This is a genomic window from Brevundimonas sp. (genome assembly GCF_041648115.1).
In the GTDB taxonomy this organism is placed as follows: Bacteria; Pseudomonadota; Alphaproteobacteria; order Caulobacterales; family Caulobacteraceae; genus Brevundimonas.
This window is the reverse complement of the sequence record NZ_JBAZPR010000018.1, coordinates 1-56506: the sequence shown is the minus strand read 5'-3', so window position 1 is coordinate 56506 and position 56506 is coordinate 1. Positions and strand designations below refer to the sequence as shown.

Below are 56506 nucleotides of genomic sequence, written 5' to 3'. Positions count from 1 at the left end.
GATGGGCACGTCGTTGGGCAATCCGCTGGTGCTGGCGTTCGGCGGCCTGCTGGCGGTGGTGATCGGCATATCCCTGATGATCGCGCGTCGCACGGCCTCGGTCGTGATCCGTAAGCCCAGCTTCTGGCTGCTGGGCCTGGGCGCGGCCTCGTCGTCGGTGTGCGGCTACGGCGTCGCCGGCTGGTTGCCCCTGTTCTTCATGCGCAGCTTCGACCTGACCCTGAAACAGACCAGCATCTACTATTCCGGCATCGCCCTGATCGGCGGCATCCTGGGCATCTGGCTGGGCGGCATGATCGCCGACAAACTGTCGAAGAAGGGCAAGGGCGCCTATCCGCTGACGCCCGCCATCGCCTTCCTGATCTCGGCGCCGTGCTTCATCCTGGCGATGAACTCGCCGTGGCTGATCGGCCTGGTCCTGCCCGGCGGCGGCAGCCATGCGCAGCAGCTAACCCTGGCCTTCCTGATCTTCTTGTTGCCTACGGGTCTGAACCTCGCCTGGCTGGGTCCGATCACGGCGGCGGTCCAGCATCTGGTGCCGGCGGCCATGCGTTCGACCGCCTCGGCCCTGTTCCTGTTGCTGAACAATCTGCTCGGGATCGCGGTCGGCTTCTACTACTTCGGCTGGATGAGCGACCTGCTGGCGCCGCGCTTCGGCGACGAGAGCCTGCGGTGGGCCATCTATACCGGCATGGGCTTCTATGTGCTGGCGGCGATCCTGCTGATCGGCGCGTCGCGCACCCTCAAGAAGGACTGGGTCGACTAAAGGGGGCCTGTGGACGCTCGCACCTGCGAAGGGCTGCGCTAAAGTAGGCCGAAGGTCGGTAGCGCAATGCAAAAGAGAGTCCTATAAGCCCCGCAACTCTCCCAGCAGCGGTTGCGACGGTCCCTCATGAACATCCACGAATATCAGGCCAAGCAGGTCCTCAAAGGCTTCGGCGCCCCCGTCGCCGAAGGCGTCGCAGTGACGTCGGTCGATCAGGTCGAGGCGGCCGCCAAGTCGCTACCCGGTCCGCTCTATGTCGTGAAGTCGCAAATCCACGCCGGCGGCCGCGGCAAGGGCAAGTTCAAGGAACTGCCGGCCGACGCCAAGGGCGGCGTGCGTCTGGCCTTCTCGGTCGAGGAAGCCGTCGCCCACGCCAGGGAAATGCTGGGCAACACCCTGGTCACCGCCCAGACCGGCGACGCCGGCAAGCAGGTCAACCGCCTCTATATCGAGGACGGCGCCGACATCGATCGTGAACTGTACCTGTCGCTGCTGGTCGACCGCGCCTATGGCCGCATCGCCTTCGTCGTCTCGACCGAAGGCGGCATGGACATCGAAACCGTCGCCCACGACACGCCCGAGAAGATCCAGAACATCGTCATCGACCCGAACGCGGGCGTGACCGAAGCCGACGTCGCCGCCATCAGCGCCGCCTACGGCCTGACGGGCGACGCGGCCGAAGACGGCAAGTCGCTGTTCCCCGCGCTGTACAAGGCCTTCGTCGAGAAGGACATGGACATGCTGGAGGTGAACCCCCTGATCGTCATGAAGGACGGCCATCTGCGCGTCCTGGACGCCAAGGTCAGCTTCGACGGCAACGCCCTGTTCCGCCACGACGACATCAAGGCCCTGCGCGACGAGACCGAGGAAGACGCCAAGGAGATCGAGGCCTCCAAGTGGGATCTGGCCTACGTCTCGCTGGACGGCAACATCGGCTGCATGGTGAACGGCGCGGGCCTGGCCATGGCGACGATGGACATCATCAAACTGTACGGCAAGGAGCCGGCCAACTTCTGCGACGTCGGCGGCGGCGCCGGCAAGGAGAAGGTGGCTGCGGCCTTCAAGATCATCACCGCCGACCCGAACGTCCAGGGCATCCTGGTCAACATCTTCGGCGGCATCATGAAGTGCGACGTCATCGCCGAAGGCGTCGTCGCGGCCGTCAAGGAAGTGGGCCTGAAGGTGCCGCTGGTCGTGCGTCTGGAAGGCACCAACGCGGAACTGGGCAAGAAAATCCTGAACGAGTCGGGCCTGACCATCCAGGCCGCCGACGACCTGGACGACGCCGCCCAGAAGATTGTGGCCGCCGTCGGCTGATCCCGAACGCCGTCGGCGCCAGTGGAGCAAGCGATGACACGGTTCGAGGTCGTCGCCATGGCCCTGGCGCCGGATCGGCACATCGCCGTCTTCGTCGATCACTATCGACGAAAAGGCGCCGCGCGGGTTCGCGTCTATTTCGACGGAGCCGCCGAGGCCGCGCCCCGGCCTGCGGACGTCGGACTGGGCGATGAGGCGTTGATCGTCTGCGACGATGCCTTCTGGGCGCGTCGCGGCGGTCGCCCGACTTCCGTCGAAGCGCGACAACGACGGGTCTACAAGGATGCTTACGACAAGATTGTCGCGGACTGGCTGGTGGTCGTCGATATCGATGAACTGATCCATTGCGACGCGAGCCTTGACGCCGTGCTGAGTGCGGCGCCCGCGTCTCGGGATCTGGTGATTTTTCCAACCGTTGAGGCGGTCTGGCGCGTCGGAGACGATCTTGACCGCGAGTATGGAGCCCGTTTTGCCCGCAAGGCTTACAGCGGCCTGTTCTGGTCCGAGCTCAGCTACTGCCTCTATCCGGGCGCAGGCGCGTTTTTCGTTCGTGGGCTGCTGGGCCACCACATGGGCAAATACGCCGTGAGGCGCGGCAAGGTCGGCGTCACGGCCTGCATCCATGAAGCCAAACAGGACGGTGCGCCGCTGAAGGCCGTAAGCGCTCGCGATCCTCTAAACGGCCGGCCGGTTTGGCTGCTCCACTATGACGCCATCTCACTGGACGCCTGGCGCGCCAAGTGGGACAGACGTCTGGAGACAGGCGACACGATCGAGATCGGTCGCCGGCGTCGTCGTCAGCAAATGGTGTACGCCAAGGCTCGTGAAACGGGTCACGAGCGCGCCCTGTTCGCCCGCCTCTACAGTCTGACGAACCTCCAAATCTGGGTGTTGAGGCGGCTGGGTCTGTTGCTCGACATCAAGGTTGGCGACCGAGCGACCCGGAACTGACTTGTCCGGCCGATCCGCACGGCCTATGTGTTCCACATAACCCGTGTAGATTCATGACCCGTAACCTGACCCTCGCCATCGACGACGCCCTGCTCGACAAGGTGCGGGTGCTGGCCGCCATGAAGCGGACCAGCGTCAACGAGATGGTGCGCGGCTTCCTGACAAGCATGGTGCAGCAGGAAGCCTCCAAGGACGAGGCGCGCGAGGCGCTGCTGAAGCTGATCGACGAATCCAAGGGTCGCATGGGCGACTGGCGACCCGGCAAACGAGACGAGATCTACAGCGGAGATCGTCGGTTTGATCGCTAACTCAGAGGTCTTCCTCGACACCAATATTCTGCTTTACGCCGCACTGGGACAGGAACACGCAGGCTATCGCTGGGAACGGGCGCGAGAGATCGCCTTGACCCAGGATTATTGCACCTCAGGCCAGGTGCTGGCCGAGTTCTACAATGTCTCTACCCGCAAAGGCGCGCCGCCGCTGACATCAGATGAGGCCAGAGAATGGATTCGTGTGATCGCCATGAAGCCCTGCCAGCCGGTGACGCCTGGGGTGGTGCTGGCCGGCATCGACCACGCCCGCCGCTACCAGCTGTCCTATTGGGATGGCGCCATCATCGCCGCCGCCGAAAAGATCGGCGCCAAGGTCCTCTATTCCGAGGATCTCAATCACGGTCAGACCTACGGGTCGGTCCAAGTCGAAAACCCCTTCCTGAACCTCTGACGTCCCCAAGAACGGAATCCCCATGTCCATCCTCGTCAACAAAGACACCAAGATCATCGTCCAAGGCCTGACCGGCAAGACCGGCGGCTTCCACACCGAGCAGGCCCTTGCCTATCACGGCACCCAGATGGTCGCCGGCGTTCACCCGACCAAGGGCGGCGCCAGCTGGACGGGTTCGCACGGAGAAACCCTGCCGATCTACGCCTCGGTCGCCGAAGCCCGCGACGCCACGGGCGCCGACGCCTCGGTGATCTACGTCCCGCCGTCGGGCGCGGCCGCCGCCATCATCGAAGCCATCGACGCCGAGATCCCCTTCATCACCTGCATCACCGAAGGCATCCCGGTGCTGGATATGGTCAACGTCAAGCGCCGCCTGGAAGGCTCCAAGTCGCGCCTGCTGGGTCCGAACTGCCCCGGCATCCTGACGCCGGACGAGTGCAAGATCGGCATCATGCCGGGCAACATCTTCAAGAAGGGCTCGGTCGGCATCGTGTCGCGTTCGGGCACCCTGACCTATGAAGCCGTGTTCCAGACCACCAACGAAGGCCTGGGCCAGACCACGGCCGTCGGCATCGGCGGCGATCCGGTCAAGGGCGCCGAGTTCATCGACGTGCTGGAGCTGTTCCTGGCCGATGAGGAAACAACCTCGATCATCATGATCGGCGAAATCGGCGGCGGCGCGGAAGAAGACGCCGCCCAGTTCCTGATCGACGAAGCCAAGAAGGGCCGCAAGAAGCCGATGGCCGGCTTCATCGCCGGACGCACCGCGCCCAAGGGCCGCACCATGGGCCATGCCGGCGCCGTCGTCTCGGGCGGCAAGGGCGATGCGGAATCCAAGATCGCCGCCATGGAAGCCGCCGGCATCCGCATGTCGGAATCGCCGGCTCGCCTGGGCAAGACCCTGGTCGAAGTCCTGAAGGGCTGATCCTTCGCGCTGCGCGCGGGCGCTATGCTCGCCGCGCCCCCCGGCCTGATCTTCGATCAGCCGGAGGACAGGCTCTGGCTCGCGACTTGAGCGCTTTCGGCATCAAAAATGCCGTGTGACGCATCGATGGACGCCCTCGGCTTCGGTCGGGGGCGTTTTTTCTTGGGCCTGCGACCAATTTCTCACCCAAATGCCCCGTTTCGGTCATGACCCATAAGGAAACGACGCCTATATGACGGGCGCGCCCCTCACGGAGATGTGTCCGTCGGGGCCCAGGGATTGCGAAACGATGGCGGACGATGCCGGTCGGCTGAACCAGGTCTTTGCCGAGACCTCATTCCTCTACGGGTCCAATGCGGCCTATGTGGAGGAGCTGCAGGAGAAGTGGGCCAAGGACCCCGGCTCCGTCTCGGCGGAATGGAAAGCCTTCTTCGACCAGCTGCGCGACAACGCCGCGCTGGTGACCGCTTCGGCCGAGGCCGGCGGCTGGGGTCGTGGCGTGGCGACCGAACCCACCGAGGAAACCGGCGTCTTCGACGGCCGTTGGCCGGCGCCCAAGCCTGATCCCAAGAAGCCCGGCGCTGCGCCTGCCGCTCCCGCCGCCAAGGCTGCGCCCGCCGATGTCTCGGCTGACGTGATCCGCGCCGCCGCCCATGATTCCATCCGCGCCCTGATGCTGATCCGCAGCTATCGCGTGCGTGGACACCTGCAAGCCAAGCTGGACCCGCTGGGCATCGAACAGCCGGTGGAGAACCCCGAGCTGACGCCGGAATTCTATGGCTTCACCGGCGCCGATCTGGACCGCCCGATCTTCCTGGACGGCGTCCTGGGCCTTCAGACCGGCACGATCCGCGAAGTGCTGGACATCCTCAAGCGCACCTACTGCGGTACGGTCGGCATCCAGTTCATGCACATCGCCGAGCCGGAAGAGAAATCCTGGCTGCAACAGCGGTTCGAGGGCGCCGACAAGTTCGAGCAGAACGCCTTCTCCAAGGAAGGCAAGCTGGCCATCCTGTCCAAGCTGGTCGAGGCCGAAGGGTTCGAACGCTTCCTGCACAAGCGCTTCCCCGGCACCAAGCGGTTCGGCCTGGACGGCGGCGAGGCCATGGTCCCGGCGCTGGAGCAGGTCATCAAGCGCGGCGGATCGCTGGGCGTCGACGAAGTCGTGCTGGGCATGGCCCACCGCGGCCGCCTGAACGTGCTCGCCGCCGTGATGGGCAAGCCTTACAAGGTCATCTTCCACGAGTTCCAGGGCGGTTCGGCCGTGCCGAGCGATATCGAGGGCTCGGGCGACGTCAAATATCACATGGGCGCCTCGTCGAACCGCGAGTTCGACGGCAACCACGTCCACCTGTCGCTGACCGCCAACCCGTCGCACCTTGAAATCGTCAACCCGGTCGTGCTCGGCAAGGCGCGCGCCAAACAGGCGTTCGACATCCGCGAGGCCAACGAGGGCGTGCCCGAGGGTCAGTGGGCGCTGGACCGCTCCAAGGTCGTGCCGCTGCTGATCCACGGCGACGCCGCCTTCGCCGGCCAGGGCGTGGTCGCCGAATGTTTCGCCCTGATGGGGCTGAAGGGTTACCGCACCGGCGGCACGCTTCACTTCGTCATCAACAACCAGATCGGCTTCACCACCAGCCCGCGCAACTCGCGCAGCTCGCCCTATCCGTCGGACGTGGCCCTGATGGTCCAGGCGCCGATCTTCCACGTCAACGGCGACGACCCCGAAGCGGTCGTCTTCGCCTCCAAGGTGGCCACCGAATACCGCCAGAAGTTCCACAAGGACGTGGTGGTGGACATGTTCTGCTACCGCCGCTTTGGCCACAACGAAGGCGACGATCCCACCTTCACCCAGCCGCTGATGTATTCGAAGATCCGCGCCCAGCCCTCGACCCGCGAACTGTATTCGCAGCGCCTAGTGGGCGAAGGCGTGATCACCCAGGAACAGGTGGACGCCGAGGTCGAGCGGTTCGAGAAGTTCCTCGACGAGCAGTTCGAGGCCGGCAAGACCTGGTCCGCCGAGAAGGCCGACTGGCTGGACGGACAATGGCAGGGCTTTGCGGCGCCCAAGGACGAGCTGCGCGGCGACACCGCCGTGCCGCTGGCCAAGCTGACCGACCTGGGTCACCGCCTGACCACCATTCCCAACAGCGTCGACATGCACAAGACGCTGAAGCGCGTCATCGACGGTCGCCGCGAAGCCATCACTTCGGGCCAGGGTCTGGATTGGGCCACCGCCGAGAGCCTGGCCTTCGCCACCCTGGTCGACGAAGGCTTCCCGATCCGTCTGTCGGGTCAGGATTCGGTGCGCGGCACCTTCTCGCAGCGTCACTCGGGCATCATCGATCAGACGACCGAAGAGCGCTACATCCCGCTGAACAACCTGCGCGAAGGCCAGGCCAATTTCGAGGTCATCGACTCGGCCCTGTCGGAAGAGGCGGTGCTGGGCTTCGAGTACGGCTATTCGCTGGCCGACCCCAATACGCTGGTGATGTGGGAAGCCCAGTTCGGCGACTTCGTGAACGGCGCCCAGGTGGTGATCGACCAGTTCATCTCTTCGGGCGAACGCAAGTGGCTGCGCATGAGCGGCCTGACCATGCTGCTGCCCCACGGCTATGAAGGCCAGGGACCGGAACACTCCTCGGCCCGCCTGGAGCGCTTCCTGCAACAGTGCGCCGAAGACAATATGCAGGTCGCCAACTGCACGACCCCGGCCAACTACTACCATATCCTGCGTCGCCAGATGCACCGGCCGTTCCGCAAGCCGCTGATCCTGATGACGCCCAAGTCCCTGCTGCGACACAAGAAGGCGGTTTCGTCCATGGCGGACCTGGCGGAGGGTTCGGCCTTCCACCGCCTGCTACACGACGACGCCCAGACGCGTCCCGAGATCGCCGGGATCACGATCAAGGCGGACAAGGACATCCGCCGGGTCATCCTGTGCTCGGGCAAGGTCTATTACGACCTGCTGGACGCCCGCGAGAAGAAGGCCAAGGACGGCCAGGCCGTGGACGACGTCTACATCCTGCGTCTGGAACAGTTCTATCCGTGGCCGATCCAGTCCCTGCGCAAGGAACTGGCCCGCTTCCCCAAGGCGGAAGTGGTCTGGTGCCAGGAAGAGCCCAAGAACATGGGCGGCTGGACCTTCGTCGATCCGTGGCTGGAGCTGACGCTCGACAAGCTGGACGTCGCCTCCAAGCGCGCCCGCTACGTCGGACGGCCGGGCTCCGCCTCCACGGCCGCCGGCCTGATGAGCCGGCACCTGAAGGAACTCGACACCTTCACGACCGAAGCCTTCGCCTGATACACGTATAAAAGACCGACCTAGAGACGAGCTGGACCTGACATGGCCGACATCCTGACCCCCGCCCTCGGTGAATCCGTCACCGAAGCCACCATCGCGAAGTGGACCAAGAAGGTCGGCGATCCGGTCAAGAAGGACGAACTGCTGGTCGAGCTGGAGACCGACAAGGTCTCGCTGGAAGTCGTCTCGCCCGCCGACGGCGTGCTGGGCGACATAAAGGCGGCCGAGGGCGACAACGTCGTTCCCGGCACGATCCTGGGGTCGGTGACCGAGGGTGCGTCCGCCGCCGCTCCTGCCCCCGCTCAGGCTGCCAAGGCCGCACCGGCCGCCAAGGCCGAGACCAAATCGGCCCCCGCTGCTGCGGCTCCGGCCGCCGCCCCTGCCGCCGCCGCCATCGACATCATGGTGCCGGTCATGGGCGAGAGCGTCGCCGAAGGCTCGGTCGGCAAGTGGCTCAAGAAGAACGGCGATGCGGTCAAGAAGGACGAACTGCTGGTCGAGATCGAGACCGACAAGGTCGCAGTCGAGGTTTCGGCCCCGGCTGACGGCGTCCTGACCATCGCCGCCGACGAAGGCGCGACCGTCACCCCGAACCAGAAGATCGGCTCGATCTCGGGTTCCGGCTCGGCCGCCGCCGCACCGGCTGCTGCGCCGGCCCCCGCCGCCGCTGCTCCGGCCAACACCGGCTCGGCCCAGGTTTCGGGTTCCAAGAACGAAACCCTGTCGCCCGCCGTCCAGCGCGTCGTCGGCGAGAACAATCTGGATCCCAAGGCCATCGCCGCCACGGGCCCCAAAGGCAACATCACCAAGGCCGACGCCATCGCCGCCATCGGCCAGGCCGCTGTCTCGGCTCCTGCCGCCGCAGCCGCCCCTGCCGCCCCGCGCGCCGATCAGCCGCGCGAAGAGCGGGTGAAGATGACGCGCCTGCGTCAGACCATCGCCCGTCGCTTGAAGGAATCGCAGAACACGGCCGCCCAGCTGACCACCTTCAACGAGGTGGACATGACCAACGTCATGGCCCTGCGCGCCCAGTACAAGGATGTGTTCGAGAAGCGTCACGGCGTGAAGCTGGGCTTCATGTCCTTCTTCACCAAGGCCGTCGTCGCGGCCCTGCACGAGATCCCGGCCGTCAACGCCGAGATCGACGGCACGGACATCATCTACAAGAACCACTACGACATCGGCGTCGCTGTCGGCACCGACAAGGGTCTGGTGGTTCCGGTCCTGCGTGACGCCGACACCCTCAGCCTCGCCGGCATTGAAAAGGGCATCGGCGCCCTGGGCAAGGCCGCCCGTGACGGCGCCCTGACCATGGATCAGATGCAGGGCGGCACCTTCACCATCACCAACGGCGGCACCTATGGCTCGCTGATGTCCACACCGATCCTGAATGCGCCGCAGTCGGGCATTCTGGGCATGCACAACATCGTCCAGCGCCCGATGGCCATCAACGGCGAGGTCAAGATCCGCCCGATGATGTATCTGGCCCTCAGCTACGATCACCGGATCGTGGACGGCAAGGAAGCCGTGACCTTCCTGGTCCGGGTCAAGGAACTGCTGGAAGATCCGGCGCGGGCCTTGCTGGACCTGTAAAGACCCTGAAAGGCGGCGACGATCTCGCCGCCTTTTTCTTTGACCCGAGGTTCGACCATGCTGACCCTCTATACCGCTCCCGGCTCGTGCAGCCGCGCAAGCCATATCGCGCTGGAGGAGTCCGGCCTGGACTTCGAGGTCCGGCTGCTCGACTTCTCGAAGTCCGAACAACGCCAGCCGACTTATCTGGCGATCAATCCCAAGGGGCGGGTGCCCGCCCTGGCGACGGATCAGGGCGTGTTGACCGAAAGTCCGGCGATCCTGGCCTATATCGCCGCGCTCGCGCCTGCGGGCGCTTTGGCGCCGACCGACCCGTTCGCCTTTGCGCGGATGCAGGCCTTCAACCTCTATCTGGCCACCACCGTCCATGTGGCCCACGCCCACGGCCGCCGCGCCGCGCGCTGGAGCGATGATGCCGCCGCCCAGGCGTCGATGGCGGCCAAGGTGACGCAGAACATGCGCGATGGCTTCGCCCTGATCGAGGCGGGCCTGACCGGGGAATGGGCCATGGGCGACGCCTATACGGTCGCGGACCCCTATCTGTTCACCTTCACGGCCTGGCTGGACAGCGACGGCGTCGACATCGCCGACTTCCCCAAGGTCCAGGCCCATTTCGAGCGGATGCAGGCCCGACCCGCCGTCATCCGGGCGCTGACCGCCGGGGGATAGCGGGCGCGGTGGGATACCATCGGTTGTGTCTCTTTTGCGCCGGTCGTTAAGGTTTCGAATCGCCCTGCATTTTCAGCGATTACAACGGCCGAAAATGGTGCCTTATTCCTGCCATGGAGTGGGCTGTACGCGCGATCGGGGTGTTCTACGTCTTGGGCGGACTGATGCTTATGTATCAGGCCTGGCTCAACTGGCGTCTGCAACGGGCGTTGTCGGGCCTGATCTCCGTTCCGACCAGCGATCAGCTTGCTGACGGGGTGATCGCCCTGGGCGGTGTGCTGGTCCTGGCGTCCGGCGCGGCGCTGGCGGCGCTCAGCGCCTGGGCGGTCGTCGCCTTCCTGGCGGGATGGGGCATCCAGGCGGCCTATCTTTTGTGGGCCAATCGTTCCGACCTGAACGATCCCGCCGCCGCCGGCCGTCGTCGCTCGGTCCACGCCTTCCTGGGCTATACCGCCGTCACCGGCCTGGTGCTGTGGCTGCCGGTCGCCGGCGTGCTGGGCTGATCAGCCGAACTCGGCTTCCAGATCGGCCAGACGCGCGGCCTGATCTTCGGCGATCAGGGCGTTCAGCAGCGGATCGATGTCGCCTTCCATGATCTGGGGCAGGCTGTGCAGGGTCAGGTTGATCCGGTGATCGCTGACCCGGCCCTGCGGATAGTTGTAGGTGCGAATCCGTTCCGACCGGTCGCCTGATCCGACCTGGGACTTGCGCGTATCGGAGCGGGCCAGGTCCTTGGCCTGGCGCTGCATGTCGTACAGGCGGACGCGCAGGTTCTTCATCGCCTTGTCGCGGTTGACGTGCTGGGACTTCTCCGACGACGTCACCATGATGCCGGTGGGCAGGTGGGTGATGCGCACGGCGGAATCGGTCGTGTTGACGTGCTGACCGCCCGAGCCGGAGGCGCGGAAGGTGTCGATGCGGATGTCCTTGTCGTGGATTTCGATCTCGACGTCCTCGACCTCGGGCAGGACCGCGACCGTCGCCGCCGAGGTGTGGATGCGCCCCTGCGACTCGGTCGTCGGCACGCGCTGCACCCGGTGGACGCCGCTCTCGAACTTCAGCCGGCCGAACACGCCGTCGCCGGTGACGGTGGCGATGATTTCCTTATAGCCCCCGGCGTCACCCTCGGTCGCCGAATCCAGCTCGATCCGCCAGCCGCGCGTGGAGGCGTAGCGCGAATACATGCGAAACAGGTCGCCGGCGAACAGGGCCGCCTCGTCCCCGCCGGTGCCTGCGCGCACTTCCAGCACGGCCGAGGCGTTCTCGTCGGCGTCGCGCGGGGCCAGCAGCAGGGCCACCTCGCGTTCCAGGCCCGGCAGGGTGTCGTTCAGAATCTGAAGCTCGTCCTGCGCCATCGCCGCCATTTCGGGATCGGCCGTCATGGCTTCCAGGTCCGCCATCTCGGCGCGGGCGCGGGCCAGACCCTGAACCGCGTCGGCGACGGGCTTCAGCTCGGCATGTTCCTTGGACAGGCGCACGATCTCGGCGCCGTCGGTGACCGCGCCCATGCGCGCCTCCACCTCGTGGAAGCGGTCGAGCACCTGATCGAGACGGGCCTGGGGCAGTCGCAAGACGGAAATATCCTGAGGAAACGCAAGGGGCCGTCCTTACCCGCCGGGGGCGGTCGTGTCGATTGCAAGCCGTCTCACACGCCGGGCGCCGCGCTTGTGATCGGCGATAACGCCACGGTCACGATGGCGTCAGGCGCGGTTACGAAACCGGCTTCAACCGTTTAGCTGGCGCCCACAATCCTGAATAGGCAACCATGAGGAGGACGCATGTTCGACCGCCCGCCCCCATCTGGACTCCATAGGGCTCAAACCGAAACCGACCCTGTCCCCGACAGCGTCGAACGTCTTTGCCGCCTGTACGACACCCGCTTGGTCGAGACCGGCGGAGACCTCTCACCTGAAGACGCCCGGGAGCTGAACGCCATGGCCGCCATCTATGATCTGGACACCGACCGCCCCTCGACCGAGGTCTGGCGCGACCTGCGCGCCGTCGTCACGCGCCAGACGCCCCTCGACGCCGTCCCGCCGTCGGGTGTCGAGGCCCTGACCCTGCTGGTGGTCGAGGACGATCCGGACGCCGCCGCCTCCCTGACCGAACTGCTGACCGAGGCGGGCCACAGCGTTGTCGGCCCCTTCCACAGCGCGGCGGCGGCCGAGGCTGCGGCGGCCCTTCACAGCATCGACGCAGCCCTGCTGGACATCAACCTGTCGGGCGAGATGACCGGGGTCGAACTGGCCCAGGTCCTGACCGGGCGTTGGGACGTGCGGGTGATCTTCATCTCCGGCGATGTCGCCGCCGCCGCCCGAAACGCCGACATGGCCGAGGCCCTGGTGCTGAAACCCTACAACGGCGCGCAGATCCTTGATGCGGTGGCCCGGCTGGGTCGCACGGCCTGAGATCGTCCGCACCGGCGAACGGCGTCTTGCGTCCAGGCTCCGGGCGGGCGATCACGGACCATGCTGTCGAACCGGTCCCGCTACGCCTTGCGCGCCATGGTCCATCTGGCCGGTCTTCCGGGCGGAGGGCCAGCCACCATCGCCGAGATCGCGGATGCGGCGGCGGCCCCGCGCAAGTTTCTGGAGGCCATCCTGCTTGACCTGCGACGCCAGCATCTGCTGACATCGAAGCGGGGCAGGGCGGGAGGCTATGCCTTGGCCGCGCCCGCCGACGCCATCAGCTTCGCCGATGTGATCCGGGCGCTGGAAGGCCCGCTGGCCCTGGCGCCCTGCGCCTCGCGCACCGCCTATGGGCCGTGCGAGACCTGCCCCGATGTCGAGACCTGTCCGCTTCAACCCGTGCTGCAAGATGGGCGCGACGCCATCGCGGCGGTGTTCGAGGGACGAACCCTTCTGCAAGCCGCCGCCAATTCTTCTCCTATTGACCGACTAGGGAAATAAACCGCACCGTTCGTCCGCGTTTCAGGGGCCGCCAATGCAAGACTTCCTTTTGTTCCTCCTCGTCGGTTTCCTGGCCCAGATCGTGGATGGGGCGCTGGGCATGGCCTATGGCGTCATCTCCTCCACCGTCCTGCTGTCGTTCGGCGTGCCGCCCGCGACGGCGTCGGCCAGCGTCCACGCGGCCGAGGTCTTCACCACGGCGGCCTCGGCGGGGTCGCACACGGTCAACAAGAACGTGAACTGGAAGCTGTTCGTGCCCCTGGCCCTTGGCGGGGTCGTGGGCGGCAGCATCGGGGCCTTCGTCCTGACCAGTATCGACGGCGACGTGATCCGGCCGTTCATCACCGCCTATCTGGCCGTCATGGGGCTGGTGATCATCTGGCGCGCCACCCGCCAGACGCGCGAGCGGGTCTTCCCGCGCAAGTTCGCCGGGCCTCTGGGCCTTGTCGGCGGCTTCTTCGACGCCATCGGCGGCGGCGGCTGGGGGCCTACGGTCACCACCACCCTGGTCGGCACCGGTCAGGACCCGCGCGCCTCGATCGGCACCACCAATACGGCGGAGTTCTTCGTCACCTCGGCCATTTCCGCGACCTTCCTCGTCGCCCTGCTGACCGGCCACTGGCAGGAGGCGGAAGGCTTCTCCACCCACGCCATGGCCGTGCTGGGTCTGATCATCGGCGGACTGATCGCCGCGCCCTTCGCCGGCATCATCGCCCGCATCGCCCCGCGTCGGGTGCTGACCTACGGCGTCGGCGCCGTGGTCCTTCTGTCCGCCGGCTATCAGGCCCTGCGGTTGTTCAAGGTGATCTGAAACGGAAAGCGGCGGCGGGTTCACACCCGCCGCCGCTTCTTTGTCATGAGCCGATTTCGGCCTACTGGTCGCCGGCGGCCGTCGTCGGGGCGGGCGTGCGAGCCGCAGCGGCCTCTTCGGCCGGCGTGCGCAGGGTCACGACCAAGGGGTTGGGCTTGAGGTCGTTCATGGCGCCGGAGGTGGCGTCGATCGCCCCGCCGATGATCCCGCCGATCAGGAGGTTGCCCGCCATGGCCGTGCCGCCCGCGCCAGAGACGCTGCTGGTCACTTCGTGGGTCTGGGCGACATAGCCTTCCTTGGCCACGGTGATACGGAAGGCGTCCTTGCGCGGCATGCGGAAGGTGCAGGGCGTCGCCTGGCATTCGAAGCCGTTCGACGTGCTGACCTGGGCGCCCGGCGGCGTGCTTTCGACCGTGAACTGCTGGCTGGAGCCACGCGTCACGGTGGCGCACGCAGGCAGGGACAACGCCACGCCGACAAGCGCGAGCATACGCACGCAAAGGCGTGCAGAAGTTTTGGAAATCATAGGCCCCTCAGTGGATTATGGGCCGGCCCCCCGGCCGAACCTTGCGCAGAGGTCGCACGACGAGCGAACGCCGTCAATCACGGGTTTGTGAAATGCGTCAGATTTGCACAACCCGCGAATGTCGGCCTATTCCGCCGCTTCAAGTTCCGCCGCCCGCGCGGCGTCCAGTTCGGCGGCCTTCTTTTCAACCAGGTCGACGATGTGGTCGATCATGCCGTCGTTGGCCTGTTTGTGGGCGATCTTGCCGTTCAGATAGATCATGCCCGCGCCCTTGCCGCCGCCGGTGAAACCGACGTCGGTATAGAGGGCCTCGCCCGGCCCGTTCACGACGCAGCCGATCACCGACAGGCTCATCGGCGTCGAAATATGGGCCAGTTTTTCTTCCAGCACCGCCACCGTCTCGATGACGTTGAACCCCTGACGGGCGCAGGACGGGCAGGCGATGATGTTCACGCCCCGGTGGCGCAGGCCCAGCGATTTCAGAATGTCGAACCCGACCTTGATCTCCTCGACCGGATCGGCGGCCAGCGACACGCGAATGGTGTCGCCGATCCCGGCCCACAGCATATTGCCCATGCCGATGGCCGATTTGATCGTGCCGGTGCGGAGCGGCCCGGCCTCGGTGACGCCCAGGTGCAGGGGGCAGTCGATGGCCTCGGCCAGTTGCTGATAGGCGGCGACGGTCAGGAAGGGGTCGGACGCCTTGACCGAGATCTTGAACTCGTGGAAGTCGTGGTCCTGCAGGATGCGGGCATGGTTCAGGGCTGACTCGACCATGGCGTCGGGGCAGGGCTCGCCGTATTTCTCCAGCAATTCCTTTTCGAGGCTGCCGGCGTTGACGCCGATCCGCATCGAACAGCCGTTGTCCTTGGCGGCCTGGATCACGTCGCGGACGCGGTCGGCGGAGCCGATATTGCCCGGATTGATGCGCAGGCAGGCCGCGCCGGCCTCGGCCGCCTCGATGCCGCGCTTGTAGTGGAAATGGATGTCGGCGACCAAGGGAATCTTGGCCTCGCGGGCGATGGTCTTGAAGGCCGCCGTCGATTCAACGTCGGGGCAGGAGACGCGCACGATATCGGCCCCGGCCTCTTCCAGTTGACGGATCTGGTCGATGGTCGCCGCCGCGTCGGTTGTCGGCGTATTGGTCATCGACTGGACGCTGATCGGGGCGTCGCCGCCCACCAGGACGGAGCCGACGCGGATCTGGCGGCTCTTGCGGCGCTCGATATGGCGCCAGGGTCGGATGTGAGAGTGATCGCTCATGGAAGGATCATATAGGCCGATGATGACGGCGGGACCACGGCCGACGATCAGTTCGGCGTCGTGGGCGTCGGAGATGAGGCGGCGGGAGTCGCGGAAGGCTGCGTCTGGGTCTGGGCCTGGGTTCGGGCCTGAGCCGCCTGGGCCTCGACCTGGGCGCGGGCCTGGGTCGCCGCCAGCTGTTTGGCGGCCTGATCCGCGCGGCTGTTCAACTGGGCCAGGGGCGTCAGCACCCCGGCCAGCGGCCCGCCGTATTCCCCGTTCAAATAGAGGTCGAAGGCGGCCGGGTCGGATACGTCCACCGTGGCGGACACGCCGATCGGCGCGCGCCAGGCCTCGCCCGGCGCCATCTGGCGCGCGAACAGGGCCTGACCGTCGCCCAGCCGCACGACCAGGGCGCCGGCCGTCTTGGCCTGGATCACCACCATGGAGGCGTTGGCCGGGGCGCCATAGACGGCGCCGCGCGGGTTGAAGGCCTTCTGCACCGGCTCGGGATTGGCGGCGGCGGCGATCACGGCGGGATCGGTCGGGTCGACCCCGGTCAGTTCGGCCTCCAGCCCGCGCGTGATGTAGAGCTGCGGCGTCGTCTGGTCGGGCGGCGCCGCCATCGGCGCGCTGAGAGCCACCTGCGGGTCGGGATCGTCGCCCTTCGCCCAGGTCTTGGGGACGGCGGCGATGTCGGAGGGGTGGGCGACCTGATGCAGGCTGGCGCGCTGGAACACGTTCCAGCCGATCACCGCCACCACCGCGGCGACGACGCCGGCGACGATGCGCGGCGAATGGCGTTTGACGTCCTCGAAGGCGATGCCGATGGGCGCCTTCAGCGGCACCGAGGTGTCGGGGCTTTCGCGTTTGAACCGCTCGACCGCCAGTTGCTCGTCAAGGAACAGGGCCGAGGCATAGGCGCGCACATAGCCCAGGGCGAAGACGCGCGAGGGCAGGGACGACCAGTCGCCCTGTTCCAGGGCGGTCAGGAAGCGGCGATGCACCTTGGTCTCTGCGGCCAGCTCGGCCAGGGACTTGCCCGACCGCTCGCGCGCATGACGCAGGCCCTCGCCCAGGGTCGCGGCGTCGACGAAGGCGGCCGTCGGATCCTGTCCGTCAGAAATCGCCTTGATCGCGTCGGGTGCGACCCCCGCATTCAGCGCCATTACGCCTGACCCCATGTTCGGGAGAATACTGCGCCCGAGCGCCGTCTATGTCGCCGCAGATAGACGATTGCGGCCCTGCCAGCAACGCCGCGCATGGGGGTCAGACGGCGACGTTCAGCTTGCGCGCCAGGGATTCGATCTCGTTGCGCACAGAGCCGGTGGACAGGTTCAGCAGGTTGGCCATGCCGCGCCGCGCCGCCGTCAGGTCCGCCGACAGGATCATCCGCTTGACCGGCCCGACCCCGCCCGCCGGCGCCGACAGGCGCGTGAAGCCCAGGGTGATCAGGGCGAAGGCCTCCAGCGGTCGTCCCGCCAGCTCGCCGCAGATCGACACCGGCGTGCCGGTGTCGGCGCAGGCCTTCTGAATGGTCTGGAGCGCGCGCAGGGTCGGCGGCGACAGGGGGTCGTAGCGATCCGAGACCAGCGGATTGGTCCGGTCGGCGGCGTACATATATTGGAACAGATCGTTGGTGCCGATCGAGACGAAGTCCGTCAGCGGCAACAGGGCGTCCAGATGCCACAGCAGGGACGGGCATTCGACCATGGCCCCGACCCGCAGCAGGGCCGGCAGGGCGCGCCCGCGACGCTTGGCCCAGGCGCATTCGATGTCGACCAGTTCGCGCGCGGCCCGGAACTCGTCCACCGTGGCGATCATCGGGAACATGACCCGCAGCTCGCGCCCCGCCCCCGCCGCCAGCAGCGCACGAAGCTGCATCCGCAACAGCGACGGCCGGTCCAGACCCAGGCGGATGGCGCGACGGCCCAGGGCGGGGTTCTCCTCCCGCTCGGCCTCCAGATAGGGCAGCACCTTGTCGCCGCCGATGTCCAGGGTGCGGAAGGTGACGGGTTTGTCGCCGGCCGCGTCAAGCACCAGTTTGTACAGCGCCGTCTGGGCGTTCAACCGGGGCAGTTCGTCCGAGACCATGAACTGGAACTCGGTGCGGAACAGGCCGATGCCCTCGGCGCCCGTCTCGACCATATTCTCCAGATCGACGGCGAGACCCGCATTGGTCAGGACCGTGATCCTCTGGCCGTCCCGAGTGACGGCCGGCACGTCGCGCAGCTGGGCGAACTCGGCCTGGCGCTGTTCGCGCACGGCCATGCGCGATTGCACCGCCTCCAGCATGTCGGGGCGGGGGCGCAGATAGGTCTCGCCGGTCTCGCCGTCGGCGATGACCATGTCGCCTTCCGACAGCCGGTCGCGCAGGCCCATCAGACGGCCGACGCAGGGAATCTGCAGCGCGCGGGCGACGATGGCGGCGTGACTGGCGGCCGAGCCTTCTTCCAGCAACAGGCCTTTCAGCTTGTCGCGCGGATATTCCAGCAGGTCGGCGGGGCCCAGGTTCCGCGCCACCAGAATGGCGTCGTCGGGCAGTTCGCGCTCGCCCGGCTTGTCGCCCGCCAGCACCCGCAGCAGCCGGTTGGCCAGGTCCTCGAAGTCGTGCAGCCGTTCGCGGATATAGGGGTCGCGCGCCTGAGCGAAGCGGGCGCGGTGTTCGTTGCGCACCCGGTCCACCGCAGCCTCGGCCGTAAGGCCGTTCCTTACCGCCTCTTCCAGCGACCTGTTCCAGCCCCGGTCGTCGGCGAACATGCGATAGGTTTCCAGCACCTCGAACGAGGGACCGGCCAGGCCCTGGCCCTTGTCCAGCATGACGTCCAGCCCGGTCTTCAGCGTAGCCAACGCCAGCTTCAGCCGCGCCTCCTCCATCGCCGGGTCTTCGGACAGCAGCTTTTCGGGCGCCAGCGGCGCCTCGTGCAGGACGACGCGGCCGAAGGCCAGACCGTCCGAGAACTTCTGTCCCTTCAGCCGCTCTGGCCGGTGGGGCGCCAGTTCGACGTCGCGCAGCTCGTCCAGGGCCAGCAGTTCGCCGGACGAGACCGTCTCGGACAGGACCATGGCGATGGTCTGGATGTCCTCGACCTCCTCCTCGTCATAGCGCCGCTCGGTGCGGTTCTGGACGACCAGGACGCCGATGGCCCGGCCGCCGCGCAGCAGGGGCGCGCCCAGGAAGGCGTGATAGGGATCTTCGCCCGTTTCCGGCCGATAGGAGAAGGACGGATGCGACGGCGCGTCCGACAGGCTGATCGGCTGGCCCAGGCGCGCCACCTCGCCGACCAGGCCCTCGCCGGGCCGCAGGCGGGTGTTGTGGACGGCGTCGGGGTTCAGACCCTCGGTGGCGAACAGCTCAAGCTCGCCCGAGGCGCGACGCAGATAGATGGAGCAGACTTCGGCGACCATCGACCGGGCGATGATCCTGACGACCATGTTCAGACGATCCTGCGCCGGCGTCGCACCGGCGCCGGCCCCGCCCAGAGCCTCGCGGATCTGGCGCAGGAGGATCCGAGGTCCTCTGGTCATCGCGCCGCCTGCCGGCATCATGTCTCCCGCGCCCTTTTCGTGGATATAGGCGCCCTGTTCAGATCACCTATACCGCGTCCAGCCCATAGGCTGCGTGCAACGCCCGCACCGCCAGCTCGGCGTATGCGGCGTCGATCAGGACGCTGATCTTGATTTCCGAGGTCGAGATGGCCTGGAACTTGACCCCCTTGTCGGCCAGGGCCCGGAACATCAGCTGGGCGACGCCCGCATGGCTGCGCATGCCGACGCCGACGACCGAGACCTTGGCCACGTCCTCGTCGATGCGGATTTCCTCGAAGCCGAGTTGCGCCTGACCGGCCGTCATCAGCTCGGCGGCGCGCACGGCGTCGCGACGGCCGGTGGTGAAGGTCAGGTTGACCGCGCCGGCCGTGCGCGACTGGCTCTGCACGATCATGTCGACATTGACGTTGGCCTCGGCCAGACGCGTGAAGACATCGGCGGGGGCGTCCACGCGGTCGGACAGACCCAGCAGGGTGATGCGGGCCTCGTCACGGCTCATGGTCACACCGGACACGATACGTTTTTCCACGATCTCCTCCTCGTCGCAGATCAGGGTTCCACCCTTGTCGGGCATGACGCCATTCGCGTCGGGTTCGATAAAGCTAGACAGCACGCGCACCGGCACCTGTTTGGCCATGGCCAGCTCGACCGAGCGGGTCTGCAGCACCTTGGCGCCCAGGGACGCCATTTCCAGCATCTCCTCGTAGGACACCTTGGCCAGGCGGCGGGCGCGGCTCTCGATGCGCGGGTCGGTCGTATAGACGCCGTCCACGTCGGTATAGATGTCGCAAGGCGCGCCCAGGGCCGCCGCCACGGCGACCGCCGAGGTGTCGGACCCGCCGCGGCCCAGGGTGGTGATCTTGCCGTCCGTCGTCACGCCCTGGAAGCCGGGGACGATGGCGATCTCGCCCGAATCGACGGCGGCGCCCAGCTTCTCGCCGGGGATGTCGATGATGCGGGCGCGGGCGTGGGCGTCGTCGGTGACGATCGGCACCTGCCAGCCCATCCACGAGCGGGCGTTGAAGCCCATGTTGCGCAGGGTCGCGGCCAGCAGGCCCGAGGTCACCTGCTCGCCCGAGGCGACCACCACGTCATATTCGTCGTCCGACAGGGGCAGGCCGGCGCCGGCCGGACCTGCGCCGTCGGTCCAGGCGACCAGTTCGTTGGTCTTGCCCGCCATGGCGGAGACGACGACGGCGACCTTCTTGCCCGCAGACACCTCTGCCGCGACGATGCGCGCCGCACGGCGGATGCGTTCGAGGTCGCCCATCGAGGTGCCGCCGAACTTCATCACCAGTCGTGTCGTGTCGGATCGTGAAGAATCAGGCCGCGTCATCGTGGCGTTCCGCCCCCTGCTTGCGTGAAAGGGCGCGAAGGTTCATCCCTCGCGTCATGACCGCTTCTAGCGACGCCGCACCGTCTCGCCTACCCCGCGAAGGGCATGGTTTTTCGCAAAATTCGTCGCAAGGCGCGTTCGGCGCATCGATCGACCCCGCCGACGTGGCCCGCTTCTCGGCCCAGGCGGCCGAATGGTGGGACGCGAAGGGGCCGTTCGCGCCCCTGCACCGGTTCAATCCGGCGCGGCTGGCCCTGATCCGCGACCAGCTTTGCACGCGCCTGGGCCGTGACCCCAGGGCGCGTGCGCCCTTCGAGGGCCTGACCCTGCTGGATGTCGGTTGCGGCGGCGGCCTGATCGCCGAACCGATGCGGCGGATGGGCTTCGAGGTTTCGGCCATCGACGCCTCGTCCGAGAATATCGGCACGGCGCGGGCGCACGCCGACATGGTCGGGCTGGACATCGCCTATCGCGCCGCCACGGTCGAACAGATCGAGGCCGAGGGCGCGGGGCCGTTCGACGTGGTCCTGACGATGGAGGTGATCGAGCACGTCGCCGATCCGGAAGCCTTCGTGCGCGCCTGTTCGCGTCTGGTTCGGCCGGGCGGGGTGATGATGGTCGCCACCCTGAACCGCACGTTGAAGTCCCTAGCCTTGGGCAAAGTGGCGGCGGAATATATCCTGCGCTGGGTTCCCGCCGGGACGCACGACTGGCGCCAGTTCCTGAAGCCCGACGAGATCCGCGCGATGCTGGCGGCCGAACCCGTGACGGTCGAAGGCCCCTACGGCCTGAACTACGACCCGCTTCACGACCGCTGGAGCCAGACCGACGACGCGGGCATCAATTATATGATGGTGGCCACGCGGGCGGCTTAGCAGTTCTCCCTCCCCCTGCGGGGGAGGGGCGTCGCGCAGCGACGGGGTGGGGGCGGCCAGGCCCGGGCGCACCGATCTGAACCAGGTCAGGGCTGCGATGCGTCGCCTTGACCTTCCCACCCGGCTTCGCCTTCGGCTCAGCCACCCTCCCCCGCAGGGGGAGGGAGAGACGTCATCCGACGTCAGACATTCTCGGCCCGTTTGCGCGTCCAGCTGTAGAGGCCGAACACTGCCGCCGCGAAGACGACGATGCCGGCCAGCATGGCGGGCCAGGCCGAGCCTTCTGGGATCATGGCGAAGGGGGCGTCGCTGTTCGTGCCGACGATGACGCTGGCGTAGAAGACGCCGAACAGGCTCTCGCCGACGATCAGGCCCGACGCCAGCAGCACGCCCATGCGGCGCGCCACATCGGCGAACCGGGTCGTCTTGATTGCCTTGTCATAGAACCAGCCGACGACGGCGCCGATGACCAGCATCGTCGTCACCGCCGCCGGCAGATAGAAGCCGATGCCCACGGCCAGCGGCGGCAGCTTGATCTTGCCGTTCGTGGACCTGGACACGACCGCGTCCAGCACGATTATCACGACGCCGATTACCGCGCCCAGACCGATCAGGTCCCAGCGCAGATCGCCGCCGATGACGCCGCGCGCCAGGGCCGAGATCAGGGTTGCCTGGGGCGCCGCCAGCGGCTCGTTGGCGATGCCGGGAGGGCCGCCCTCGAACCCGAAGGCGCCGTTCAGCTTGTTCAGGATGAAGGGGATGACCAGGGCGCCGGCGATGACGCCGACGATCAGGGCGACCTGCTGGCGCCAGGGCGTGGCGTCGACCAGCTGGCCGGTCTTCAGGTCCTGAAGATTGTCGTTGGCGATGACGGCGACGGCGAAGACGACCGCTGTCACGATCAGGGCGAAGGCGATGATCGACCCGTCGGCGGGCACGCCCGCGATCTTCATCACGCCCAGCATCAACAGCGAGGCGACGATGATGGCCAGGATGCCGACGCCGGACACCGGGCTGTTCGACGAGCCGATAAGCCCGGCCATATATCCGCAGATGGCGGCGACGGCGAAGCCGATCAGCACCACATAAACCAGGCCGCCGATGACCAGCAGGGGCGCGGACGCCGCCAGCGTCGGCGAGGCCAGGGCGATCCAGGTCAACAGGCCGGCGATGGCGATCAGGGCCGCCACCGACACGGCGCCGACGATCTTGATCGGAATATCCTGTTCGGCGCGTTCCAGCACCTCGCCGTGCGAGCGTTTCGACTGGGCCGCCAGGGCCGAGGTCAGGCCGCCGATCAGCGGACCCGCCAGCTTGATCAGGGTCCAGATGGCCGCCACGCCGATGACGCCGGCGCCCATGAATCGCACTTCACGGCTCCAGACCGTCATGGCCAGTTCCTCAGCAGGCGTCCCCGCCGGCAGGGTCGCGGCGATGGACGGCAGGCCGTGCGAGGTCAGCCAGGCGATGGTGTCGGGGCTGGTCAGGATCGGCACGGCGATGACCCAGGCCAGGATCAAACCGAACAACTGGGCCAGGCCCACCGTCAGACCGATCAGGTGCCCGGCGCCCAGAAGCGCGAACTGCATGCCGAAGCCGACGCCCGTCGCGCCTCCGCCCAGGGCGGCCGGCAGTTTGAAGAACTTGGCCGTCTCGCCCGCAAAGACGCGGCCGGCGACCAGCAGGGCGTAGCCGGCCGAGACGACGGCGCCGGCGACCACGACCCACAGGCCCGACTTGTTCTCGCGCACGGCGCTTTCGGTCTGTTCGGCGCCGCGTGATCCGACCTTCAGCACCTCTGCGGCGGCGACGCCTTCGGGGTAGGGCAGGCCGCCGTTGGTCACCAGGGCGCGTCGCAGCGGGATCGAGAAGGTCACCCCCAGAATGCCGCCGAAGATGCAGATCAGCGTCGATTCCCAGAACGGAAACTCCAGCCACCAGCCGATCATCACCAGGCCGGGCAGGACGAAGATGATCGAACTCATGGCGCCGCCGACCGAGGCGACGGTCTGGACCGTCATGTTCTCCCAGATGGTCGAGGTGCGGAAACCGCGCAGGATGGCCATCGAAATGACCGCCGCCGGAATGGCCGAGGCGAAAGTCAGACCCACCTTCAGGCCCAGATAGGTGTTGGCGGCGGTGAAGACCACCGCCAGCAGCACCCCCAGCACGATGGCGCGAAGGGTGAGTTCAAGCCGGCCCTTTGGGGCGGCGGCGGCGTCTGTCATCGGCGAATTCCCACGTTCGCGGCGGACGTAAGCGCATTATGTCGCAGGCGGCAACGGGTCTCAGGCGGTTGCGATGCTCAGGACACGGAGCTTGCGCCGGCGAATGGCCGCCGATGCGACCGTCAGGCCGCGATAAAGCAGGGCCAGCACCAGGGCCGTAACCGCCCATGACAGCAGAACGTCCGACAGGAAATGGCCGCCGAAGACGATGCGGTTGGCCGACAGGCTGACGGCGTAGGCCAGGGCCAGTCCGCCCGCGACGGGTCGCCAGCGCCGCGGCGCCAACACCAGAGCCGCCGCCACCATCCAGGCTGCGCCAGCGCCCTCGCCAGAGATGAAGGAGCAGTTGGACTGGCACGCCGTGCTGGGCAGCCAGGCGGCGGTGAAGGCCTCGTCGCCGCCGAACATCCGCACGTCGATCGGCCGCGCCCGACCCCAGACTTCCTTGAACAGGCCGTTGACCACCAGTCCCGGCCCCAGGGCCAGGCCCGCGATCACGAACAAGGCCCGTCGCCCGGCCAGATCGGCTTTCTGCCGCCGCAGGACCCGCCAGATCCACCGCCCGACCGCCGCCAGCAGCATCAGCGACATCACCAGGGTCGAGCTCTTGCGCAAGGCGCGCAGCATCGGATCGTCGGCCAGATAGAAGCCGTCCCGGGTCCGGTGGAACAGGCCACTGACCGCCAGGTCCATGCCGGGGAACACCAGAAAGGCGGCGCTCAATCCCACGATGGCGGCTGCGGCGAGGATGGCCGTCTCCTCGCTGGACAGGCGCATCCGCCATCGAAAGGCGACAGGCTTTCGCAAGGTCTGTGGGACGGTGTCTGCGGTGAAGTCCGTCATGATCGTCCCCCCCGGATGGACGCCCGCCCCTTATGCCCACGGGGCGTGTCGATCCTGCGACGACGGCGTGATGTGCGACCTGGCTTGGCGAGGCCGCACGGGCGGGCTAGGACGCCTGATGCCTGAACTTCCCGAGGTCGAAACCGTCCGACGCGGCCTGACGCCGGTTCTGGAGGGCGCGCGGCTGTCGCGGGTCAGGATCAACCGGCCCGACCTGCGATTTCCCTTCCCCGAGCTGTTCGTCGAACGGCTGGAAGGGGCGACGGTCCTGCGGATCGACCGACGCGCCAAATATCTGCTCCTGCCCCTGTCGACCGGCGAGACCTGGATCACCCACCTGGGCATGACCGGCCGCTTCACCCTGGACGGGACCCTGCTGGGCGAGTTCGAGGAGGCGGTGCCCATCGCCGGCAAGCACGAGCATTTCAGCGGCTGCGCCATCCGCGACGGCGCGGCGACCCGCATAGGCTACGCCGACGCCCGTCGGTTCGGCTTCATGGGGCTGATCCCCACCGATCAGGTCGAGACCCATCCCTGGTTTGCCGGCCTGGGGCCCGAACCGCTGGGAAACTGCTTTTCCGGCGCCCATCTGGTCGAGGCTTTTTCAGGCAAGAAGCAGAACATCAAGGTCAGTCTGCTGGACCAGCGGATCGTTTCCGGCCTGGGCAACATCTATGTGTGCGAGGCCCTGTACCGCGCCCGCATCTCGCCCCTGGTCGCGGCCGGCTCGGTGTCGAAGGCGCGGCTGGAGCGTCTGGCGACCGAGGTCCGCAATGTCCTGAACGACGCCATCGCGGCGGGCGGTTCTACCTTACGCGACTTCGCCAACGCCGAGGGCGGCCAAGGCTATTTCCAGCACCGGTTCGACGTCTATGGCCGCGAGGGCGAACCATGCCAAGGAAGCGGGGGCAGAGGCGACAAATGCACCGGCGTCGTCGCCCGCATCGTTCAGGGTGGCCGCTCGACCTTCTACTGCCCCTCCTGCCAGAAAGCCTGACGCCATGAGCCACCGCATCTGTCTGTTGCGCGGCGTCAATGTCGGCGGGGTCAAGGTTCCGATGGCCGAGCTGAAGGCCATCGCCGTCGAGGCCGGTTTCGCCAATCCGCGCACCCTTCTGGCCAGCGGCAATCTGGTGGTCGAAAGCGATGCCGAACCGGCCGATGTCGAGGCGAGGCTGGAGCGGGGGATCGCCGCCCACTTCGGCCGCCCCATCGAGGTGATCGTACGCACGCCAGCGCAATGGGCGGCGCTTATGGCCGCCAATCCGTTCGCAAACGAGGCCGGGATCGACGGCTCCAAACTGCTGGTCATGGTGATGAAGGCGGGGATCAGGGATGGGGCTGTCGAGACCCTGCGCGGCTTTGCGGCGGGGGACGAGCGGGTCGAGCCCGCCGGCGGCGACCTGTTCTTCTGGCACCCTGACGGTCTGGGTCGCTCGAAGATGGCGGAGAAGGCTCAGCCGCGCCTGATCGGCGTCGGCACCGGCCGCAACTGGAACACGGTGCAGAAACTGGCCGCCATGGTCGGATCGGAGGACTGAGCGATGCGCAAGATCCATCTGTGGATCAGTCTGGTGGTCGGCGTCCTGGTCTGGGGCGCCTATTTCGTCCACTTCGTGCAAGGTCTGCGCGCCGGCGACCTGGGCGGTCTGATCTGGTGGTTCGTCGCCGCCCTGATCGTCGCCGCCGTCGCCGAGGCCGCCGCCACCGGCCTGATCGCCCGCCTGTTCCGCCGCCGCGCCCGCGTGCTGGACGAGGGGCCGACGCTTCAGGCGGCGTTGAAGGCGGGCCATGTCGCCCTGATGCTGCTGGTCGGCCTGATCCTGCTCTCGGCCCTGGTCCTGGCCCTGTCGTCCGTCTTCAGCTGGACCCTGGACCTGTCGGGCGCGCGGGGTCAGGTGATCGCCGCCAATCTGCTGCTGGGCATGGTGGTCGTCGCCGAACTGGTGCGGGCGGGCCTGACCCTGGCGCTGATGCCGCGCCGCTAGATCGTCTGGCTCTGCGCCTGTATGACCGCCTTCAGAGGAGACCGACCATGGCCGACACCTATTCCAACCTGCTGATCGAACGTCACGCCGACGGCTATGCGGTGGTGACCTTGAACCGGCCAGAGGCGCTGAACGCCCTGAACTCGGCCCTGTTCAAGGACCTCGCCGACTTCCTCGATAGCGTCGAACATGACGACGGCGTGCGCTGTCTCATCCTGACCGGCTCGGGCGACAAGGCCTTCGCCGCCGGCGCCGACATCAAGGAGATGGCGGACCAGACCTACGCCCAGATGTACACGGGCAACTATTTCGCCCTCGGCCATGACCGCATCACCCGTTTCCGCAAGCCGATCATCGCCGCCGTCAACGGTTTCGCCCTGGGCGGCGGCTGCGAGCTGGCCATGTTGTGCGACTTCATCGTCGCCAGCGAGAAGGCGAAGTTCGGCCAGCCCGAGATCAACCTCGGCGTCGCCCCCGGCATCGGCGGCTCCCAGCGCCTGACGCGTCTGGTGGGCAAGTCCAAGGCCATGGACATGGTCCTGACTGCTCGGATGATGGACGCGACCGAGGCGGAGCGCGCAGGCCTCGCTTCCCGCGTCTTCCCGCACGACACCCTGCTGGAGGAAACGCGCAAGATCGCCGCCAGGATCGCCTCGCAAAGCCCGCTGGCGGTCATGGCCAACAAGGAGATGGTCAACGCCGCCCTTGAGACGACCCTGACGCAAGGAGTCCAGTTCGAACGCCGCCTGTTCCACTCCCTGTTCGCCTTCGAGGATCAGAAGGAGGGCATGTCCGCCTTCGTCGAAAAGCGCAAACCCGACTTCAAGGGGCGATAAGCCGCAACGCGCCGTCAACCGATCGCCGTGATCGGGCGTTAGGGGCGAATGATGATCCGTCTCTTCGTTTCGCTTGTCGCGACCCTGTTCGTCCTCGTCCCCGCCGCCGTTCAGGCCCAGGCTTCCGCTCAGGCGGTTCAGCCGCCCGCTTTCAGCTCCAGCCGGATCATCGTCGAGACGCGCGGGACCGGGCCGGACATCATCTTCATTCCGGGTCTGGGCTCGACCGGCGCGGCCTGGCGTTCGACGGCGGACCGGCTGGACGACCGTTACCGGGTGCATCTGGTCACGGTGCGCGGCTTCGGGGAAACCGCCATAGAAGACAATGTCAGCGGCGGTCTGGCCGGCCCGGCCGCCAGCGAAATCGAACGCTATATCCGCGAACAGCGGATCGACCGCCCGGCCCTGATCGGCCATTCGCTGGGCGGTCAGATCGCCCTGCGTGTCGCGGCCGATATGGGCGACCGGATCGGTCGGGTGATGGTGGTCGATTCCTCGCCCTTCTTCCCGTCGCTGGTGGATGCCCGCGCAACCTCGGCCCAGGTCGAGCCCCTGGCGCGGCTGGGCTATCAGGCCCTGCTGCTGTTCGGCGATCAGGCGCTAAAGTCTCAGGTCGCGGCCTTTGGCGTGGACATGGGTCTGGCCGGTGACATGGTGTTCCAGGGGCTGGGCCTGCAGGGCGGCGACCGACGCGTTCTGGCTCAGGGCCTGTACGAAGCCCTGACCGTGGACCTGCGCCCGCGCCTGTCCCAGATCACCGCCCCGGTGACGGTTGTCTATGGCTGGACGCGCGACACCGAGGCCCCCCGCAATCGGCTGGAAGGCCTCTATCGTTACGGCTTCGAGGGCCTGCCGCGCACCGCCCGTTTCGAACGGATCGAAGGCGCCCAGCACCAGGTGATGATCGAACAGCCGCAGCGGTTCCTGGCGGCGGTTCAGCGGTTCCTGAGCTGATCCTTCAGTCCGTCACCGCGTCGATCACGACGCCTTCGGTCAGCAGTTGCGGCAGGATTTCCGGCTCGGCCTGACCGGGTCGATACAGCAGATACAGCGGCACGCCCGACCGTCCATGCGCCTGAAGCTCCCGCGTGATGGCGTCGTCGCGACGGGTCCAGTCGCCGACCAGATAGGCGGCGTTGGCCTCGCTCATGGCCTTTGCGACACGGGGCGAAGACAGGGCCGTCCGTTCGTTGATCTTGCAGGTTACGCACCAGTCGGCGGTCAGATTGACCAGCACCGGCCGCCCCGCCGCCGTCGCCTGGGCAACCGCCGCCGCCGACCAGGGTTGGGCGGCGAGGGGGCCGCTCTCGCTGTGGGGCGAGGCGTCTGCATCCCGCGCAGCGCCGGCCGCGACGCCCGCCAGCCCGATGGACATGACGCAGGCGACGGTCGCGCAGATGGTCGCCAGCACGGGTCGCTCGTCCCGCAGGCGCGCGGCCTGGGCCAGCCCCACCAGCCAGGCGGCGAAGGCCAGCAGCAGCGCCGCCGTCAGCAACAGGCCAAGCGCATCCACGCCGCCCTGCCGCGTGAACACCCACATCAGCCAAAGCGCCGCCCCGTACATGGGGAAGGCCAGCAGCCCCTTGAGCCGCTCCATCCACGCGCCAGGCCGCGGCAGGCGCGACAGCAGTCCGGGCGACAGGCTGATCGCCAGATAGGGCAGGGCCAGACCCAGCCCCAGCATCAGAAACACAGCCAGCGCCATCGGCCAGGGCAGGACCAGCGCCGCGCCCAGGGCCGCCGCCATGAAGGGCGCGGTGCAGGGCGCCGCGACCACCACGGCCAGAACGCCGGTGAAGAAGGCGCCCGCCGATCCGGGCAGGCGCGACAGGGGGCCGGACCCCGCGCTCTGCAATCCGGCGCCCACATGGAAGACGCCCGACAGGTTCAGCCCGACGAGCAGCATGACCAGGGCCAGGGCCGAGACCACGCCCGGCGACTGAAGCTGGAACCCCCAGCCGATCGCCTGACCGGCCGCCCTCAGCGCCAGCAGGGCGCCGGCCAGAACCAGGAAGCTGACCAGCACCCCGGCGGTGAAGGCCAGGCCGTCGCGCCGCGCCCGCGCTGGATCATGGGCCGTCGCTGACAACGACGCCGCCTTCATCGCCAGGACGGGGAAGACGCAGGGCATCAGATTCAGCACCAGCCCGCCCAGTAGCGCTAGACCCAGGGCCTGAAGGAAGACCAGAGCGCCGGACTTCGCCGGCGTCGCCGTGGTTTCGTCCAGCGGCTTCAGCGCCGCGCCGCCTTGGGCGCCCGCCAGAGGCGCGCCCGCCTCCGCCTTGATCTCCCAGGCGCCCTTGTCGGTCGCCAGTACGCCGCTCAGCGCCGTCTGCGTTGCATCCTTGCCGGCCGTCAGCGTCAGGGTCAGGCCGTTGGGCCCCCGCTGGCCCGACTGGGCCGCCGCATGGTCGATCCGCCCGCCATCGAAAGGATAGAAATAGGCCTGTCCGATGCCGGCGCCCGCCAGCGGTCCGCCGGTCGCGGTCAGGACCAGCTTGCCGGCTTCGGCCGTGACGCGCGCCTCGATGCCCGCCGGACGCGGCGCGGTCTCGACCAGCCGTTCGATCTCGGCGCCCCACGGTTTCGCCAGCGGCGCGGCGCCCTCGCGCACCGGCAGGGCCAGCGAGAGGGTCAGCGGCTCGGGCACGCACATCTGGTCGCTGCACACCAGGAACAGCACGTCCGTCGTCAGGGTCAGCACCTCGCCCGGCCGGGCGGATGCTGGCACATGGATCGGCACGGGCAGCATCACCTCGCCCGAATAGCCGTAGTTCATCAGGCTCATCAGCCGCTGGCGGCTGGGCAGGGGCCACAGGATCGGATCGGCCGTGACGCCGTCGGGCAGGGTCCAGACCAGGCTGGTGGCCCCGCCGCTGTCTCCCGGATTGCGCCAATAGGTGTGCCAGCCCGGCGCGATCTTCTGGCGCACGGCCACCACCGTGGTCGAACCGGGCGCGACCCATTGCGACATCGGGACCAGTTCGGCCTCAATCCGCACGGTCCGTTGCGGGCCGAAGGCGATGAGGCCGGAAGGCTGGCTCTGGACCGGCTGGGCCTTGACCGTCGAGAGCGACAGCAGGCACAGCAACAGTCCGGCGAGGAAGGCGAGGGGACGCAAAGGGCGATTTCCGACGTTGGGGGCGGCCGCAACCTAGTCCCTCGGTCGCCCCCGCGCCATCACCTCATCGCCGCAGATCAGCCGTCGCAGATCAGCGCGGCGAGGTCTCGATGAACACCTCGGCGCGTCGGCGCAGCAGTTCGTCCGCGCCCGAGGCGTTGACGGCGCCCGCATCGCCGGCGGCGTTCACCTCGAACGCCGGCGCGGGCATGCCGGCGTGGGTCAGGGCTTCGGCGACCGCACGGGCGCGCCGTTGCGACAGGCTCAGATTTGCCTCGACCGTGCCGGTCGCATCCGCGAGGCCCAGCACCCGCACGTGCTTGACGTTGCATTCCTTGGCCTTGTCTGCGGCGGTGCGCAACAGCAGCGAGGCCGCGTCGGTCAGCTTCGCCTGGTTCTCAACGAAATAGACGTCGAACCGGCCCGAGACGCACGGCGATTCCCCGACCACCAGCGCCGTCCGCTTCGGCGTCGGCGCGCATGCCGCCACCAGTCCCATCGCCAGCATCGCCAGCCCAGTCGATCGCTTCATCACAACCCTCCTCCGGCTTGGCCGGCCCATTACGCAAAAGAGGCGGCCCGTCCTTCGACAAGCCGCCTCTTCAACCTAGCGCCGGTCGCTGAGTTGCGCGACCGGCAAGTTCTTAGCGATCAGTAACGACGCTGACCGTTGTCCCAATAGCACTCGTTCTGGCGGTTGTCGTAGCAGTAGTAGTAGCGACCCTGGTTGTCGCGGTAGCGCTGCTGGTTGTTGCGGTCCTGGTTCGAACCGCGGACTGCGCCGGCTGCGCCGCCCAAGGCGCCGCCGATTAGGGCGCCGGTCGCGGCGTTGCCGCCGCCGACGTTGTTGCCGATGATGGCGCCGGCGACGGCGCCCAGGCCGGCGCCCATCGCGCCCTGACGGACGGTCTGGTTCGGGCCGCCGTTGTTGTAGCCGTAAGGGTCGCTGGCGCAGGCCGAAGCCAGAAGGCCGGCGCCTGCAATCGCGATGATCGCCTTGTTCATGGTGAAATCCTTTTGTGCCTGGGTGTCTGCCCCTGGATCCGCAAACGTATCGGTCTCGCTTGGGTTCCGCATCGATGCGACAAATATGGTGACGCTTGCGGGGAACGGGCGCGGCTGCGGGGCGTTCGGCCGCCATGACAGACATCACGATCTCACCGCCCGAAGCCGATGCAGGGCCCGCCCTGACGCCTCACGCGGCCCTGAAGCACGCCGTGATGCTGGTCAATCCGCTGTCCGGCAGCGTGGGACCGCGCGCGGCCGCCGAGGCCGAGGCGATCCTGGCCGGTTATGACCTGAAGGCCGAGGTGATGACGTTCGAGGGCGGCAATTTCGATCAGATCATCGCCGACGCCTTCGCGGCCAAGCCGGACGTCATCTTCGTCCTGGCCGGGGACGGCACGGCGCGGTCGGTCGCCTCCAAGGCGCGGCCCGACGGCCCGATGATCGCGCCCCTGCCGGGCGGGACCATGAACATGCTGCCCAAGGCGCTGTACGGCACGGCCGACTGGAAACTGGCGTTGAAACGCGCTTTGGAGGAGGGCGAGCCTCAGGCCGTGTCCGGCGGCGAGGTCCAGGGCGAATATTTCTATTGTGCGGCCATCCTGGGTTCGCCCGCCCTGTGGGCGCCGGCGCGCGAGGCGATGCGAACGGGGAAAGTCAGACTGGCCTGGCAGTACGGGCAGCGCGCCCTGAAACGCGCTTTTTCCGGAAGGCTGCGCTTCAGCCTGGACGGCGGCGAAAAGCGTCGCACCGAGGCGCTTGTTTTGATCAGCCCGATGATCTCCAAGGCGATGGAAGATCCCATCGGACTGGAGGCGGCCGCCATGGACCCCCGCGACACGACCCAGGCCTTCCGCCTGGCCGCCACCGCCCTGTTCAGCGACTGGCGCCAGGATCCGGCCGTCTCGACGCGGCCGGCCAAGCTGATCGAGGTGCGCGCCCGATCCAAGATCCCCGCCGTCATCGACGGCGAGCCGCTGCTGCTGAAGCCCGACGCCGTGATCCGCTTCGTGCCCAAGGCGTTCAAAGCCCTGGCGCCCAGGCCGCCGTCGGCCGAGGACAGCGTCTAGGTGGGGCGTATCCTTCAGTTCTCCGACGTTCATTTCGGCTGTGAGCACAAACAGGCCTGCGCCGCCGCCCTGGACTACGCCCACGCCACGCCCAACGACCTGGTGCTGATCACCGGCGACATCACCCAGAAGGGTTTGCCGGGCGAATTCACCGCGGCCGGCGAATGGATGCGAGCCATGCCCGAGCCGCGCTTCGTCATCGTGGGCAATCACGACGTGCCCTATTGGGACGCGGTGGCGCGGGTGCTTCATCCGTGGCGCGCCTTTGAGACGGCGACCGGTTTTCCCGCCCACGACGGTCAGTTCCTGGGTAACGATGTCATGGTGCGGGGCGTGGTCACCGCGCGTGGCTGGCAGGCGCGGCCCAACTGGTCCAAGGGCGTCATCGACCTGGACCAGACACGACGCGCGGCCGAGGCCCTGCGCCAGGCGCCCATCGGCGCGCTCAGAATTCTGGCCTGCCACCATCCGCTGATCGAGATGGTCGGCACGCCGATGACCGGCGACGTCAAGCGCGGCGACGAGGCCGCGCTGATCTTCGCCGAGGCCGGGGTCGATCTGATCATGACGGGCCATGTCCATGTGCCCTTCGCCATGCCGATCCCCCTGGCCGACCGCTGCTCCTATGCGGTCGGGTGCGGGACGCTGTCGCACCGCGAGCGGGGGGCGCCGCCCGGCTTCAACCAGATCGACTGGGACGCCAAGACCATCACAGTCACGGCCCTGGCCTGGGATGGAACCAGCTATCGGTCGCACCAGGTCTGGCGGCTGCCGCGTCGTCAGGACACCCGCAAGGCCGCCACGGCGCCCAGCCCTGTCGAACCGGGCGCCTTGGAGAAGGCGGCGGTCTGAACCTGTCTCCTCCCCGCTTAGCGGGGAGGTGGCGCGGCGCGCCTTCGCGCCGTGACGGAGGGGCTCTGCACCGCATTACAGGCGCCTGTGGGACTTCAAGAGCCCCTCCACCACGCTACGCGCGGTCCCCCTCCCCACGATGTGGGGAGGAGACAGTTTTGGATCACCGGAACGGCGGCTCGTCGAAGGCGCGAAGCTTGCGCGAGTGTAGCTTGGAGCCCTCGCTGCGCATCAGGTCCACCGCCTGGATGCCGATCTGCAGGTGTTCGGAGATCGAGCCTTCGTAGAAGCGGTTGGCCTGACCCGGAAGCTTGATCTCGCCGTGCAACGGCTTGTCCGACACGCACAGCAACGTCCCGTAGGGCACGCGGAAGCGATACCCTTGTGCGGCGATGGTGGCGCTTTCCATGTCGATGGCGACGGCGCGGCTCTGGTTGAAGCGCAGGGCCGATTTGGAATAGCGCAGCTCCCAGTTCCGGTCGTCGGTGGTGACGACGGTGCCGGTGCGCAGCCGCAGCTTGACCTCGTCGCCCGGCATGCCGCTGACCGACTTGGTGGCGTCGTAAAGGGCGCGCTGGACCTCGGCGATCGACGGAATGGGGATGTCGGGCGGCAGGACCGCGTCCAGCACGTGATCGTCGCGCAGATAGGCGTGGGCCAGGACATAGTCGCCGATGGTCTGGCTGGCGCGCAGGCCGCCGCAGTGACCGATCATCAGCCAGACGTGCGGGCGCGTGACGGCCAGGTGATCGGTGATGGTCTTGGCGTTGGACGGGCCGACGCCGATGTTGACCAGGGTCACGCCCTTATGGCCCGGCGCGGTCAGATGATAGGCCGGCATCTGGTGCTTCTTCCAGGCCGTGTCGCTGATCGCCGCCTCGGGATTGGGGGTGTCGCGCGTGATGACGACGCCGCCGGCGCAGGACAGGGTCTGATACGGCGAGCCCGGCGTCTGCAGCTGTTCGATGGCCCAGCGCACGAACTCATCGACATAGCGATTGTAGTTGGTGAACAGGACATAGGATTGAACGTCGTCCACGGGCGTGCCGGTGTAGTGTTTCAGCCGCGCCAGCGAGAAGTCGGTCCGCAAGCCGTCGAAGTGCGACAGGGGGAAGTCGCCGCCCATTTCGAACAGGCCGTCGGCGATCTCGTCGCCGATATGGGCCAGGTCCGTGGTCGGGAACCAGCGCGCCAGGGCGGCCGTCATCGACCGGTCCAGCGCGACTTCCAGCCCGTCCGTCACATAGGGGAAGGGGATTTCCTGGCGCGACAGCCCGACCTCGAAGGTCGCGGCGTATTCCTGCTCCAGCAGGCCCAACTGTTCGGTCAGATAGGGGCGGAACAGGTCCGGCCGCGTGATAGTGGTGGCGTAGCTGCCCTGTTTCGACAGCCGGGCATAGGCGCGCGGCTCCAGGTCCTGGGGGCGATCCCCGTCCCAGCGGATGCGAAGTTCGGGATAGGCGAACACCCCTTCGGCGCGTTTCAGCGGATCGGGCCGCTCGCCGGTGTTGACGAAATCCCGCACGGCGTCGCGCAGGTTGGTCACGGATTGGATGTAGAGGGTTTCGAGGCGGTCCAGCGCCGCCTGTGCTGTCATCTGTTCTGTCATGACTTCCTCTAGCGAAGCTTCTTGGCTTTGGCGAGGCGCCTGGCGTTCAAGCTTGATTTCGCTGCCCCGATTTTGCTGCATCGCAGCAATTTATGACAGGGCTGCGGTTGCGGATCGGGGCGTGACGGCGCATCTGGCCCGGATGTCTTCTTCCCTCGCGTCAGCGCCCGCCAAGAAGGAGCTCGGCTTCGTCGAGTTCGTCTGTCTCATCGCCCTGATGATGGCGCTGAACGCCCTGGCGATCGACTCGATGTTGCCGGCCCTGCCGCACATCGGCGCGGACCTGAACGTGGCGACCGACAACGATCGTCAGTGGGTCGTGACGTCCTATCTGCTCGGGTTCGGCGGCGCCCAGCTGATCTACGGCCCGCTGGCGGATCGGTTCGGGCGCAAGCCCGTCCTGCTGTTCGGCGTGGGCGTCTATGTGGTGTTCAGCCTTCTGGCGACCCTGGCGCCGACCTTCGACACCCTGATCATGGCCCGCATCGGTCAGGGTCTGGGCAGCGCCTGCACACGCGTGCTGGCCGTCTCCATCGTGCGCGACCGCTACGAGGGCCGCACCATGGCGCGGGTCATGTCGTTCAGCTTCCTGGTCTTTCTGGGCGTGCCGATCCTGGCGCCGTCCATCGGCCAGATGATCATGCTGGTCGGGCCGTGGCGCTGGATCTTCGCCGGGCTGGGTCTGATCGGCGTCGGCCTGATCGTATGGGCGTCGCTTCGCCTGCCCGAGACGCTGAAGCCCGAGGATCGCCTGCCGATCCAGGTCAAGCGTCTGACCGCGGCCTACAAGACCGCCCTGACCGACCGCACCGCCATCGGTTACACCCTGGCCATGACGGCCATCACCGGGGCTCTGTTCGGCTTCATCAACTCGGCGCAGCAGATTTTCGCCGATGTCTTCCATGCCGAGGCGGCCTTTCCGGCCATCTTCGCCCTGATCGCGGGCGGCATCGCCGTGGCCTCCATCGTCAATGCGCGGCTGGTAGTGAAACTGGGGTCGCGCAAGATCTCGCACACGGCCCTGATCGGCTTCACCGCCATCTCGGCCGTCCACGCCGCCGTGGCGATCAGCGGCCATGAATCGATCTGGACCTTTGCGGTGCTGCAGACCCTGACCATGTTCTGTTTCGGCCTCATCGCCGGCAACTTCGGGGCCATGGCCATGGAGACGATGGGCAAGATCGCCGGCACCGCCGCCTCGATCCAGGGCTTCATCTCCACCATCGTCGGCTCGCTGCTGGGCTTTGCGGTGGGCCAGCAGTTCAACGGGACGACGATTCCGATGTCAGTGGGCTTCACCGTATTCGGCCTGATCGCCCTGGGCTGGGTGTTGTTCGCCGAGCGGGGACGGCTGTTCCGCGCCCATCATCAGCCGCCGGTCGCTGCGGCGTGAGGTCGATCTGACCGAGACTTGATCTTTTCGGCGTTTCCGCGCGTTCTCCGGCCAATCGTTACGGTCAGCCCAGGAAAGCCTCGATGAAGCGCAAAGCGCTCGGTCTCGTCTCCGCCCTCGCCCTTGCCGCCGCAATGGGGCTGAGCGCCTGCTCCACCACGACCGGGGGCGCGTCGATGACGCCGCCCGCCATCGCGCCTGCGCCCGGTCCCGATGCGGTCGACAGCCACACCTACGCCCGGCCCGAGATCGCCCGCGTCGTCGATGTGGCGCTGGACCTGACCGCGAACTTCGAGGCCAAGACCCTGTCGGGCACGGCGACCCTGGACATCCTGGCGGTCGCCGGCGCCAACGAGGTGATCCTGGATATCCGCAACCTGGACATCCAGGACGTGCGCGACGCTGCGGGTCAGCCGCTGCGCTATGTCGTCGGCGACAACGACGCCATCAAGGGCCAGCCCCTGACGGTCTATTTCCCGGCCTTCGTCCCGAACGAACGGCGCAAGATCGTCGTCACCTATTCGACTCGTCCCGACGCGGCGGCTCTTCAATGGCTCAGCCCGACCCAGACGGCGGGCGGCGAAAAACCCTACCTGTTCAGCCAGGGCCAGGCGATCCTGACCCGCACCTGGGTCCCGACCCAGGACAGCCCCGGCATCCGCCAGACCTATTCGGCCCGCATCACCGCGCCCGCCGACCTGACCGTGGTCATGAGCGCGGACCACCTGACGCCCAACGGCGAGCCGGCCGCACCCAATTCTGAAGGGGGCGGAATGAAGACCTGGCGTTTCCGGATGAACAATCCGATCCCGCCCTATCTGATCGCGCTGGGCGTCGGCGACATCGCCTTCGCTCCGTTCGACGAGCGAACCGGGGTCTGGACCGAGCCCAGCCGTCTGCGCGACGCCGCCGCCGAGCTGGAGCCGACCGCCGAAATGGTGGACGCGGCCGAGAAGCTGTACGGCCCCTATCGCTGGGGTCGTTACGACCTGCTGGTCCTGCCGCCCTCCTTCCCGTTCGGCGGGATGGAGAACCCAAAACTGACCTTCGCCACCCCGACCATCATCGCCGGCGACCGCTCGCTGGTGTCGCTGGTCGCGCACGAACTGGCGCACTCCTGGTCGGGCAATCTGGTGACCAACGCCACCTGGAACGACTTCTGGCTGAACGAGGGGTTCACCACCTATTTCGAGAACCGGATCATGGAGTCGATCTACGGCTATGATCGCGCGGTTCAGGAGCAGGTGCTGAGCTGGGACGGACTTCAGGACGAGCTGAAGTCCCTGCCGGCCGACGACACGCGCCTGCATCTGAACCTGCTGGGCCGCGATCCCGACGACGGCATGAACACCATCGCCTATGACAAGGGTTCGGCCTTCCTGCGCACCATCGAGCGCGTCGTCGGGCGTGAGGCGTTCGACGCCTGGCTGCGCGGCTATTTCGACCGCAACGCCTATCGCCCGATGACCACGGCCATGTTCCTGGACGACATCCGCGCCAATCTGGTGAAGGGCGACACGCGTCTGGAATCCGAACTGCAACTGGAGACATGGGTCTATCAGCCCGGCCTGCCGTCGAACGCGGTCGCGCCGGTGTCGGACGCCTTCACGCCCGTAGACGCCGCCGCCGTCGCCTTCTTCAAGGACAGGGGACCGGCCTCGGCCATTGCGTGGGCGAACTGGAACACCCAGCAGCGCCAGCGCTTCCTGGGCTGGCGTCCCGAAGGCCTGCGCGCCAACGCCGACTGGCTGACCAATGCGCAGCTGGCCGATCTGGAGCGCACCCTGAACCTGGCGAACGAGGGCAATGCCGAACTGACCTTCGGCTGGCTGCAGATCGCCCTGGCGCACCGCTATCAACCCGCTGTCGCCACGGCCGAAAAGTTCCTGACCAGCCAGGGCCGCCGCAAGTTTGTCCTGCCCCTGTTCCAGACCCTGTGGAACGAGAGCGAATGGGGCCGCCCCATCGCCCGCCGAATCTACGGCGAGGCCCGACCGCTGTATCACCCGGTGACTAGCAACTCGGTGGATCAACTGGTGGGACGGCAGTAAACGTCCGCTTCTCCCTCCCCTTCATGGGGAGGGACGATCGCGCAGCGATCCGGGTGGGGCCGTAAAACGGGTGAAGCGCTTCACACGCCCCCACCCCGGCTACGCTCCGCTTCGCCGCCCCTCCCCATGAAGGGGAGGGAGAAACGCACGCCAGCCATCACAATGACGCTGGTTCATTTTCAGCGATTTCAATCGCTTGCCGAATTATGTCCTCCTTCTCCTGCCCACGGGGTCAAATCGCCGCATAATACTCCCGTCCCGTCGCCCGGAGGGCTCGCTTGGCCTGCGACCTTGCGGCGGCGGGAGCGGATGGAACGGGAGCGGGTCTGAAACGGCCCGCGCCGGCGGCGAACGCCGTCGGAGGGTCGAGGGGGATACTCGATCGCACTCGGGACGGGGTTTCGCAGACCCCGCCGACCTGTCGCAGGCTTATGGGGTTAGGCGATAAGACCGCCACCGCTCGACGCCCCGAGCTTGCAGGCCAACCACCCGCGCGGAGCGTCAACCCTTCGTCGAAACGGTAATCTCTAATCACATTCCGGGCGAAGGCCCGGCGCTCCGCCCAGCCCTCCATCAACTTCGCTGCGAAAGCGCGAGGCCGATCACGCTTGTCCCTATCGCGGAATCCCCCGTTTGCGTTGCGGTGCGGCGCCCTATCGTCTATCCCGCGACACGGATTTCGACTGGAGCTTTCCCCATGGCTGACCTCGCCCCCGGCGTCCTGACCCTCTTCGGAGGATCGGGCTTTATCGGGTCGCAGGCGGTGCGCGCCCTGGCGCGTCGCGGCTGGCGCATTCGCGTGGCCGTGCGCAACCCGGTCCTGGCCATCGAGATCCAGCCGCTGGGCGATCCCGGCCAAATCCAGTTCATGCGCTGCGACATCACCAGCGCCGAGGACGTGGCCGCCGCCGTGCGCGGTGCGGACGCCGTGGTCAATCTGGTCGGCGTCCTGCACGACGCGGGCGGCAAGCGCGGCTTCGACGCCGTCCATACCGAGGCGGCCAAGACCATCGCCGAAGCCGCCAGGGCGGCGGGCGTCCAGCGTCTGGTCCAGATTTCGGCCATCGGCGCCGACGCCGCCAGCCCCTCGGCCTACGGCCGCTCCAAGGCCAAGGCCGAGGAGGCGGTGCGCGCCGTCTATCCCGACGCGGTGATCCTGCGGCCGTCGCTGGTGTTCGGCGCCGGCGACGGCTTCCTGAACCGCTTCGCCGCGATGGCGACCCTGTCGCCGGTCCTGCCGCTGATCGGCGGCGGGGACACCCGGTTCCAGCCGGTCTATGTCGGCGATGTCGCCGAGGCCATCGCGCGGGGCGTGACCCGCGTCGATGCGGCGGGCCGCACCTTCGAACTGGGGGGGCCGAGCCTCTATACCTTCCGCGAAGTGCTGGAACTGGTGCGCCGCGAGACCGGCCGCGACCGGATGCTGGTCCCCGTTCCCTTCGTCGTCGCCAAGCCCCTGGGCTCGCTGCTGCAACTGGGCCGGTTCGTCGGCGTCACACCACCGCTGACCCGCGATCAGGTGCTGATGCTGGAGAAGGACAATGTCGTCGCGTCCGACGCCCTGGGCCTGAGCAACCTGGGCATCGACCATCCGGCCGGCATGGCGGCGATCGCGCCTTCCTATTTGTGGCGCTACCGCGTCGGCGGCCAGTTCGCCGAAGCCCCCGCCCACTGAACCATCCCCATCCGATGAGGCCGTCGGTCGCTTTCGCGGCCGGCGGCGCTTCGCATATGGGAACAAAGAGTGCACAGCTTAAGGATGTCGGCCACGCAGCCCCAGTTCTCTTCGACCGATACGCCTGACCTGAACGACGCGCGGGCCCTGCTGTCGCGCGTCTGGGGCCACGCCGATTTCCGGGGGATGCAGGGGCAGGTGGTCGAGCAGATCCTGTCCGGCGGCGATGTGCTGGCCGTCCTGCCGACCGGCGGCGGCAAGAGCGTCTGTTACCAGATTCCCGCCATCCTGCGCCCCGGCCTGGGCCTGGTGGTCTCGCCGCTGATCGCCCTGATGACCGACCAGGTCGAGGCGTTGAAACAGCAGGGCGTCGCTGCGGCTCGGCTCGATTCCGGGGTGTCGCTGGACGAGCGTTCGGCCATCTGGGCGGCGGCCCGCTCCGGCGATCTGGACCTGCTCTACGTCTCGCCCGAAGGCTTGGCGGCCGGCGCCATGATGGACCGGCTGGCGGAACTGCCGCTGAGCCTGATCGCCATCGACGAAGCCCACTGCGTCTCGCAATGGGGCCACGACTTCCGTCCCGACTATCGCAACCTGGGTCTGCTGGCCGAGCGGTTCCCCGACGTGCCGCGCATCGCGGTCACCGCCACCGCCGACGCCCGCACCCGTGACGACATCCTGCGCTCGCTGCGGCTGGAGGAGGCCAAGGTCTTCGTCGACAGTTTCGCCCGTCCGAACCTGCAACTGTCGGCCGAGCGCAAGGAGAGCGCCTCGCGCGCCAAGACCGACGCCCGCGTCATCGAACTGGTGCGCGAGCGGCGGGGCAAGTCGGGCGTGGTCTATTGCGGCAGCCGCGACGGTTGCGACCGCGTGGCCCAGGCGCTGCGCGACGCCGGGACCAACGCCATCGCCTATCACGCCGGCATGGACACGCGCGAACGCGACCGCCGGCTGGAACGGTTTCTGGCCGAGGAGGGCGCCGTCATGGTCGCCACCATCGCCTTCGGCATGGGCGTCGATAAAGCCGACGTGCGCTTCGTCATCCACGCCGATCCGCCCGGTTCGCTGGAGGCCTATTGGCAGGAGATCGGCCGGGGCGGTCGCGACGGCGAACCGGCCGAGGGCATCACCCTGTACGGCCCCTCCGACATCGCCTGGGCCCTGCGCCGGCTGGACAGCCGCCCGATGGCCGAAGAGGTCAAGCAGGTCCAGGTGCGCAAGGCGCGCCAGCTGTTCGCCATGCTGGACGGCGCCGCCTGCCGCGCCCAGGCCGTGCGCCGCTATTTCGGCGAGACAGACGCCGAGCCTTGCGGCGTCTGCGACATCTGCGGCGACCCGCCCCTTCTTTATGACGCCACCGTCCCCGCACAAAAGGCCCTGGCGGCGGTCCAGCGTCTGGGTGGCCGGTTCGGCCGGGGCCGGATCGTCGACCACCTGACCGGCCGGACCAAGGCAGTCCAGCCGTGGGAGCAGCAGTTGTCCACCTGGGGCATCGGCGCCGACATCTCGCCCAACGGCTGGCGCGACATCGTCGATCACCTGTTGTTCGAAGGCCTGCTGGTCGAGGACGCCAACGACGGCAAGCCCCTGGTCGGACTGGGCGACGGCGAGGCGGTGCGCGCCGTCTACAAGGCCGAACGCAAGATCGAGGTTCGCCGCGTACCCGCAGGCTTCGACGCCGGCACGCGCTCGGGCAATCCGCGCAATCGCCGCGACCGCACCGGCGAAGGCCGCAACGCGGCGCTGGAGACGATGGACGTCGACGTCCGCGCCCGGTTCGAGGCTCTGCGCGCCTGGCGCCGCGACCGCGCCTCCGAACAGCATGTCCCGCCCTATGTCATCTTCCAGGACAAGACCCTGCTGGAGATCGCCGAGGCGGAGCCGGGCGACCTGAACAGTCTGGGCGCGATTTCCGGCGTCGGCCAGTCCAAGCTGGATCGCTACGGCAAGGGCGTGCTGGAGACGCTGAACGCCCTCTAGATCGGGTCAGACCGCCGGTTTGGGCGGGGCGGTGATGACTTCGACATTGTCGTTCAGCAGATAGGACAGTTCCGACAGGGCCACGGCGCGTTCGGCCGGGCTGGCGGCGGCCTGAACGGCGGCGACCTTCTTGGGCATGTCCTCGGAGATGCCGCGCAGGATGCATTTCAGGTCGCCGTCGGTTCCGCGCTCCTTCAGGATCAGGTGACCCTGCATGTCCAGGGCGGCCAACTGCTCGGTCTGGGCCTTGAAGCCGGTGAAGGCCTGGCTGGTGAAGAAGGCGGCGTCGTCGGCGGCCCTGGCGGCCGCCCAGCCATCGACCATGGCTTTCAGGCTGGTCGAGCGTGAGATGATGTCGGCGAAAAGGGGCTCGGTCGCCACCGAGATCGGCGCGCCGGGCACCGCCGCCGGCTGATCCGCCGCCAGGGCGACGGCGGGATTGGACATCGCCAGGGCGATCGAAAGCGCGAGGCCGCAGGACATTGGGATGACTTCCTGTTTCACCGTCCGCTAGGACGTTGAACCTGTTTACCCCCGACCCGTAAACGAGTGTTTACCCTCTCCAATCGCCATTACACCGACCGAGGACGCCATGAGCCGCGACGACGCCTGGAAGACATTCGATCGCACCGCCGTCGAGGCGGCCCAGACCCGGATCGTGGATCAGTTCGCCGCCGATCCCGATCGGCTGGCGCGGATGTCGGTCGAGGCGGCGGGGCTTTATCTGGACCTGTCGAAACAGAGCTGGACGAAAGCGGCCTTCGACGCCTGCCTGGATCTGGCGCGGGCGTCCGACGTCGAGGGGCGTCGCGCGGCCCTGTTTGCGGGTGAGGCCGTCAATCTGACCGAAGGTCGGGCGGTGCTGCACCCGGCCCTGCGCGCCGCGCCCGGCGCCGACTTCAAGGCTTTGGGCGAGCCGGTCTCGGCCGAGGTGGATGCGGTTCGGGCGGACATGAAGGCCTATGCCGACGCAGTGCGCTCGGGCGCCGAGGCGGGGGCGACGGGCAAAACGTTCGAGGCCATCGTCCATGTCGGCATCGGCGGGTCGGACCTGGGGCCGCGCGTGGTGTGGGATGCGCTGCGTCCGCTTGATCCCGCCATCGACCTGCGCTTCGTGGCCAATATCGACCCGCGCGACATGGCCGAAGCCCTGACGGGCCTGGACCCCGAGACGACCCTGGTCGTGGTGGTGTCCAAGACCTTCACGACCCAGGAAACCTTGGCCAACGCCGAGGCGGCCAAGGCCTGGCTGGCGGCGTCGCTGCCGGCCGAGGGGATGACGAAACACTTCATCGGGGTGACGGCGGCGCCGGAGAAGGCGGGCGCGTTCGGATGCGGCCGGACGTTCGCCTTCCGGGACTGGGTCGGCGGGCGCTATTCGCTGTGGTCGGCGGTCAGTCTGTCGTGCGGCATCGCCCTGGGCTGGGACGTGTTCGAACAGATGCTGGCCGGGGCGGCGGCCATGGACGACCATTTCGTCTCGGCCCCGCTGGAGGGGAACGCGCCGATCCTGCTGGCCCTGGCCCAGGTGTTCAACGTCGATGGGCTGAATCGGCCGGCGCGGACGGTGGCGCCCTATGCGCACGCCCTGCGTCGGCTGCCGAGCTTCCTGCAGCAGCTGGAGATGGAGTCGAACGGCAAGCGGGTGCATCGCGACGGCACGCCGGTGACGCGCCAGACCTGCCCCGTCGTGTTCGGCGAGCCGGGCACCAACGGTCAGCACGCCTTCTTCCAGCAGATCCATCAGGGACCGCAGACGGTCCCGGCCGAGTTCGTGATCGTCGCCAAAACCCACGCCGACGCGCCGGAATCGCCGCTGTGGTCCAACGCCCTGGCCCAGGGTCAGGCCCTGATGCTGGGCAAGACGACCGAGGCGGCCAAGGCCGAAGGTCTGGCCCAGGGGCTGTCGGGAGAGGACGCGACCCGTCTGGCCCCCCACCGCACCTTCACCGGCAATCGCCCCTCGACCGCCATCGTCATGCAGCGGCTGACGCCCGCGACCCTGGGCGCCCTGCTGGCCCTCTATGAGCACAAGACCTTCGTCGAGGGCGTGATCTGGGACATCAACAGCTTCGACCAATGGGGCGTCGAACTGGGCAAGGTGCTGGCCAGGGCGATCCTGAAGGACGTAGACGCCGGCGGGCCTTCGGCCGAACTCGACCCGTCCACGGCGGCCCTGATGACGCGTTTGCTCGGCTGACGAGGAAAGGGCCCGACCTTGCGGCCGAGCCCTCGGTGTCTTTCAGGCCGTCGCGCGATCACCAGCGGCGATCGTAACGATAGTCGCGGTCGTCCCGGCGATAGTCGCGGTAGTCACGGTGGTCGCCGCGCGATTCATAGCGACGATTCTCATAGCGATAATCGTAGCCGTTGCGGCTGTTGAAGCCCTGTCCGCGATCCCAGCGGCCCTGGTTGCGATAGCACTGGCCGCCGCCATAATAGTCGCAGCGCGAACCGCGGTTCGAGGACGAGGCCACCGCGCCGATGGCTGCGCCGCCCAGGGCGCCGCCGGCGATGTAGCGACCGTCGCCATTGCCGTAGATGGCGCCGGCGATGCCGCCGACAGCGGCGCCGATCAGGGCGTTGCGGCCGGTGTTGTCGCGGTCACGCGCCCCGTTCCCGTAAGATTGGGCCGAGGCCGGAGCGGCCATCAGGCTCAGAGCCATGACCGGGGCGGCGACGACAGCGGTGATCTTCAGCAGCTTTGACATGTTCCGTCTCCTTTGTTTCGGGCCGATGCGCCTTTCCGAGGGGGAGAAGCATCAGCGTTGAAACGGTTTTATCTGCCCGTGTTTGAACGACCCCAGAGGTCCGCATTCATTTTCGGTTCATGCGCGCGTCGCGTTGTCGCGGAAGTTTCGCAGGCGATTGAGGGCACGCCGCTTGACGATGCCCCCCCGTCTGCCTAACTCCCGCTCGCGTTAGCACTCTCGCTGGTTGGCTGCCAAAACGGCGATCGCGGGAATGCCGCACACCGTTTCAAAAACGCCCCGATCCGGGGGTTTTACAGGGAGAAGTCCGATGGCGTTCCGTCCGCTCGGCGACCGCGTGCTGGTCAAGCGCGTTGAAGAAGAATCCAAGACCAAGGGCGGGATCATCATCCCCGACACCGCCAAGGAAAAGCCCCAGGAAGGCGAGGTCGTCTCCGTCGGCCCCGGCGTCCGTGACGAATCCGGCAAGGTCAACGCTTTGGAACTGAAGGCCGGCGACCGCATCCTGTTCGGCAAATGGTCGGGCACGGAAGTGAAGATCGACGGCGACGACCTGATCATCATGAAAGAGTCGGACGTGCTCGGAGTGCTGAGCTAAGGCTCAGCCCTCAGTGGCGAGTGATCAGTGGCGAGCAGCGAGCAGGTTTCCGAGTGAAGCCGCCGCCGTCGCCCCAGTTTCAGATCCCTCGCCGCTCGCCACTAACCACTCGCCACTCACACCAAAGGAGCAGCCCGCATGGCCGCTAAAATCGTACATTTCAACACCGACGCGCGCGACAAGATGCTGCGCGGCGTCAACGTGCTCGCCAACGCCGTCAAGGTGACCCTGGGTCCCAAGGGCCGCAACGTCGTGATCCAGAAGTCCTTCGGCGCCCCGCGCTCGACCAAGGACGGCGTGTCGGTCGCCAAAGAGATCGAGCTGGAAGACGCCTTCGAGAACATGGGCGCCCAGATGATCCGCGAAGTCGCTTCGAAAACGAACGACAAGGCGGGTGACGGCACCACCACCGCGACCGTCCTGGCTCAGGCCATCGTGCAAGAGGGCCTCAAGGCCGTCGCCGCCGGCATGAACCCGATGGATCTGAAGCGCGGCATCGACAAGGCTGTCACGCTGGTCCTGCAAGAGATCAAGGACAAGTCCAAGCCCGTCTCGAACAACTCGGAAATCGCCCAGGTCGGCACCATCTCGGCCAACGGCGACAGCGAAATCGGTGAGCTGATCGCCCAGGCCATGGCCAAGGTCGGCAACGAAGGCGTCATCACCGTCGAGGAAGCCAAGACCGCCGACACCACCGTCGACGTCGTCGAAGGCATGCAGTTCGACCGCGGCTACCTGAGCCCTTACTTCATCACCAACGCCGACAAGATGGAGGTTCAGCTCGAAGAGCCGCTCATCCTGCTGTTCGAGAAGAAGCTGACCTCGCTGCAAGCCATGCTGCCGATCCTGGAAGCCGTGGTGCAGTCGGGTCGTCCGCTGCTGATCATCGCCGAGGACATCGAAGGCGAAGCCCTGGCGACCCTGGTCGTCAACAAGCTGCGGGGCGGCCTGCGCGTCGCCGCCGTCAAGGCGCCGGGCTTCGGCGATCGCCGCAAGGCCATGCTGGAAGACCTCGCCATCCTGACGGGCGGCCAGGTCATCTCGGAAGACCTGGGCATCAAGCTTGAGAGCGTCACCATCGACATGCTCGGCAAGGCCAAGAAGGTCACCATCACCAAGGACGACACCACCATCGTCGAAGGCGTCGGCGAGAAGGACGCGATCGAAGCCCGCGTGGCCCAGATCAAGCGCCAGATCGAAGACACCACCTCCGACTACGACAAGGAAAAGCTGCAGGAACGTCTGGCCAAGCTGGCCGGCGGCGTCGCGGTTCTCCGCGTCGGCGGTTCGACCGAAGTCGAAGTGAAGGAAAAGAAGGACCGCGTCGACGACGCCCTGAACGCCACGCGCGCCGCGGCTGACGAAGGCATCGTTCCGGGCGGCGGCATCGCCCTGCTGAAGGCCTCCAAGATCCTGGCCGACGTCAAGGGCGACAACGCCGACCAGAACGCCGGCATCGCGATCATCCGTCGCGCCCTGCAGGCTCCGATCCGTCAGATCGCCGAAAACTCCGGCGTCGAAGGCTCGATCGTGGTCGGCAAGGTGCTGGAAAACGAAGACGCCTCGTTCGGCTTCAACGCCCAGACCGAAGAATACGGCGACCTGGTCAAGATGGGCGTCATCGACCCCGCCAAGGTCGTTCGCACGGCCCTGCAAGACGCCGCTTCGGTGGCCGGCATCCTGATCACGACGGAAGCCGCTGTCGCCGACGCCCCCAAGAAGGGCGGCTCCGGCGGCGCCCCTGACATGGGTGGAATGGGCGGCATGGGCGGCATGGACTTCTAAGTCCAAGCCACTTGACGCTGAAATGCAGAAGGGCGGGGTCGCGAGACCCCGCCCTTTTTCATGTCTGCTCCCTGCGAAGCGGGGAGGGGGACCGCGTAGCGGTGGAGGGGCTCTTGAAGTTGCACAGGCGTTTGCGATGCGGCGCCGGCCCCTCCGTCACGACGCGAAGGGGCGTCGCGCCACCTCCCCATGAAATGGGGAGGAGACGGTGTTTCAGAACTCCGAGATCGCGCCGGGCCGGCGCGAACGCGTCTTCAGCCACATGACGCCCAGCAGGTCCGAGAAGGACGCCCGCAGGCGGCCCCAGTTGGTGTATTTCGAGCGGCCGACCTCGCGGTGGCGGTGGTCCACGTCGAGGTACTGGTTCCTGAACCCCTCGCGGATCATCAGGGCCGGCAGGTAGCGGTGGATGTGATCGAAGTAGGGCAGGCGCAGGAAGACGTCGCGGCGGAAGGCCTTCAGCCCGCAGCCGGTGTCGTCGGCGTCGTCGCCGAGCAAGCGACGGCGGATGCGGTTGGCCCAGATCGAGGCCTGACGCTTGGCCTCGGTGTCCTGACGCTTGGCGCGACGGCCGCCGACCAGGCCGACGTCGGCGGGGGCGGCCAGCAGGGCGTCGACCAGGCGCGGCGCGTCGGCGGGCGGGTTCTGGCCGTCGCCGTCCATCGTCACCACGACCGGCGCGCGCGCCGCCAGGACGCCGGTGCGGACCGCCCGGCTCTGGCCCGCATTGGTCCCGTGGGCCAGGACGCGCAGGGCCGGCAGTTCGGCCATGGCGGCCTTCAGCTCGGCCAGGGTCGCGTCCCTGGAGGCGTCGTCGACGAAGATCATCTCGTACGAACGCCCGGCGAAGGCGGCGGCGATCTCGCGCGCCAGGGGCACGGCGGCGCCCGCCTCGTCATGGACGGGAACGACGACGGAGATTTCGGGCGTTTCGGCGGTCATTGGCGCTCCATAGAGCATGATCGTTTCCGACGGAACTGCGCAGCGGTTTCAGCTGAAACGTGAATCATGCTCGGATTCAAGCCGAGATCGAACGCTTAGGGGAGACGGCTGACGAGGGCGCGGTGGCCGTGTAAGGATCGCCAGATGAAGACTTTCGATCTGGATGGCCGCATCGCCGGCTGGCGCGGGCCGGTTCTCGCGGCCCTGCTGACGTTGATCGCCGGCCTGCCCGGCCTGTTGCTGCTGCCGCCGCTGGATCGCGACGAGAGCCGGTTCGCCCAGGCCACATCCCAGATGCTGGAAAGCGGCGACTACGTCGATATCCGCTATCAGGACGAACCGCGCTGGAAGAAGCCGGTCGGCATTTACTGGATGCAGGCCGTCGCTGTCGGGCTGACCTCGGATGTCGAGAACCGCGAGATCGCGCCCTATCGCATCCCGTCTCTGCTTGGGGCGATGCTGGCGGCCTGGGCCGTGGCCTGGGCCGGGTCGGCCATGCTGGGCAGCCGGGTCGGCTTCTTCGGCGGGGCCATCATGGGGGCGACCTTCCTGCTGTCGACCGAGGCGGGGATCGCCAAGACCGACGCCATGCTGTGCGGGGCGACCACCCTGGCCATGGCGGCGCTGGCGCGCATCTATATGGCGACCAGGGCGGGTGAACGACCGATCCGACCGCACAAACTGCTGTTCTGGACTGGGATCGGCCTGTCGATCCTGATCAAGGGACCGATCGGATTCCTGGTCGTGGCCCTGGCGATCATCGCACTGTCGATCTGGGATCGGGACGTGAAATGGCTCTATCGCCTCGGCTGGGGCTGGGGGCTGCCGCTGGTCGCGCTGATGGTCGGGCCGTGGGCCATCGCCATCACCATCGCCACCGACGGCGGTTTCTGGCGCGAGGCCATCGGCGGCGATCTGGCGCCCAAGATCGCGGGTGCGCATGAAAGCCATTCGGGCTTCCCCGGCATGTATCTGCTGCTGGCGCCCCTGCTGTTCTTCCCCTCGACCCTGCTGCTACCCGCCGCCGTCTCGACGGGGTGGAGCCGGCGGGCCGAGCCGGCGATCCGCTTCCTGGTCTGCTGGCTGGTTCCCGGCTGGCTGATGTTCGAACTGGCCCCGACCAAGCTGTGGCACTATACCCTGCCGACCTTCGGGGCGCTGGCCCTGCTGGCCGCCGCCGCCCTGGCCCAGCCCATCGGCAAGGTGTCGAGGATCACCGGCGCCGCGCTGGCGGCGTTTGCGGCTCTGCTGATCATCGGCATCACCGTCTATGGACTGACGGTCTATGGCACCTCGACGGCCCAGACCTGGGCGGCGTTGACCGTGGTCATGGCGCTGGCGGCGGGGGCGATGGGCGGCTTCCTGTTGCTGAATCGGGCGCCTGTGGCGGCGCTGGTCGCCTCGCTGGCCTTCGGCATCGTGGCCCATGCGGCCCTGGCCGGCACGATCCGGCAGCTGCGGCCGCTGGCTGTCGCGCCCCAGCTTGAGAAGGCGCTGGAGGCGGCCGACCTGCATCCGCGCCAGGGCCGCACGCCGGGTCCGGTGGCGATCACGGGCTTCCATGAACCCAGCTTCGTCTTCCTGACCGGGCGAGACACCGATCTGACCGACGCGCAAGGCGCGGCCCAGGCTCTGGCCGAGGGGCGTCCCGCCATCGTCGAGGGGCGCGACGCCGACGCCTTCCGCGCCGCAGCGGCCCGGCTGGGCGTGTCGGGCCGCGCGGTCGGGGTGGTCAATGGCTTCAACTATTCGGGTGGGGACGAGGTCAGCCTGACCGTCTATGCGCCGCCGCCCCGGAACGGGTTGGGCGCTGGCGCGGGAGGCTCGTAATGGGCCGCTTCATCCAGATCGTCGAGGTCGGTCCGCGCGACGGGCTGCAGAACGAGAAGACCGTGCTGGCCCCCGCCGTCCGCGCCGATCTGGTGCGACGGCTGGAGGGCGCCGGGGCGAAGCGGATCGAGGCCGTCTCCTTCGTCCATCCCAAATATGTGCCGCAGATGGCCGGCGCCGAAGAGGTCATGGCCGCCCTGCCGCACGAGGCGGGCCGCAGCCGCATCGGCCTGGTTCTGAACGGCAAGGGCTATGACCGGGCGCTGGCGACCGGGGTGGATGAGGTCAATGTCTCGGTCGCCGCCACCGACGGCTTCGGCTTGAAGAACCAGGGCCTGGCGGTGAAGGATCAGCTGGTGATGCTGGGCGAGATCGTCGCCCGGCGACACAATGCGGAGGCGTCAGAGGGCGCGCCGGCGCTGTCGGCCATGATCTCGTGCGTCTGGGGCTGCCCCTTCGACGGCGAGGTCTCGGTCGATCAGGTCGCCGACATGGTCGGCGCCATCGCCGAGATGGGCGTAGGCGAGATCGGTCTGGCCGACACCATCGGCGCGGGCGATCCCTGGGCGGTAACGCGGAAAGTCGATGCGGCGAAAGCCGTAGCGCCGGACGCAACCCTGCGCCTGCATTTCCACGACACCCGCAACACCGGCCTGGCCAACGCCTATGCGGGGGTCGAGGCCGGGATTGATGTGCTGGATGCGTCGGTCGGCGGCATCGGCGGCTGTCCCTTCGCACCGGGCGCCACGGGTAATATCGCCACCGAGGACCTGGTCTATATGCTGGCGCGTGGCGGGTTCGAGACGGGGTATGATCTGGACGCCCTGATCGCCACGGCCCGCTGGATCGGCGAGGCCATCGGTCGGCAGGCGCCGTCGGCGCTCAGTCGCGCGGGCGGGTTTCCCAAGCGCTGAAGCCTTGCTGTGGCGAGGATTCGCAAACGGAGCTATTCATGATGAACAGGCGTAGCCGTCGGGCGGGCTGCGAAGAGGACCGACCATGCTGATCGCCATTCCGCTGCTGCTGATCCCCGTGGTGCTCTACAATATCGTGGTGCTGTTCGGCGGGTCGGGCGGCGGCGCCATCGTCCAGGCGGACGCCCTGCTGCGCGATCCGCTGTTCTCGATCACCATGACCTCGGGCGCGCAATGGACGATCGGGTCGGGCGACCTGATCCTGTTCCTGGGCCTGATCCTGCTGTTCTTCGAGCTGGTGAAGTCGACCTCCAGCCAGCGGGTCGCCATCATCAATCACGCCCTGTCTATGATCCTGTTCATTGCCGTGCTGGTGGAGTTCCTTCTGCTGCCGGGCTTTGCGACCTCGACCTTCTTTTTGATCGTGATCATGATCCTGCTGGACGTGCTGGCCGGCTTCATCGTGACGATCATCTCGTCTCGCAAGGATTTCGATTTCGGCGGTGCGTGAGCCACACGGCCTCAAGTAGGTCGAAGGCCGATAGGCCCACGAACAATGGCCTCAAGTAGCGCGAAGCGCGATAGGCCCTACGAAAAAGCCGTGAAGATCAGGGCGACCACGGCGACGTCGAAGAATTTGGCGGCGAGGGCGAAGACGGCGGGCATGGGCAGGTCCGGCTGAGGGCGATCTGCCGCGCCTCCAGCAAACCCCGTGCCGCCGGATCAGATGTCGGTCTTGGCCGCCTTGCCCGCAACCGGACGACGCTCGGCCGCGCCGGAATATTCGGCTCCGAGATAGGCGGAGCGGGCGGCGTCCAGCACCGGCGGGCCGCCGCGCAGACCGCGCTTTTGTCCGGTCTGACCCATCTGCTGGGCGACGAAGGCGCTGGCGCCCGGCTCCGGCGCCGGGGGGACGGCAGCTCTTGCCGGGGCCGGTTGGGCGTCGATGTCGGGCGCGGGCGCATCGACCGGCACCAGGGCGCGCGAGGCCGAGCGTTCGCGACGCTCGCGCTCGCGACGGTCGCCCTCGCGGCGATCCACCCGCTCCGGTCCGCCGACAGATTGAATCCGGTCGGTCATTTGGGCTTGGCGCCACCCGCCAGCTTATCGATCTGGCGGCGCATCTCGTCCATCTGGCGGCGCATTTCGTCGAGAGCGTCGGGCGCCTCAGACGCGGGCTCCGGCTTGGCCTCGGGCGCGGCCGTTGGTTCGGCGCGCGGATAGCCGAAGGCCGGGAACATCTGCATGGCGCGTTCGAACATGGCCATGTTCGCCTTGGCCGTTTCCTCGATCAGCGTCGCACCCGAGCCGGCGCCGAAAGCGCGGCCGACCTGGCTGGCGAACTGTTCCTGCTGGCGGCCGAAGTTGGCCAGCGACATCTCAAGATAGGAGGGCAGAACCCCCTGCATCGACCCGCCGTAGAAGCCGATCAGCTGACGCAGGAACTGGACGGGCAGCAGGGCCTCGCCCCGGCTCTCTTCCTCGAAGATGATCTGCGTCAGGATCTGGCGCGTCAGGTCGTCATTGGTCTTGGCGTCATAGACGACGAAGTCTACCCCTTCGCGCACCATGGCGGCCAGGTCCTCCAGCGTCACATAGGCGCTGGTCCGCGTATTGTAGAGACGGCGGTTCGCATACTTCTTGATGACGACCGCGTTCGCCTCGTTCTTGTTTCCGCCCTTGTTTTTTTCGTCAGCCACGCTTGTTCTCGCGATGTTGCAACGCATCACTATCTCCCCTTGCGCCGCGAAGCGCCAGAGGGGGCGTCAATGCGCGCCCCATACAGAAAGTGTGCGGACGGATCAGCCGTGGCTCATCGCCGGGGCCAGGACGACGCCGACCAGAACCGCCGTCCAGTGGACGGTCGCACCCGTGACGACGAAGCCATGCCAGATGGCGCGCCGGAACTTCACGCGCGGGCTGACGAAGACAAAGACGCCGGCGGTGTAGATCAGGCCGCCGATGACCAGCAGGGCCAAGGCGACGGGATGGACCGTCTCGACCATCGGCTTCAGGGCCGCGACCGCCAGCCAGCCAAAGACGACATAGACGCCGCTCCAGAACTTGTCCGAGATGCGCGGCGCGAACAGTTTCACCCCGGCGCCCATGAAGGCCAGGGTCCAGATCAGGGTGGTGAAGCCGATGGACCACAGCCCCTCGAACCGCTGGGTCGTGAAGGGGGTGTAGCTGCCGGCGATCATCAGGAAGATGGCCGCCTCGTCCAGCCGCCGCAGCACAGGCCGCGCGGCGCAGGGGTTGGTCCAGTTGTAGATGGTCGAGGCCGTCAGCATGCCGACCAGGCACAGGGCGTAGATGGCCGTCGCCATGACGCCGCCGATGCCCGTGTAGACTCCCGCCAGTCCCGCCAGGATGATCCCGCCGACCGCCGCCAGCATCAGGCCGACGACATGGACCCACAGGTCCGCCAGTTTCTCGGCGCGTGTCGGATAGTGCTCGATCATGTCCAGCTCGTCCGGCGTGCAGACGTGGGTGACGAGACGTTTCAGCGTACGAAGCATAGCCCTTCCAATCCATGGATCGCTTCTATCGTTCCGCGACAATGCGCCGACAGGGTGACGAAGGGCTGAATCCGGCCGGGCTTCTATTGTCGCAGGTGACGAAGGCGTCGCGATGCGGCAAAACGGTCACGCAGACCTATTCTCCAGAGAGTGAAATCCCATGACCGACGTCGTCATCGTTTCCGCCGCGCGCACGCCGGTCGGCTCTTTCCTGGGCGCCCTGTCGTCCCTGCCGGCGTCCAAGCTGGGCGAGATCGCCATCAAGGCGGCGCTTGAGCGAGCCGGCGTGTCGGGCGACGAGGTGGACGAGGTGATCCTCGGCCATGTGCTTCAGGCCGCCGCGGGTCAGGGCCCTGCGCGCCAGGCCGCTGTGGGCGCCGGCGTCAGGAAAGAGGCCGCCGCCTGGAGCCTGAACCAGATCTGCGGCTCGGGCCTGCGCGCCGTGGCCATCGCCGCCCAGCAGATCGCCTTGGGCGACGCGAAGATCGTCGTCGCCGGCGGTCAGGAGAGCATGAGCCAGGCGCCGCATGCACAAGCCCTGCGCAACGGACACAAGATGGGCGACGTCGCCCTGGTCGACACCATGGTCAAGGACGGCCTGTGGGACGCCTTCAACGGCTATCACATGGGCCAGACCGCCGAGAATATCGCCGACAAATGGTCGATCAGTCGCGAGGCCCAGGACGAATTCGGTCTCGCCAGCCAGCACAAGGCCGAGGCGGCCCAGACCGCCGGCAAGTTCGACGACGAGATCGTTCCCGTCGTCATTCCCGGCCGCAAGGGCGACGTGACGGTCGACAAGGACGAATACATCCGCCACGGCGCGACTCTGGAGCTGATGCAGAAGCTGAAGCCCGCCTTCGCCAAGGACGGCAGCGTCACCGCCGCCAATGCGTCCGGGCTGAACGACGGCGCCGCCGCCTTGGTGCTGATGAGTGCGGACGAGGCCAAGGCCCGCGGGCTGGAGCCGCTGGCCCGCGTCGCTTCCTACGCGACGGCCGGCGTCGATCCCTCGATCATGGGCACAGGGCCGATCCCGGCCTCGAAGAAGGCGCTGGAGAAGGCGGGCTGGAGCGTCGCCGATCTCGATCTGGTCGAATCCAACGAGGCCTTCGCGGCCCAGAGCCTGTGCGTGGTCAAGGAGCTGGGCCTCGACCCGGCCAAGGTCAACGTCAACGGCGGCGCCATCGCCATCGGCCACCCCATCGGCGCCTCGGGCGCCCGCATCCTGACGACGCTGCTGTTCGAGATGAAGCGGTCGGGCGCCAAGAAGGGCCTGGCGACCCTGTGCATCGGCGGCGGCATGGGCGTGGCCATGTGCGTCGAGCGGGCGTGACCTGACATAATCGCCCTTCTCCCACCGGGAGAAGGTGGCTCGAAGAGCCGGATGAGGGTCGGATGGTGGGCCAGATCGCACCACCGAACCCTCACCCTTTCGCACAAGGACGACGGCTGCGCCGCCGTGTGCTCAAGCCCTCTCCCACCGGGAGAGGGAGGCAATTTTCAGTCCACCGCCGGGTATTCGAACGGATCGCTCGGCGTCGGCTGGGTCGGCAGCGGCATGCGCGGCAGGGGCTCGTCGCGGTTGGCGGCGTTCAGCAGGAAGCTGGCCAGGATGACGGCCGCCTGACGCAGGTCCTCGGCCTTCAGGTGGTCGTAGCTGTCGATGCTGGTGTGGTGCAGGCGGCTGGAATAGTCGAGCGGGTCCTGGATGAACTGATAGCCGGGTACGCCCACCGTCTGCATATAGACGTGGTCGGTGCCGCCCGAGTTGCGCAGCGAGACCGTAGTCGCGCCCATGCTGGCGAAGGGCGCCAGCCATTCCTGGAAGATCGGGACGGCGGCGACATTGCCCTCGGCGTTGATGCCGCGAATCTTGCCCGAGCCGTTGTCCAGATTGAAATAGGCCACCAGGTCGCGATAGCCCGCGCGCGGCTCGATGGGCCAGCGGCTGCGCCAGGTGCGATTGTTCGACAGGCCCGCAAGCGCCGGATCGTTCGACGGCGCACGCGTCGCCAGATGCTGGTCCACATAGGCCAGCGAGCCCAGAATGCCCTGTTCTTCGCCGTTCCACAGCGCGAAACGGATCGTGCGCTTGGGCCGCACGTTCAGGGTTTTCAGGATGCGCGCCGCCTCCATGACCACCGCGCTGCCCGCCGCATTGTCCACGGCGCCGTCCGAGGCGACCCAGCTGTCCAGGTGGGCGCCGGCCATGACGTATTCGCTGCCGCGCGCTGTGCCGGGGATGTCGGCCAGGATGTTGTAGGCGTTGCCGTCCTCGTCGTGGAACCGGACCTCGCTGTTCAGCTCCAGCGTCGGCGGCGCATCGGTCAGGGCCAGGCGCGCCAGGCGACGATAATCTTCCGCCGCCAGCTCCATCCCCGCCAGCTTCGGCGTGGCGCCGACCTGATAGGTGTAGCCCGTGCCGTGCAGCAGGCCGCCGTCGCGCTGGGAAATCCGCACCCAGGCCAAGGCGCCCTGTTCGACCAGGAAGGTGTCCAGCTCATTGGCGAAGTTGGCGGTCTTGAGCTGGCGTTCCATCGCTGCGGGCGAATGCTGCGGATGGTTATAGGTGTTGCGCTCGGCCAGTTCGGTGGCGGTCCAACGGCGGAAGGCCGGCTCGGTCGGCTCCGACCCCGTGCCCGGCTGGGACAGCATGACGATCTTGCCCGCCAGCTTGCCGCGCCATTTGTCGAAGTCCTCGACCTTGGAGATCGGGGCCACGATCACCCCGGCGCTGATGGTTCCATTGGTCGAGGGCGTCCAGGCCACGGGAATGGCGCGCAGGTCCAGCGGGCGCGGCGCGGTCATGCGGGCGCTGGAGCGGACGATGGACCAGCCCCGGCCGAACTCGAACCCTTCGGCGCGGACGTTGGACAGGCCGTAGTCGGTGAACTGCGCTTGCGCCCACCGTTCGGCCTCGCGCATCTGCGGCGAGTTGGTCATCCGCCCGCCGATCCGGTCGGTCAGATAGGCGGCGGTCTGCATCACCTGGCTGTGGTTCAGCCCCTGGTCGATGATGCCGTTGACGGCGACGCGGTCCACCGACTGGGCGGCGAC

At 67.5% G+C, this 56506-nt stretch carries 51 protein-coding genes (1 of these 51 cut by a window edge); 32 read left to right on the top strand and 19 right to left on the bottom strand.

Features of this window, described 5'->3' with window-relative positions:
* From WC597_RS15455 to WC597_RS15410, 10 genes are all read left to right on the top strand, one after another.
* A protein-coding gene (locus tag WC597_RS15455) for a spinster family MFS transporter (RefSeq protein ID WP_372694722.1) crosses the window boundary here: on the top strand, nt 1-766 show its 3' end. The gene continues 770 nt to the left of window position 1, outside the view; 766 of the gene's 1536 nt are visible here — the last part of the coding sequence; its start codon lies off the left edge, out of view; the stop codon is at nt 764-766.
* 126 nt (nt 767-892) lie between these two features.
* Nucleotides 893-2083, top strand: a complete 1191-nt coding sequence (gene sucC, locus WC597_RS15450) for an ADP-forming succinate--CoA ligase subunit beta (protein ID WP_372694720.1) — start codon at nt 893-895, stop codon at nt 2081-2083.
* A gap of 33 nt (nt 2084-2116) precedes the next feature.
* On the top strand, nt 2117-3034 hold the full coding sequence (locus WC597_RS15445; RefSeq protein WP_372694718.1) for a glycosyltransferase family 2 protein: 918 nt from the start codon (nt 2117-2119) through the stop codon (nt 3032-3034).
* Between the two features lie 53 nt (nt 3035-3087).
* Nucleotides 3088-3342 carry a hypothetical protein gene (locus tag WC597_RS15440; RefSeq protein ID WP_372694716.1) on the top strand — a complete coding sequence of 85 codons (255 nt, stop codon included), beginning with the start codon at nt 3088-3090 and terminating at the stop codon, nt 3340-3342.
* The gene (locus WC597_RS15435) at nt 3332-3757 is read left to right on the top strand and encodes a PIN domain-containing protein (protein ID WP_372694714.1); all 426 of its coding nucleotides are present in this window, start codon (nt 3332-3334) and stop codon (nt 3755-3757) included. The genes WC597_RS15440 and WC597_RS15435 overlap by 11 nt, the downstream gene beginning before the upstream one ends.
* Before the next feature lie 22 nt (nt 3758-3779).
* Entirely contained in the window at nt 3780-4682 is a 903-nt protein-coding gene (sucD, locus tag WC597_RS15430; protein WP_372694712.1) for a succinate--CoA ligase subunit alpha, read from the top strand.
* Nucleotides 4683-4971: 289 nt separating this feature from the next.
* Nucleotides 4972-7986: a 2-oxoglutarate dehydrogenase E1 component gene (locus WC597_RS15425; RefSeq protein ID WP_372694711.1), complete on the top strand. Its 3015-nt coding sequence runs from the start codon at nt 4972-4974 to the stop codon at nt 7984-7986.
* A gap of 42 nt (nt 7987-8028) precedes the next feature.
* A complete protein-coding gene (gene odhB, locus WC597_RS15420) occupies nt 8029-9579 on the top strand; it encodes a 2-oxoglutarate dehydrogenase complex dihydrolipoyllysine-residue succinyltransferase (RefSeq protein ID WP_372694709.1) in 1551 nt (516 codons plus the stop codon).
* A gap of 57 nt (nt 9580-9636) precedes the next feature.
* Nucleotides 9637-10248 (top strand): glutathione S-transferase family protein, encoded by a 612-nt coding sequence (locus WC597_RS15415; RefSeq protein WP_372694707.1) that lies wholly within the window; start codon nt 9637-9639, stop codon nt 10246-10248.
* A 164-nt stretch (nt 10249-10412) separates the two neighbouring features.
* The gene (locus WC597_RS15410) at nt 10413-10751 is read left to right on the top strand and encodes a hypothetical protein (RefSeq protein WP_372694705.1); all 339 of its coding nucleotides are present in this window, start codon (nt 10413-10415) and stop codon (nt 10749-10751) included.
* Here the strand turns inward: WC597_RS15410 and prfA are convergent, their stop codons facing one another.
* A complete protein-coding gene (gene prfA, locus WC597_RS15405; RefSeq protein WP_372694703.1) occupies nt 10752-11819 on the bottom strand; it encodes a peptide chain release factor 1 in 1068 nt (355 codons plus the stop codon).
* A 363-nt stretch (nt 11820-12182) separates the two neighbouring features.
* On the opposite strand from prfA, the gene WC597_RS15400 reads away from it, so the two are divergent.
* From WC597_RS15400 to WC597_RS15390, 3 genes are read left to right on the top strand one after another with little or no spacing between them, the layout of a single operon-like run.
* Nucleotides 12183-12656, top strand: coding sequence for a response regulator (locus tag WC597_RS15400; protein ID WP_372694701.1), 474 nt, complete (start codon nt 12183-12185; stop codon nt 12654-12656).
* A gap of 60 nt (nt 12657-12716) precedes the next feature.
* Nucleotides 12717-13157 (top strand): Rrf2 family transcriptional regulator, encoded by a 441-nt coding sequence (locus WC597_RS15395; RefSeq protein WP_372694699.1) that lies wholly within the window; start codon nt 12717-12719, stop codon nt 13155-13157.
* A 34-nt stretch (nt 13158-13191) separates the two neighbouring features.
* The gene (locus WC597_RS15390; protein ID WP_372694697.1) at nt 13192-13968 is read left to right on the top strand and encodes a sulfite exporter TauE/SafE family protein; all 777 of its coding nucleotides are present in this window, start codon (nt 13192-13194) and stop codon (nt 13966-13968) included.
* 61 nt (nt 13969-14029) lie between these two features.
* On the opposite strand, the gene WC597_RS15385 is transcribed toward WC597_RS15390, so the two are convergent.
* From WC597_RS15385 to WC597_RS15365, 5 genes are all read right to left on the bottom strand, one after another.
* On the bottom strand, nt 14030-14458 hold the full coding sequence (locus tag WC597_RS15385) for a PEGA domain-containing protein (RefSeq protein WP_372694750.1): 429 nt from the start codon (nt 14456-14458) through the stop codon (nt 14030-14032).
* Nucleotides 14459-14620: 162 nt separating this feature from the next.
* Entirely contained in the window at nt 14621-15757 is a 1137-nt protein-coding gene (gene ispG / locus WC597_RS15380; RefSeq protein WP_372694695.1) for a flavodoxin-dependent (E)-4-hydroxy-3-methylbut-2-enyl-diphosphate synthase, read from the bottom strand.
* Between the two features lie 47 nt (nt 15758-15804).
* On the bottom strand, nt 15805-16905 hold the full coding sequence (locus tag WC597_RS15375; RefSeq protein WP_372694693.1) for a helix-turn-helix domain-containing protein: 1101 nt from the start codon (nt 16903-16905) through the stop codon (nt 15805-15807).
* Nucleotides 16906-17005: 100 nt separating this feature from the next.
* Complete coding sequence (gene ptsP, locus WC597_RS15370; protein ID WP_372694691.1) at nt 17006-19264, bottom strand: phosphoenolpyruvate--protein phosphotransferase; 2259 nt, start codon at nt 19262-19264, stop codon at nt 17006-17008.
* 67 nt (nt 19265-19331) lie between these two features.
* Nucleotides 19332-20621 (bottom strand): aspartate kinase, encoded by a 1290-nt coding sequence (locus WC597_RS15365; protein WP_372694689.1) that lies wholly within the window; start codon nt 20619-20621, stop codon nt 19332-19334.
* Between the two features lie 56 nt (nt 20622-20677).
* On the opposite strand from WC597_RS15365, the gene ubiG reads away from it, so the two are divergent.
* The gene (ubiG, locus tag WC597_RS15360) at nt 20678-21496 is read left to right on the top strand and encodes a bifunctional 2-polyprenyl-6-hydroxyphenol methylase/3-demethylubiquinol 3-O-methyltransferase UbiG (protein WP_372694687.1); all 819 of its coding nucleotides are present in this window, start codon (nt 20678-20680) and stop codon (nt 21494-21496) included.
* Nucleotides 21497-21678: 182 nt separating this feature from the next.
* Here ubiG and WC597_RS15355 read toward each other — a convergent pair whose 3' ends face one another.
* Nucleotides 21679-23724: an OPT family oligopeptide transporter gene (locus WC597_RS15355; RefSeq protein ID WP_372694685.1), complete on the bottom strand. Its 2046-nt coding sequence runs from the start codon at nt 23722-23724 to the stop codon at nt 21679-21681.
* Between the two features lie 60 nt (nt 23725-23784).
* Entirely contained in the window at nt 23785-24567 is a 783-nt protein-coding gene (locus tag WC597_RS15350; protein WP_372694683.1) for a phosphatase PAP2 family protein, read from the bottom strand.
* Nucleotides 24568-24685: 118 nt separating this feature from the next.
* Here WC597_RS15350 and mutM point away from each other — a divergent pair, with 118 nt between their 5' ends.
* The 5 genes from mutM to WC597_RS15325 are packed head-to-tail and all read left to right on the top strand — an operon-like array spanning nt 24686 to nt 28345.
* The gene (mutM, locus tag WC597_RS15345; protein WP_372694681.1) at nt 24686-25564 is read left to right on the top strand and encodes a bifunctional DNA-formamidopyrimidine glycosylase/DNA-(apurinic or apyrimidinic site) lyase; all 879 of its coding nucleotides are present in this window, start codon (nt 24686-24688) and stop codon (nt 25562-25564) included.
* Between the two features lie 4 nt (nt 25565-25568).
* Nucleotides 25569-26108, top strand: a complete 540-nt coding sequence (locus WC597_RS15340; protein WP_372694679.1) for a DUF1697 domain-containing protein — start codon at nt 25569-25571, stop codon at nt 26106-26108.
* A 3-nt stretch (nt 26109-26111) separates the two neighbouring features.
* Entirely contained in the window at nt 26112-26555 is a 444-nt protein-coding gene (locus WC597_RS15335; protein ID WP_372694677.1) for a hypothetical protein, read from the top strand.
* Nucleotides 26556-26602: 47 nt separating this feature from the next.
* The gene (locus WC597_RS15330) at nt 26603-27391 is read left to right on the top strand and encodes an enoyl-CoA hydratase-related protein (protein ID WP_372694675.1); all 789 of its coding nucleotides are present in this window, start codon (nt 26603-26605) and stop codon (nt 27389-27391) included.
* Nucleotides 27392-27442: 51 nt separating this feature from the next.
* The gene (locus WC597_RS15325) at nt 27443-28345 is read left to right on the top strand and encodes an alpha/beta fold hydrolase (protein WP_372694673.1); all 903 of its coding nucleotides are present in this window, start codon (nt 27443-27445) and stop codon (nt 28343-28345) included.
* Between the two features lie 4 nt (nt 28346-28349).
* On the opposite strand, the gene WC597_RS15320 is transcribed toward WC597_RS15325, so the two are convergent.
* The 3 genes from WC597_RS15320 to WC597_RS15310 form a co-directional block, all read right to left on the bottom strand.
* Nucleotides 28350-30512, bottom strand: a complete 2163-nt coding sequence (locus WC597_RS15320) for a protein-disulfide reductase DsbD family protein (protein ID WP_372694671.1) — start codon at nt 30510-30512, stop codon at nt 28350-28352.
* Nucleotides 30513-30603: 91 nt separating this feature from the next.
* Nucleotides 30604-31044 carry an OmpA family protein gene (locus tag WC597_RS15315; protein WP_372694669.1) on the bottom strand — a complete coding sequence of 147 codons (441 nt, stop codon included), beginning with the start codon at nt 31042-31044 and terminating at the stop codon, nt 30604-30606.
* Nucleotides 31045-31163: 119 nt separating this feature from the next.
* Nucleotides 31164-31517 (bottom strand): glycine zipper domain-containing protein, encoded by a 354-nt coding sequence (locus tag WC597_RS15310; protein WP_372694667.1) that lies wholly within the window; start codon nt 31515-31517, stop codon nt 31164-31166.
* Nucleotides 31518-31651: 134 nt separating this feature from the next.
* On the opposite strand from WC597_RS15310, the gene WC597_RS15305 reads away from it, so the two are divergent.
* Both WC597_RS15305 and WC597_RS15300 read left to right on the top strand, forming a co-directional pair.
* Nucleotides 31652-32587, top strand: coding sequence for a diacylglycerol kinase family protein (locus WC597_RS15305; RefSeq protein ID WP_372694665.1), 936 nt, complete (start codon nt 31652-31654; stop codon nt 32585-32587).
* On the top strand, nt 32588-33439 hold the full coding sequence (locus WC597_RS15300; RefSeq protein ID WP_372694663.1) for a metallophosphoesterase: 852 nt from the start codon (nt 32588-32590) through the stop codon (nt 33437-33439).
* A gap of 163 nt (nt 33440-33602) precedes the next feature.
* Here the strand turns inward: WC597_RS15300 and WC597_RS15295 are convergent, their stop codons facing one another.
* Nucleotides 33603-35048, bottom strand: a complete 1446-nt coding sequence (locus WC597_RS15295) for an AMP nucleosidase (RefSeq protein ID WP_372694661.1) — start codon at nt 35046-35048, stop codon at nt 33603-33605.
* A gap of 142 nt (nt 35049-35190) precedes the next feature.
* On the opposite strand from WC597_RS15295, the gene WC597_RS15290 reads away from it, so the two are divergent.
* From WC597_RS15290 to recQ, 4 genes are all read left to right on the top strand, one after another.
* The gene (locus tag WC597_RS15290) at nt 35191-36441 is read left to right on the top strand and encodes a multidrug effflux MFS transporter (protein WP_372694659.1); all 1251 of its coding nucleotides are present in this window, start codon (nt 35191-35193) and stop codon (nt 36439-36441) included.
* Nucleotides 36442-36524: 83 nt separating this feature from the next.
* On the top strand, nt 36525-38492 hold the full coding sequence (locus tag WC597_RS15285) for a M1 family metallopeptidase (RefSeq protein WP_372694657.1): 1968 nt from the start codon (nt 36525-36527) through the stop codon (nt 38490-38492).
* Nucleotides 38493-39189: 697 nt separating this feature from the next.
* Nucleotides 39190-40167 (top strand): complex I NDUFA9 subunit family protein, encoded by a 978-nt coding sequence (locus WC597_RS15280; RefSeq protein WP_372694655.1) that lies wholly within the window; start codon nt 39190-39192, stop codon nt 40165-40167.
* An 84-nt stretch (nt 40168-40251) separates the two neighbouring features.
* Nucleotides 40252-42147, top strand: a complete 1896-nt coding sequence (gene recQ, locus WC597_RS15275; protein WP_372694653.1) for a DNA helicase RecQ — start codon at nt 40252-40254, stop codon at nt 42145-42147.
* 6 nt (nt 42148-42153) lie between these two features.
* On the opposite strand, the gene WC597_RS15270 is transcribed toward recQ, so the two are convergent.
* Nucleotides 42154-42630, bottom strand: a complete 477-nt coding sequence (locus WC597_RS15270; RefSeq protein ID WP_372694651.1) for a hypothetical protein — start codon at nt 42628-42630, stop codon at nt 42154-42156.
* Between the two features lie 109 nt (nt 42631-42739).
* On the opposite strand from WC597_RS15270, the gene pgi reads away from it, so the two are divergent.
* Complete coding sequence (gene pgi / locus WC597_RS15265) at nt 42740-44347, top strand: glucose-6-phosphate isomerase (protein WP_372694649.1); 1608 nt, start codon at nt 42740-42742, stop codon at nt 44345-44347.
* Between the two features lie 58 nt (nt 44348-44405).
* Here pgi and WC597_RS15260 read toward each other — a convergent pair whose 3' ends face one another.
* On the bottom strand, nt 44406-44858 hold the full coding sequence (locus WC597_RS15260; RefSeq protein WP_372694647.1) for a hypothetical protein: 453 nt from the start codon (nt 44856-44858) through the stop codon (nt 44406-44408).
* 310 nt (nt 44859-45168) lie between these two features.
* On the opposite strand from WC597_RS15260, the gene groES reads away from it, so the two are divergent.
* On the top strand, nt 45169-45456 hold the full coding sequence (groES, locus tag WC597_RS15255) for a co-chaperone GroES (RefSeq protein WP_008259448.1): 288 nt from the start codon (nt 45169-45171) through the stop codon (nt 45454-45456).
* A gap of 138 nt (nt 45457-45594) precedes the next feature.
* Nucleotides 45595-47241 (top strand): chaperonin GroEL, encoded by a 1647-nt coding sequence (gene groL, locus WC597_RS15250; protein WP_159847482.1) that lies wholly within the window; start codon nt 45595-45597, stop codon nt 47239-47241.
* 213 nt (nt 47242-47454) lie between these two features.
* Here groL and WC597_RS15245 read toward each other — a convergent pair whose 3' ends face one another.
* Nucleotides 47455-48183, bottom strand: coding sequence for a glycosyltransferase family 2 protein (locus tag WC597_RS15245; RefSeq protein ID WP_372694644.1), 729 nt, complete (start codon nt 48181-48183; stop codon nt 47455-47457).
* Between the two features lie 144 nt (nt 48184-48327).
* On the opposite strand from WC597_RS15245, the gene WC597_RS15240 reads away from it, so the two are divergent.
* The 3 genes from WC597_RS15240 (at nt 48328) to WC597_RS15230 (ending at nt 51438) form a co-directional block, all read left to right on the top strand.
* On the top strand, nt 48328-50013 hold the full coding sequence (locus tag WC597_RS15240) for an ArnT family glycosyltransferase (protein WP_372694642.1): 1686 nt from the start codon (nt 48328-48330) through the stop codon (nt 50011-50013).
* Nucleotides 50013-50927 carry a hydroxymethylglutaryl-CoA lyase gene (locus WC597_RS15235; protein WP_372694640.1) on the top strand — a complete coding sequence of 305 codons (915 nt, stop codon included), beginning with the start codon at nt 50013-50015 and terminating at the stop codon, nt 50925-50927. Before WC597_RS15240 ends, WC597_RS15235 begins: the two co-directional genes overlap by 1 nt.
* 85 nt (nt 50928-51012) lie before the next feature.
* Nucleotides 51013-51438: a hypothetical protein gene (locus WC597_RS15230; protein ID WP_372694638.1), complete on the top strand. Its 426-nt coding sequence runs from the start codon at nt 51013-51015 to the stop codon at nt 51436-51438.
* A 212-nt stretch (nt 51439-51650) separates the two neighbouring features.
* Here the strand turns inward: WC597_RS15230 and WC597_RS15225 are convergent, their stop codons facing one another.
* The 3 genes from WC597_RS15225 to WC597_RS15215 form a co-directional block, all read right to left on the bottom strand.
* On the bottom strand, nt 51651-52007 hold the full coding sequence (locus WC597_RS15225) for a hypothetical protein (RefSeq protein ID WP_372694636.1): 357 nt from the start codon (nt 52005-52007) through the stop codon (nt 51651-51653).
* The gene (phaR, locus tag WC597_RS15220; RefSeq protein ID WP_372694634.1) at nt 52004-52627 is read right to left on the bottom strand and encodes a polyhydroxyalkanoate synthesis repressor PhaR; all 624 of its coding nucleotides are present in this window, start codon (nt 52625-52627) and stop codon (nt 52004-52006) included. The genes WC597_RS15225 and phaR overlap by 4 nt, the downstream gene beginning before the upstream one ends.
* Nucleotides 52628-52729: 102 nt before the next feature.
* The gene (locus WC597_RS15215; RefSeq protein WP_372694632.1) at nt 52730-53446 is read right to left on the bottom strand and encodes a hemolysin III family protein; all 717 of its coding nucleotides are present in this window, start codon (nt 53444-53446) and stop codon (nt 52730-52732) included.
* 160 nt (nt 53447-53606) lie between these two features.
* On the opposite strand from WC597_RS15215, the gene WC597_RS15210 reads away from it, so the two are divergent.
* The gene (locus WC597_RS15210) at nt 53607-54782 is read left to right on the top strand and encodes an acetyl-CoA C-acetyltransferase (RefSeq protein ID WP_372694630.1); all 1176 of its coding nucleotides are present in this window, start codon (nt 53607-53609) and stop codon (nt 54780-54782) included.
* A 167-nt stretch (nt 54783-54949) separates the two neighbouring features.
* Here WC597_RS15210 and WC597_RS15205 read toward each other — a convergent pair.
* Nucleotides 54950-56506, bottom strand: a 1557-nt coding sequence (locus WC597_RS15205) for a M20/M25/M40 family metallo-hydrolase (protein ID WP_372694628.1), incomplete at its 5' end; no start/stop codon positions are given.

What these genes read in the sequence shown, in the direction of transcription:
- WC597_RS15440 (WP_372694716.1), top strand. Translation starts at nt 3,088, where the DNA reads ATGACCCGTAACCTGACCCTCGCCATCGACGACGCCCTGCTCGACAAG.
- WC597_RS15400 (WP_372694701.1), top strand. Translation starts at nt 12,183, where the DNA reads ATGGCCGCCATCTATGATCTGGACACCGACCGCCCCTCGACCGAGGTC.
- WC597_RS15305 (WP_372694665.1), top strand. Translation starts at nt 31,652, where the DNA reads ATGACAGACATCACGATCTCACCGCCCGAAGCCGATGCAGGGCCCGCC.
- WC597_RS15325 (WP_372694673.1), top strand. Translation starts at nt 27,443, where the DNA reads ATGATCCGTCTCTTCGTTTCGCTTGTCGCGACCCTGTTCGTCCTCGTC.
- WC597_RS15245 (WP_372694644.1), bottom strand. Translation starts at nt 48,183, where the DNA reads ATGACCGCCGAAACGCCCGAAATCTCCGTCGTCGTTCCCGTCCATGAC.
- WC597_RS15330 (WP_372694675.1), top strand. Translation starts at nt 26,603, where the DNA reads ATGGCCGACACCTATTCCAACCTGCTGATCGAACGTCACGCCGACGGC.
- WC597_RS15230 (WP_372694638.1), top strand. Translation starts at nt 51,013, where the DNA reads ATGCTGATCGCCATTCCGCTGCTGCTGATCCCCGTGGTGCTCTACAAT.
- sucD (WP_372694712.1), top strand. Translation starts at nt 3,780, where the DNA reads ATGTCCATCCTCGTCAACAAAGACACCAAGATCATCGTCCAAGGCCTG.
- ubiG (WP_372694687.1), top strand. Translation starts at nt 20,678, where the DNA reads ATGACCGCTTCTAGCGACGCCGCACCGTCTCGCCTACCCCGCGAAGGG.
- WC597_RS15410 (WP_372694705.1), top strand. Translation starts at nt 10,413, where the DNA reads ATGCTTATGTATCAGGCCTGGCTCAACTGGCGTCTGCAACGGGCGTTG.
- WC597_RS15270 (WP_372694651.1), bottom strand. Translation starts at nt 42,630, where the DNA reads ATGTCCTGCGGCCTCGCGCTTTCGATCGCCCTGGCGATGTCCAATCCC.
- WC597_RS15295 (WP_372694661.1), bottom strand. Translation starts at nt 35,048, where the DNA reads ATGACAGAACAGATGACAGCACAGGCGGCGCTGGACCGCCTCGAAACC.
- WC597_RS15355 (WP_372694685.1), bottom strand. Translation starts at nt 23,724, where the DNA reads ATGACAGACGCCGCCGCCGCCCCAAAGGGCCGGCTTGAACTCACCCTT.
- WC597_RS15290 (WP_372694659.1), top strand. Translation starts at nt 35,191, where the DNA reads ATGTCTTCTTCCCTCGCGTCAGCGCCCGCCAAGAAGGAGCTCGGCTTC.
- WC597_RS15395 (WP_372694699.1), top strand. Translation starts at nt 12,717, where the DNA reads ATGCTGTCGAACCGGTCCCGCTACGCCTTGCGCGCCATGGTCCATCTG.
- WC597_RS15415 (WP_372694707.1), top strand. Translation starts at nt 9,637, where the DNA reads ATGCTGACCCTCTATACCGCTCCCGGCTCGTGCAGCCGCGCAAGCCAT.
- ispG (WP_372694695.1), bottom strand. Translation starts at nt 15,757, where the DNA reads ATGAGCGATCACTCTCACATCCGACCCTGGCGCCATATCGAGCGCCGC.
- WC597_RS15365 (WP_372694689.1), bottom strand. Translation starts at nt 20,621, where the DNA reads ATGACGCGGCCTGATTCTTCACGATCCGACACGACACGACTGGTGATG.
- WC597_RS15210 (WP_372694630.1), top strand. Translation starts at nt 53,607, where the DNA reads ATGACCGACGTCGTCATCGTTTCCGCCGCGCGCACGCCGGTCGGCTCT.
- odhB (WP_372694709.1), top strand. Translation starts at nt 8,029, where the DNA reads ATGGCCGACATCCTGACCCCCGCCCTCGGTGAATCCGTCACCGAAGCC.
- WC597_RS15225 (WP_372694636.1), bottom strand. Translation starts at nt 52,007, where the DNA reads ATGACCGACCGGATTCAATCTGTCGGCGGACCGGAGCGGGTGGATCGC.
- WC597_RS15285 (WP_372694657.1), top strand. Translation starts at nt 36,525, where the DNA reads ATGAAGCGCAAAGCGCTCGGTCTCGTCTCCGCCCTCGCCCTTGCCGCC.
- ptsP (WP_372694691.1), bottom strand. Translation starts at nt 19,264, where the DNA reads ATGACCAGAGGACCTCGGATCCTCCTGCGCCAGATCCGCGAGGCTCTG.
- WC597_RS15235 (WP_372694640.1), top strand. Translation starts at nt 50,013, where the DNA reads ATGGGCCGCTTCATCCAGATCGTCGAGGTCGGTCCGCGCGACGGGCTG.
- WC597_RS15240 (WP_372694642.1), top strand. Translation starts at nt 48,328, where the DNA reads ATGAAGACTTTCGATCTGGATGGCCGCATCGCCGGCTGGCGCGGGCCG.
- recQ (WP_372694653.1), top strand. Translation starts at nt 40,252, where the DNA reads ATGTCGGCCACGCAGCCCCAGTTCTCTTCGACCGATACGCCTGACCTG.
- WC597_RS15340 (WP_372694679.1), top strand. Translation starts at nt 25,569, where the DNA reads ATGAGCCACCGCATCTGTCTGTTGCGCGGCGTCAATGTCGGCGGGGTC.
- WC597_RS15445 (WP_372694718.1), top strand. Translation starts at nt 2,117, where the DNA reads ATGACACGGTTCGAGGTCGTCGCCATGGCCCTGGCGCCGGATCGGCAC.
- WC597_RS15260 (WP_372694647.1), bottom strand. Translation starts at nt 44,858, where the DNA reads ATGTCAAAGCTGCTGAAGATCACCGCTGTCGTCGCCGCCCCGGTCATG.
- sucC (WP_372694720.1), top strand. Translation starts at nt 893, where the DNA reads ATGAACATCCACGAATATCAGGCCAAGCAGGTCCTCAAAGGCTTCGGC.
- WC597_RS15390 (WP_372694697.1), top strand. Translation starts at nt 13,192, where the DNA reads ATGCAAGACTTCCTTTTGTTCCTCCTCGTCGGTTTCCTGGCCCAGATC.
- WC597_RS15280 (WP_372694655.1), top strand. Translation starts at nt 39,190, where the DNA reads ATGGCTGACCTCGCCCCCGGCGTCCTGACCCTCTTCGGAGGATCGGGC.
- WC597_RS15315 (WP_372694669.1), bottom strand. Translation starts at nt 31,044, where the DNA reads ATGAAGCGATCGACTGGGCTGGCGATGCTGGCGATGGGACTGGTGGCG.
- mutM (WP_372694681.1), top strand. Translation starts at nt 24,686, where the DNA reads ATGCCTGAACTTCCCGAGGTCGAAACCGTCCGACGCGGCCTGACGCCG.
- WC597_RS15335 (WP_372694677.1), top strand. Translation starts at nt 26,112, where the DNA reads ATGCGCAAGATCCATCTGTGGATCAGTCTGGTGGTCGGCGTCCTGGTC.
- WC597_RS15350 (WP_372694683.1), bottom strand. Translation starts at nt 24,567, where the DNA reads ATGACGGACTTCACCGCAGACACCGTCCCACAGACCTTGCGAAAGCCT.
- pgi (WP_372694649.1), top strand. Translation starts at nt 42,740, where the DNA reads ATGAGCCGCGACGACGCCTGGAAGACATTCGATCGCACCGCCGTCGAG.
- WC597_RS15425 (WP_372694711.1), top strand. Translation starts at nt 4,972, where the DNA reads ATGGCGGACGATGCCGGTCGGCTGAACCAGGTCTTTGCCGAGACCTCA.
- groL (WP_159847482.1), top strand. Translation starts at nt 45,595, where the DNA reads ATGGCCGCTAAAATCGTACATTTCAACACCGACGCGCGCGACAAGATG.
- WC597_RS15385 (WP_372694750.1), bottom strand. Translation starts at nt 14,458, where the DNA reads ATGCTCGCGCTTGTCGGCGTGGCGTTGTCCCTGCCTGCGTGCGCCACC.
- groES (WP_008259448.1), top strand. Translation starts at nt 45,169, where the DNA reads ATGGCGTTCCGTCCGCTCGGCGACCGCGTGCTGGTCAAGCGCGTTGAA.
- WC597_RS15310 (WP_372694667.1), bottom strand. Translation starts at nt 31,517, where the DNA reads ATGAACAAGGCGATCATCGCGATTGCAGGCGCCGGCCTTCTGGCTTCG.
- WC597_RS15215 (WP_372694632.1), bottom strand. Translation starts at nt 53,446, where the DNA reads ATGCTTCGTACGCTGAAACGTCTCGTCACCCACGTCTGCACGCCGGAC.
- WC597_RS15375 (WP_372694693.1), bottom strand. Translation starts at nt 16,905, where the DNA reads ATGGCGCTGAATGCGGGGGTCGCACCCGACGCGATCAAGGCGATTTCT.